Origin of the sequence: Streptomyces sp. NPDC088124, assembly GCF_040685895.1 — a bacterium.
Taxonomy (GTDB): domain Bacteria; phylum Actinomycetota; class Actinomycetes; order Streptomycetales; family Streptomycetaceae; genus Streptomyces.
The window spans coordinates 1-55578 of record NZ_JBFBJB010000053.1 but is presented as its reverse complement, the minus strand read 5'-3'; the positions used below and the strand labels follow the sequence as shown (position 1 = coordinate 55578).

Annotated in this window: 57 protein-coding genes and 1 pseudogene (1 of these 58 only partly in view); 29 read left to right on the top strand and 29 right to left on the bottom strand. The window is 71.8% G+C overall.

The window, feature by feature from the left end; genetic code table 11:
* A protein-coding gene (locus AB0P17_RS33310; RefSeq protein WP_365816868.1) for a helix-turn-helix domain-containing protein crosses the window boundary here: on the bottom strand, positions 1–523 show its 5' portion. Its footprint begins 464 nt before the window's first position; 523 of the gene's 987 nt are visible here — the first part of the coding sequence; the start codon lies at positions 521–523; the stop codon falls past the left edge of the window.
* A gap of 136 nt (positions 524–659) precedes the next feature.
* Here AB0P17_RS33310 and AB0P17_RS33305 point away from each other — a divergent pair.
* Positions 660–779, top strand: a pseudogene (locus AB0P17_RS33305) (IS5/IS1182 family transposase); the annotation flags it as partial.
* 14 nt (positions 780–793) lie between these two features.
* Here AB0P17_RS33305 and AB0P17_RS33300 read toward each other — a convergent pair.
* From AB0P17_RS33300 to AB0P17_RS33280, 5 genes are all read right to left on the bottom strand, one after another.
* On the bottom strand, positions 794–1087 hold the full coding sequence (locus AB0P17_RS33300) for a hypothetical protein (RefSeq protein WP_365816866.1): 294 nt from the start codon (positions 1085–1087) through the stop codon (positions 794–796).
* A gap of 202 nt (positions 1088–1289) precedes the next feature.
* Positions 1290–1859, bottom strand: a complete 570-nt coding sequence (locus tag AB0P17_RS33295) for a MarR family transcriptional regulator (RefSeq protein WP_365816864.1) — start codon at positions 1857–1859, stop codon at positions 1290–1292.
* Positions 1860–2344: 485 nt separating this feature from the next.
* Positions 2345–3238, bottom strand: coding sequence for a hypothetical protein (locus tag AB0P17_RS33290; RefSeq protein WP_365816862.1), 894 nt, complete (start codon positions 3236–3238; stop codon positions 2345–2347).
* The gene (locus tag AB0P17_RS33285) at positions 3222–3800 is read right to left on the bottom strand and encodes a sigma-70 family RNA polymerase sigma factor (RefSeq protein WP_365816860.1); all 579 of its coding nucleotides are present in this window, start codon (positions 3798–3800) and stop codon (positions 3222–3224) included. Before AB0P17_RS33285 ends, AB0P17_RS33290 begins: the two co-directional genes overlap by 17 nt.
* Positions 3797–3955, bottom strand: coding sequence for a hypothetical protein (locus AB0P17_RS33280; RefSeq protein WP_365816890.1), 159 nt, complete (start codon positions 3953–3955; stop codon positions 3797–3799). Before AB0P17_RS33280 ends, AB0P17_RS33285 begins: the two co-directional genes overlap by 4 nt.
* A 512-nt stretch (positions 3956–4467) precedes the next feature.
* Between AB0P17_RS33280 and AB0P17_RS33275 the strand changes: the two genes are divergently transcribed.
* The 7 genes from AB0P17_RS33275 (at position 4468) to AB0P17_RS33245 (ending at position 10620) form a co-directional block, all read left to right on the top strand.
* On the top strand, positions 4468–5859 hold the full coding sequence (locus AB0P17_RS33275) for a Mucin-2 (protein ID WP_365816858.1): 1392 nt from the start codon (positions 4468–4470) through the stop codon (positions 5857–5859).
* A 347-nt stretch (positions 5860–6206) separates the two neighbouring features.
* On the top strand, positions 6207–7067 hold the full coding sequence (locus AB0P17_RS33270) for a HipA family kinase (protein ID WP_365816856.1): 861 nt from the start codon (positions 6207–6209) through the stop codon (positions 7065–7067).
* Positions 7064–7492 (top strand): DUF3037 domain-containing protein, encoded by a 429-nt coding sequence (locus AB0P17_RS33265; RefSeq protein WP_365816854.1) that lies wholly within the window; start codon positions 7064–7066, stop codon positions 7490–7492. Before AB0P17_RS33270 ends, AB0P17_RS33265 begins: the two co-directional genes overlap by 4 nt.
* 232 nt (positions 7493–7724) lie before the next feature.
* Entirely contained in the window at positions 7725–8486 is a 762-nt protein-coding gene (gene fabG / locus AB0P17_RS33260) for a 3-oxoacyl-ACP reductase FabG (RefSeq protein ID WP_365816852.1), read from the top strand.
* Between the two features lie 17 nt (positions 8487–8503).
* A complete protein-coding gene (locus tag AB0P17_RS33255) occupies positions 8504–9295 on the top strand; it encodes an SDR family oxidoreductase (RefSeq protein WP_365816850.1) in 792 nt (263 codons plus the stop codon).
* Between the two features lie 106 nt (positions 9296–9401).
* Positions 9402–10085 carry a uracil-DNA glycosylase gene (locus AB0P17_RS33250; protein ID WP_365816848.1) on the top strand — a complete coding sequence of 228 codons (684 nt, stop codon included), beginning with the start codon at positions 9402–9404 and terminating at the stop codon, positions 10083–10085.
* 70 nt (positions 10086–10155) lie between these two features.
* Positions 10156–10620 (top strand): hypothetical protein, encoded by a 465-nt coding sequence (locus AB0P17_RS33245; protein ID WP_365816846.1) that lies wholly within the window; start codon positions 10156–10158, stop codon positions 10618–10620.
* Between the two features lie 61 nt (positions 10621–10681).
* Here the strand turns inward: AB0P17_RS33245 and AB0P17_RS33240 are convergent, their stop codons facing one another.
* The 3 genes from AB0P17_RS33240 to AB0P17_RS33230 all read right to left on the bottom strand — a co-directional run bounded on the left by AB0P17_RS33240 (position 10682) and on the right by AB0P17_RS33230 (position 12636).
* Positions 10682–11155 carry a hypothetical protein gene (locus AB0P17_RS33240; protein WP_365816844.1) on the bottom strand — a complete coding sequence of 158 codons (474 nt, stop codon included), beginning with the start codon at positions 11153–11155 and terminating at the stop codon, positions 10682–10684.
* Positions 11156–11314: 159 nt separating this feature from the next.
* Complete coding sequence (locus tag AB0P17_RS33235; protein WP_365816886.1) at positions 11315–11857, bottom strand: DinB family protein; 543 nt, start codon at positions 11855–11857, stop codon at positions 11315–11317.
* 77 nt (positions 11858–11934) lie between these two features.
* Positions 11935–12636, bottom strand: coding sequence for a TetR family transcriptional regulator (locus tag AB0P17_RS33230; RefSeq protein ID WP_365816842.1), 702 nt, complete (start codon positions 12634–12636; stop codon positions 11935–11937).
* 103 nt (positions 12637–12739) lie between these two features.
* Here AB0P17_RS33230 and AB0P17_RS33225 point away from each other — a divergent pair, with 103 nt between their 5' ends.
* Positions 12740–14005 carry an FAD-dependent monooxygenase gene (locus AB0P17_RS33225; RefSeq protein ID WP_365816840.1) on the top strand — a complete coding sequence of 422 codons (1266 nt, stop codon included), beginning with the start codon at positions 12740–12742 and terminating at the stop codon, positions 14003–14005.
* Between the two features lie 46 nt (positions 14006–14051).
* Positions 14052–14966: a Gfo/Idh/MocA family oxidoreductase gene (locus tag AB0P17_RS33220; protein WP_365816884.1), complete on the top strand. Its 915-nt coding sequence runs from the start codon at positions 14052–14054 to the stop codon at positions 14964–14966.
* Here the strand turns inward: AB0P17_RS33220 and lnt are convergent.
* The 3 genes from lnt to AB0P17_RS33205 all read right to left on the bottom strand — a co-directional run bounded on the left by lnt (position 14881) and on the right by AB0P17_RS33205 (position 17698).
* Positions 14881–16515: an apolipoprotein N-acyltransferase gene (gene lnt / locus AB0P17_RS33215; protein ID WP_365816838.1), complete on the bottom strand. Its 1635-nt coding sequence runs from the start codon at positions 16513–16515 to the stop codon at positions 14881–14883. The two genes, AB0P17_RS33220 and lnt, sit on opposite strands and share 86 nt — an antisense overlap.
* 144 nt (positions 16516–16659) lie before the next feature.
* A complete protein-coding gene (locus tag AB0P17_RS33210) occupies positions 16660–17115 on the bottom strand; it encodes a nuclear transport factor 2 family protein (protein WP_365816836.1) in 456 nt (151 codons plus the stop codon).
* Positions 17116–17527: 412 nt separating this feature from the next.
* Positions 17528–17698: a hypothetical protein gene (locus AB0P17_RS33205; RefSeq protein ID WP_365816834.1), complete on the bottom strand. Its 171-nt coding sequence runs from the start codon at positions 17696–17698 to the stop codon at positions 17528–17530.
* A 166-nt stretch (positions 17699–17864) separates the two neighbouring features.
* Here AB0P17_RS33205 and AB0P17_RS33200 point away from each other — a divergent pair, with 166 nt between their 5' ends.
* The gene (locus AB0P17_RS33200) at positions 17865–18044 is read left to right on the top strand and encodes a hypothetical protein (protein WP_365816832.1); all 180 of its coding nucleotides are present in this window, start codon (positions 17865–17867) and stop codon (positions 18042–18044) included.
* A gap of 46 nt (positions 18045–18090) precedes the next feature.
* On the opposite strand, the gene AB0P17_RS33195 is transcribed toward AB0P17_RS33200, so the two are convergent.
* Positions 18091–18963 (bottom strand): undecaprenyl-diphosphate phosphatase, encoded by an 873-nt coding sequence (locus tag AB0P17_RS33195; protein ID WP_365816830.1) that lies wholly within the window; start codon positions 18961–18963, stop codon positions 18091–18093.
* A 492-nt stretch (positions 18964–19455) separates the two neighbouring features.
* On the opposite strand from AB0P17_RS33195, the gene AB0P17_RS33190 reads away from it, so the two are divergent.
* The 4 genes from AB0P17_RS33190 to AB0P17_RS33175 are packed head-to-tail and all read left to right on the top strand — an operon-like array spanning position 19456 to position 25704.
* Positions 19456–21375 (top strand): methylmalonyl-CoA mutase family protein, encoded by a 1920-nt coding sequence (locus AB0P17_RS33190; protein ID WP_365816828.1) that lies wholly within the window; start codon positions 19456–19458, stop codon positions 21373–21375.
* The gene (scpA, locus tag AB0P17_RS33185; protein WP_365816826.1) at positions 21375–23603 is read left to right on the top strand and encodes a methylmalonyl-CoA mutase; all 2229 of its coding nucleotides are present in this window, start codon (positions 21375–21377) and stop codon (positions 23601–23603) included. The genes AB0P17_RS33190 and scpA overlap by 1 nt, the downstream gene beginning before the upstream one ends.
* Before the next feature lie 4 nt (positions 23604–23607).
* Positions 23608–24600 carry a methylmalonyl Co-A mutase-associated GTPase MeaB gene (meaB, locus tag AB0P17_RS33180; protein ID WP_365816824.1) on the top strand — a complete coding sequence of 331 codons (993 nt, stop codon included), beginning with the start codon at positions 23608–23610 and terminating at the stop codon, positions 24598–24600.
* Positions 24601–24624: 24 nt separating this feature from the next.
* Positions 24625–25704, top strand: coding sequence for an enoyl-CoA hydratase/isomerase family protein (locus AB0P17_RS33175; RefSeq protein ID WP_365816822.1), 1080 nt, complete (start codon positions 24625–24627; stop codon positions 25702–25704).
* A 21-nt stretch (positions 25705–25725) separates the two neighbouring features.
* Here AB0P17_RS33175 and AB0P17_RS33170 read toward each other — a convergent pair whose 3' ends face one another.
* Positions 25726–26448 (bottom strand): TVP38/TMEM64 family protein, encoded by a 723-nt coding sequence (locus AB0P17_RS33170; protein WP_365816820.1) that lies wholly within the window; start codon positions 26446–26448, stop codon positions 25726–25728.
* A 397-nt stretch (positions 26449–26845) separates the two neighbouring features.
* Here AB0P17_RS33170 and tuf point away from each other — a divergent pair, with 397 nt between their 5' ends.
* From tuf to AB0P17_RS33155, 3 genes are read left to right on the top strand one after another with little or no spacing between them, the layout of a single operon-like run.
* Positions 26846–28024, top strand: a complete 1179-nt coding sequence (gene tuf / locus AB0P17_RS33165; RefSeq protein WP_365816817.1) for an elongation factor Tu — start codon at positions 26846–26848, stop codon at positions 28022–28024.
* A gap of 56 nt (positions 28025–28080) precedes the next feature.
* Entirely contained in the window at positions 28081–28941 is an 861-nt protein-coding gene (locus AB0P17_RS33160; RefSeq protein ID WP_365816815.1) for a fused MFS/spermidine synthase, read from the top strand.
* Positions 28942–28969: 28 nt separating this feature from the next.
* Positions 28970–29623, top strand: a complete 654-nt coding sequence (locus tag AB0P17_RS33155) for a class I SAM-dependent methyltransferase (RefSeq protein ID WP_365816813.1) — start codon at positions 28970–28972, stop codon at positions 29621–29623.
* Positions 29624–29747: 124 nt separating this feature from the next.
* Here the strand turns inward: AB0P17_RS33155 and AB0P17_RS33150 are convergent, their stop codons facing one another.
* Positions 29748–30869, bottom strand: coding sequence for a hypothetical protein (locus tag AB0P17_RS33150; RefSeq protein ID WP_365816811.1), 1122 nt, complete (start codon positions 30867–30869; stop codon positions 29748–29750).
* Between the two features lie 271 nt (positions 30870–31140).
* On the opposite strand from AB0P17_RS33150, the gene AB0P17_RS33145 reads away from it, so the two are divergent.
* Together AB0P17_RS33145 and AB0P17_RS33140 are read left to right on the top strand one after the other, a co-directional pair.
* The gene (locus AB0P17_RS33145) at positions 31141–31809 is read left to right on the top strand and encodes a DedA family protein (RefSeq protein ID WP_365816809.1); all 669 of its coding nucleotides are present in this window, start codon (positions 31141–31143) and stop codon (positions 31807–31809) included.
* Between the two features lie 105 nt (positions 31810–31914).
* Positions 31915–33138, top strand: coding sequence for a cytochrome P450 (locus tag AB0P17_RS33140; protein ID WP_365816807.1), 1224 nt, complete (start codon positions 31915–31917; stop codon positions 33136–33138).
* A gap of 172 nt (positions 33139–33310) precedes the next feature.
* Here the strand turns inward: AB0P17_RS33140 and AB0P17_RS33135 are convergent, their stop codons facing one another.
* From AB0P17_RS33135 to AB0P17_RS33110, 6 genes are all read right to left on the bottom strand, one after another.
* Positions 33311–34579, bottom strand: coding sequence for a cytochrome P450 (locus tag AB0P17_RS33135; protein WP_365816805.1), 1269 nt, complete (start codon positions 34577–34579; stop codon positions 33311–33313).
* Positions 34576–35190: an ATP/GTP-binding protein gene (locus AB0P17_RS33130; protein WP_365816803.1), complete on the bottom strand. Its 615-nt coding sequence runs from the start codon at positions 35188–35190 to the stop codon at positions 34576–34578. The genes AB0P17_RS33135 and AB0P17_RS33130 overlap by 4 nt, the downstream gene beginning before the upstream one ends.
* Entirely contained in the window at positions 35171–35527 is a 357-nt protein-coding gene (locus AB0P17_RS33125) for a DUF742 domain-containing protein (RefSeq protein ID WP_365816801.1), read from the bottom strand. The genes AB0P17_RS33130 and AB0P17_RS33125 overlap by 20 nt, the downstream gene beginning before the upstream one ends.
* Positions 35524–35943, bottom strand: a complete 420-nt coding sequence (locus AB0P17_RS33120) for a roadblock/LC7 domain-containing protein (RefSeq protein WP_365816799.1) — start codon at positions 35941–35943, stop codon at positions 35524–35526. Before AB0P17_RS33120 ends, AB0P17_RS33125 begins: the two co-directional genes overlap by 4 nt.
* 123 nt (positions 35944–36066) lie before the next feature.
* The gene (locus AB0P17_RS33115) at positions 36067–37896 is read right to left on the bottom strand and encodes an ATP-binding protein (protein WP_365816797.1); all 1830 of its coding nucleotides are present in this window, start codon (positions 37894–37896) and stop codon (positions 36067–36069) included.
* A gap of 517 nt (positions 37897–38413) precedes the next feature.
* A complete protein-coding gene (locus AB0P17_RS33110; protein ID WP_365816795.1) occupies positions 38414–38926 on the bottom strand; it encodes a CoA-binding protein in 513 nt (170 codons plus the stop codon).
* Positions 38927–39134: 208 nt separating this feature from the next.
* Between AB0P17_RS33110 and AB0P17_RS33105 the strand changes: the two genes are divergently transcribed.
* Complete coding sequence (locus AB0P17_RS33105; RefSeq protein ID WP_365816793.1) at positions 39135–39761, top strand: NADH oxidase; 627 nt, start codon at positions 39135–39137, stop codon at positions 39759–39761.
* Here AB0P17_RS33105 and AB0P17_RS33100 read toward each other — a convergent pair.
* The 5 genes from AB0P17_RS33100 to AB0P17_RS33080 form a co-directional block, all read right to left on the bottom strand.
* A complete protein-coding gene (locus AB0P17_RS33100) occupies positions 39727–40338 on the bottom strand; it encodes a response regulator transcription factor (protein ID WP_365816791.1) in 612 nt (203 codons plus the stop codon). The genes AB0P17_RS33105 and AB0P17_RS33100 overlap by 35 nt on opposite strands.
* 54 nt (positions 40339–40392) lie before the next feature.
* Positions 40393–41634: a histidine kinase gene (locus AB0P17_RS33095; RefSeq protein ID WP_365816789.1), complete on the bottom strand. Its 1242-nt coding sequence runs from the start codon at positions 41632–41634 to the stop codon at positions 40393–40395.
* A gap of 147 nt (positions 41635–41781) precedes the next feature.
* On the bottom strand, positions 41782–44106 hold the full coding sequence (locus tag AB0P17_RS33090; RefSeq protein ID WP_365816787.1) for a TOMM precursor leader peptide-binding protein: 2325 nt from the start codon (positions 44104–44106) through the stop codon (positions 41782–41784).
* Positions 44103–44267 carry a hypothetical protein gene (locus AB0P17_RS33085; protein ID WP_365816785.1) on the bottom strand — a complete coding sequence of 55 codons (165 nt, stop codon included), beginning with the start codon at positions 44265–44267 and terminating at the stop codon, positions 44103–44105. The genes AB0P17_RS33090 and AB0P17_RS33085 overlap by 4 nt, the downstream gene beginning before the upstream one ends.
* A 265-nt stretch (positions 44268–44532) precedes the next feature.
* Positions 44533–45486 carry a winged helix-turn-helix domain-containing protein gene (locus AB0P17_RS33080; RefSeq protein ID WP_365816783.1) on the bottom strand — a complete coding sequence of 318 codons (954 nt, stop codon included), beginning with the start codon at positions 45484–45486 and terminating at the stop codon, positions 44533–44535.
* A gap of 512 nt (positions 45487–45998) precedes the next feature.
* On the opposite strand from AB0P17_RS33080, the gene AB0P17_RS33075 reads away from it, so the two are divergent.
* The 4 genes from AB0P17_RS33075 to AB0P17_RS33060 all read left to right on the top strand — a co-directional run bounded on the left by AB0P17_RS33075 (position 45999) and on the right by AB0P17_RS33060 (position 49435).
* Positions 45999–46415 (top strand): cold shock domain-containing protein, encoded by a 417-nt coding sequence (locus AB0P17_RS33075; protein WP_365816781.1) that lies wholly within the window; start codon positions 45999–46001, stop codon positions 46413–46415.
* A 347-nt stretch (positions 46416–46762) separates the two neighbouring features.
* Entirely contained in the window at positions 46763–48148 is a 1386-nt protein-coding gene (locus tag AB0P17_RS33070) for an aldehyde dehydrogenase family protein (RefSeq protein WP_365816779.1), read from the top strand.
* A 58-nt stretch (positions 48149–48206) separates the two neighbouring features.
* Positions 48207–49016, top strand: coding sequence for an alpha/beta hydrolase (locus AB0P17_RS33065; RefSeq protein ID WP_365816777.1), 810 nt, complete (start codon positions 48207–48209; stop codon positions 49014–49016).
* Between the two features lie 170 nt (positions 49017–49186).
* A complete protein-coding gene (locus AB0P17_RS33060; protein WP_365816775.1) occupies positions 49187–49435 on the top strand; it encodes an MbtH family protein in 249 nt (82 codons plus the stop codon).
* Positions 49436–49577: 142 nt separating this feature from the next.
* On the opposite strand, the gene AB0P17_RS33055 is transcribed toward AB0P17_RS33060, so the two are convergent.
* The 3 genes from AB0P17_RS33055 to AB0P17_RS33045 are packed head-to-tail and all read right to left on the bottom strand — an operon-like array spanning position 49578 to position 51708.
* The gene (locus AB0P17_RS33055; RefSeq protein ID WP_365816773.1) at positions 49578–50375 is read right to left on the bottom strand and encodes an ABC transporter permease; all 798 of its coding nucleotides are present in this window, start codon (positions 50373–50375) and stop codon (positions 49578–49580) included.
* Positions 50372–51298, bottom strand: coding sequence for an ABC transporter ATP-binding protein (locus AB0P17_RS33050; protein ID WP_365816882.1), 927 nt, complete (start codon positions 51296–51298; stop codon positions 50372–50374). The genes AB0P17_RS33055 and AB0P17_RS33050 overlap by 4 nt, the downstream gene beginning before the upstream one ends.
* A gap of 38 nt (positions 51299–51336) precedes the next feature.
* Positions 51337–51708 carry a hypothetical protein gene (locus AB0P17_RS33045; RefSeq protein ID WP_365816771.1) on the bottom strand — a complete coding sequence of 124 codons (372 nt, stop codon included), beginning with the start codon at positions 51706–51708 and terminating at the stop codon, positions 51337–51339.
* A 98-nt stretch (positions 51709–51806) separates the two neighbouring features.
* Between AB0P17_RS33045 and AB0P17_RS33040 the strand changes: the two genes are divergently transcribed.
* The 4 genes from AB0P17_RS33040 to AB0P17_RS33025 all read left to right on the top strand — a co-directional run.
* Positions 51807–52211, top strand: coding sequence for a GntR family transcriptional regulator (locus tag AB0P17_RS33040; RefSeq protein WP_365816769.1), 405 nt, complete (start codon positions 51807–51809; stop codon positions 52209–52211).
* A 278-nt stretch (positions 52212–52489) separates the two neighbouring features.
* A complete protein-coding gene (locus tag AB0P17_RS33035) occupies positions 52490–53626 on the top strand; it encodes a DUF5808 domain-containing protein (protein ID WP_365816766.1) in 1137 nt (378 codons plus the stop codon).
* A gap of 226 nt (positions 53627–53852) precedes the next feature.
* The gene (locus AB0P17_RS33030; protein ID WP_365816764.1) at positions 53853–55244 is read left to right on the top strand and encodes a serine hydrolase domain-containing protein; all 1392 of its coding nucleotides are present in this window, start codon (positions 53853–53855) and stop codon (positions 55242–55244) included.
* A gap of 99 nt (positions 55245–55343) precedes the next feature.
* The coding region (locus AB0P17_RS33025; RefSeq protein WP_365816762.1) for an AMP-binding protein at positions 55344–55578 on the top strand (235 nt) is incomplete at its 3' end.

Here is a 55578-nt window from a genome sequence, read left to right as displayed (position 1 = left end):
GGGTCACCTGGGTGAGGAACTGGGCGAGCAGCGCTCCGACGCCCTCACGCCCTGATAATCGCCGCATGATCAGTGAGTCGATCGCGTTCTCCGGCAGCGGCAGCAGTTTCCGGGGGATGAAGAGCCCTGTCCCCATGATGGTGTCCTCACTCCGGCTGGTGGCCGCCCGCATGAGATGGGGCCGTGAGGTGTCGTGGAGAACCAGGTCGTACGGTTCGTACGCGACCTCGTGACCGGAGCCGGAGAGCCCCATCGTCCCCCGCAGGGGGAGCGACAGATGGTAGAGCTCGGGGTCGGACTGCCGGATCAGCTTCTGCGTGCGCCGCAGTGTCATCGGTGAGTGCTCCGTCGTCCACAGCTGTACGGCTCCCAGCGCCAGGACGCGCTGCGACGCCGTGGTGTCCGCTGTGCGGTCGCCTTCGACGTCCATCGGCACGTACGTCTGGGAAATGTGCTCGCGCCAACAGGAGAACCTGTCGGGCGCGAGCACGTCCCCAGTGCAGAAAGCCGTCTCCAGCAGCATTTCCTCTCCCCACACGTCCTTGCTCGATATGCTTCGCGTCGCCGACCCTGCACAGGAGCACATCTCGTGCGGATACATGGCGGATACATACTGGGGGATTCCCCGGCGGGGTGGGGGCCACACGGGGCGGTTGCCCGTGGCTCGGACCAACCAGCTCAAGAACCACCGAGCCGCCGCCACTCGATACGACGAACGCGCCTACATCTTTCACAGCATCGTCACCACCGCCGCGATCCGGCTCTGGCTCCGGGCCTGAGTCGACCCAATGCCTCAGTCCCCGAGGAACCACAGGTAGAGGTGCTGTCCGTTGAGAACCGTCTGTCCCAGTTCCAGAAGCTCCCGCGCGAACTCATCGGTGACCACGCCCGGAGGCAGACGCGGTACTTCCGCCAGCAAGGTGGCCACTTGGCGGCTGTTGAAAACAGTGTCCGCGTACGGCAGCAGGTGCCCGAACATCGGAAAGACGGACTGGTCGAGAGCGGCCAGCTCCGGCCCCCAGCTCACACCATGCTTGGCCCGAGCCTCGATCGTGCCCAACTCGCCGCGGACCTGAAGATCCATCATGCCTCGACCCTGGGCCCACAAGATCCGGCGGGCGTACGGCTCGCGCGGCGCACCGCGCCGCCCGACGGAACCCAGGCACGCTCGACACCGGAACCCAGCGGTTCGAATGGTTCTCCGGCGCGTGGCCCGCACCGGCATCGGGCCGCGCCGTGGGCCGTACCGCGCGCCAGGCTCCCTCCTTGACGGCCGCCAAGAGCAGCAGTCACAGGCGCTGAGCCCCGGACCCGGCCTCGTCGACCTTTGTGCCGTTGCCGAGGGCCGGCTCCATCGCGGTCGGCACGGTGCCGTTGGCCCGAAGCGCGGCCAGAACGGAGTCGTTGAGGCGGCCGAAGCCCTCCATGTCCGACTCGGGCAGCTGGTCGAAGACCAACTGCCGCAAGGCGGCCCGGTAGACGGGAGCGGCCTCGGCGAGCAGCTGTCTGCCGGTATCGGTCAGTTCGGCGAGGACGCTGCGCGCGTCGTCGGGGCTGGGCAGGCGCTTCAGTGCCCCGCGGCGCTCCAGGCGCGCGGCGAGCCGTGAGAGGTGGGAGGGCGTGACATGGGCCGCCTCCGCCAGTGCGGTCATGTGCTGGCGGCCGCCCTCGCTCACTGACAGCCACAGCAGCACCTGGTACTCGTGCAGCGAGTGTCCGGTCTCGCGCTGCAGCCGTGCGTCCAGTGCCCGCGGCAGCAGCATGACGACCCCGAGGAGCGGTACGGAGACCGACTTCTCCTCGCGCGACAGCGGCAGTCCCACTGAGCTGCTGTCGTACGCGGCCTTCGGTGACGTCATGAGCACCGGTCTCCCCTGCGGATCTGTTACTTGCCACGGAAAATATACGATCGTCCTGAGCGCGATCGCGATCCGCGGCAGCTCCCCTGTTCTCGCCCGAACCGGCATGACCCTGGGAGCCCTCGGCCTCCTCTGAGCGCTACTCGCCCTCGGCGGCCAGGCCGGCATCACGGCCTTCCATCTCGGCCTCGGCCCCGGCCTGCCCGAACGGCTCGCGAGCCATCCGCTGCAGATCTGGCTCGTGGTCATCGGTACGGCCGCCATGGCCTCGGCGCTCAAGGCGTCGAGGGGCAGCGAAATCGCGGCAACCGCCTGACCCGTCCTGCCCCGTCCTGCCCCGTCCTGACCCTCATTCCCGGCAAGGAGGCTCTGATGAGGGATTTCATCCTTGCCCGGTAACGGTCGGAACGCGCAGGGGCGGGGCCGCGGCCGTTCGGCCGGCGGCCCCGTCGCATGCGCTGCCGGGCGGCCCGAGGTCAACGGGCTCAGCGGCCGCACGCAGATTGCACCTTGGGGTGGCGCCGCGCGGTGGTATCGGTGCGTGGTCCGGAGGGCCGTGCGGGCAGGCGGTCCGTGCCGGGTCTGTGCTGTGCGGGTGGTTTGGGGGTGCAGGTGGTCAGGGTGCGGATCTGCTCGGGGAAGTCGGCGTTGGGCAGGGGCAGGTCGAGGTCGTCGTCGACGTATCCCACGGCTGCCGGGACGTAGTCGAGGACGGCTCCCACCGCGGGGGGAACGTCGGGGACGACACCGTTGAGTTTCTTCTTCTCCGCTTTGAGCGCGTTGATGATGCGCAGCGCGGTGGGCAGGAGGCTGGAGTCCGGCATCGATGCTTTCGTCAGGACGGCGGTGACGTCCGCGGGGACGTCCGCGCCCACATAGGTGCGGACCGCCGATCCGGGGCAGGCGGGGGTGGTGGCGGGTGGGCGGGTCTGGATTCGGCGCATCTGGGCGTGCCACCAGAGGGCTTCGCCGGCTTCTCCCAGGGCCTGGTGGTGGAGGTGGAGGCAGTAGGCGGAGGCGGCGTCGCCGGCTCCGGCGGCGTACTGCCACCAGAAGCGGGCGGATTCGCCCGAGTCCCGCAGGTGGAGGATGCACGCCAGGACGCGGGCGCCGTGCGGTTCGGGGAGGCTGGCGGCGAAAAACGCGCTGAGGGAGTCCAGGGTGGTGCGGGCGACGACGGTCTCGCAGAGCGTCTGCAGGGCCTGCGCCGCCTCCTGTTCGCCCGGGGTGGTCCGCTCGGCCGGGGTGAGGGCGGGGTCCTCGGGTGTGCCGTTCACGCGGGCGAGCAGGCGCTGTTCGGCGGCGTCGAGGTCTTCCTGGCGGTAGGGCTCGGAGACCAGGCGGGCCCGGGAGAGGAGTTCTTCAATGGGGGAGGTCATCGGTGTGTCCTTCCATGGTGCGGTCCGGACCGAGGATTTCGCGCAGGCGGCGCCGGGCGTGGCGGTCGGTGGAGCGGACCGTGGCGCTGGTGATGCCGAGTTCGTCGGCGACCTCGTCGGGGGACAGGCCGTGGAGGTAGCGCATGACCATGACGTCCATCTGGCGTCCGGTGAGCAGGCGCATGGCCCGGAAGAGGGCGAGGGACTCGGTGAACTGGCCGATCGGGTCGACGGCCTCGCGCAGCGCCGCGGTGTCGAAGGCGGCTTCGTCCATCAGGGGTCGGCGGGCCCGGGCCTTGGCGTAGTCGATGACTTTGTGGTGGAGCACGCGCCAGGCGTAGGCGGGGGGATTGTCGCTGGCGAGGATCTGGTTCCACTTCTTCAGGAGGTGCTCGAAGGTGTCGTCGGTGACCTCTTCGGCGTCGGCGCGGTTGTGGAGGAAGGTGCTGGCGTAGCTGACATAGCGGGGTCGGTGCATCTGGTGGAAGGCGGAGAAGTCCAGGGGCAGAGGGCTGGTCATCGGCGTGGTGCCGTAGGTGGGGCGGGTGCGGTCCGTGGTCACCGGCCGTCCCTTCCGTAGTCGCGTCGGTTCATTTCCGAGACCCCGGCGCGGACTCCGGCGGCTGCCAGCCGGCGCAGCAGGACGACGATGTCCCGGCCGAACACTCTGATCGTGACGGCGAGCATGGTCACGTCCCCGGCAAGTTCCATGGTCACAAGCGGTCGTATCCCCTCCGAGCGGCAAGCGGCGGGTCTGTCCCCAGCAGTCCCGGGAGGCGCTGTTTTGCGCTTCCATTGCTTACGACGCTCGTCAAGCTGCCTGTGTGCAGGGGCAATCCGAAGAAAATCACTCACTGCAATGTTATGGCGACACATACGCGTTCCCGTATGCTCACGCGGTCACCGTCGCGATCTTGAGTACCGGCTCTCACCTGCGCAGAAGCGGGGGAGCGTGGCGCTCGATATGTTTGACAGCAAATCAAGCAAACATCCTGTCATATTTTATGTGGCGCAGCTCACATGAGATGAACGGGTCGCCAATCGGCGCGCAGGTCACCGAGCGCGCGGGGAAGCTCCCGGTCGCCGTCGCGACGCGCCGTGCGGGCCGGGGTCTCCCGAACCTCCTCCACGACAAGGCCCGATCATGACGGCCCGCCCGCCGGACGGGCCTGACGGGCGGTGGATCATGGTCGTGGACCAGCCGACGGGGACACAGGGGTAGGGGAATCATGGTCGCGTTCCACGCGTCCGCGCTGGACGGAGTCGCCCGCAACCCGGCGCTGCCGACACCGTTGCTGCTGCGCTTGCTCGCCTTCGACGGCGGCGGTAACGGCCCGCCCCGTCACGCCCTCCAGCGGGCTGGACTTCCCGAGCGAGCCGTCGCGGTGATCCTGGTTCACCCGAACCCGGGCGCTCGGATCGACTTCGCGATGAGCGCCAGGGCCGAGCCCGCGCAGCGGGCCCGGCTCGTGGACGACGCTTCCCCCACGGTGCGGGCCGCTCTCGCGCACGGACCCGAGTGGCGCGACCCGCGTACGGCGGTCGCGCCGCTGCCGGACGACGTGTGCGCCCGCCTGCTCGACGACCCTGACCCTTCCGTACGCGCGGCCCTGCTGGACTCGCCCCATCTGGCGCCATCGTTCGTGGCCTCGCTGGCTACGCATCACGATCCGGCGGCGCGCCGGGACGCGGTGCGTGTATGGGAGATCCTGCTGCCGGGCGAGCGGTCGGCGCTGCTGGCCGACCCTGACCCCGAGGTGCGGCGGGCCGCCGCACTGTGGGAGTGCCGACGGGACTCGCGCGTCACCGCCGCACTCCTCCGCGATCCGAAGTCCGCCGCCGAGGTGCTGCGCCACGGGCTTTTCCACCACGCCGACGCCGAACGGCGCGTCGCCGAGCGGACGCACCTGGCCGCCCTCGCCGAGAACCCGTCGCTGCCCACCGACCTCGTGGAGCAGCTCGCCGTCGACCCCGACGAGGCCGTGCGGCTCGCGGTCTCCCTCAGGCCCGAGCTGGACGAGGCGCGGCGCATGGCCATCGACTTCACGGTCGGGGACTTCGACAGGGCGAACGTGGGGTGGGTGCGGGACGGGCTCGCCGACCCCGAGGTGCTGCGTCGGGCCGCGACCTCCGCCCACCCGCTGCTCCGGCGCACCGCCGCCCGGAGCCCCCACCTGCCGCCCGATCTCGTGCGCCTGCTCGCGCGCACCGAGGACCCCTTGGTGGAGGACCTCTTGAGTGTGCACCACCCCGACACCCCGGAGGAGGTCCTGATGCGTGTGTACGCGCGGCTCGGTGGGACGTTCTCCGCCTGGATGGCGGAGACGCATCCCCGCTTTCCCCGCGAGGGTCTCGCCGCGCGCTACGCGGACCACCCGGACGGGAACTACCGTCGGCTGGCCGTCCGGGACCCGGCCGCCACGCCCGCGTTGATCGAACGGCTCAGCCACGACCCCGCGGTCTGGACGCGCCAGGCAGCGGCCGGCGACCCGCGCCTGCCGCTCCACCGGCTCCGCGAGGCACTTCATGTCCCTGAACTGGCCTCCAGCGCAGGTGCCAACCCGACGCTCCCCGAGGACGAGATGGCCGCCGTCCTGAACCGGGCCGGCGTTCCCGCCTGATCGCCGGGCAGAACCCGCGGTACCCGTACGGCCCGGTACCCGGGCGACGCTTCGGCACACCTGCGCCTCGATCATGTTGGAAACCGGAGAGTCCGTCGTGACCCCGGCTCGGTGACTCGGACACTCCTCGCCGGCGATCACCCTCGGTTACTATGCTCACTTCATGCCGGAAACCGGCAGCAAGGGGCACGGCATCATCGGCGGTCTGCTGGGGGAGCGGGGAGACCGGCTTGCCGGCCGAAACTCCCCGGATTCTTCCCAGCGTCGTCGACCGGTGATTCCTGCCTCTGCACCCCGGAGAAGCCGTCCGTGGATTGTAAGACTGAAGAGAAGGGTGGCCTGGGAAAGTGCTGGAAGAGGTCGTAGCGACCCGCTATGTCACGCCTTTGCGTGAGGGTGGCTCGCTCCCCGGGATCGTCGAGGCGGACGACCTGGGCACGTACGTCATGAAGTTCACCGGCGCGGGCCAGGGCCGCAAGACCCTGGTCGCCGAGGTCATCTGCGGCCAGCTCGCCCGCAGGCTCGGCCTGCGGATCCCCGAACTGGTGCGGATGGAACTCGACCCCGTCATCGGGCTCTCGGAGCCCGATCAGGAGGTGCAGGAGCTGCTGAAGGCCAGCGGCGGGCTGAACCTCGGGATGGACTACCTCCCCGGATCGATCGGCTTCGATCCGCTGGCGTACGAGGTGAGCTCCGAGGAGGCGGGCCGGATCGTCTGGTTCGACGCGCTCATCAACAACGTCGACCGCTCCTGGCGCAACCCCAACCTGCTGGTCTGGCACGGCGATCTCTGGCTCATCGACCACGGGGCCACCATGATCTGGCACCACAACTGGCCGGGCGCCCAGGCGTCCGCCGCCAAGCCGTACAACGCCTCCGACCACGCGCTCGCGCCGTTCGCCCCCGATATCGCCGCGGCCGCCGAGCGACTCGCCCCGCTGGTCACCGAGGGACTGCTGACCGAGATCACCGCCGAAGTCCCCGAGGAATGGCTGGCCGACGAGCCCGGCTTCGACTCCACCGACGCGTTGCGCCGCGCGTACGTGACGCCGCTCCTGGAGCGCGCCGCGACGATCCACGGGCGCGTCACGTTCGACGCGCCCAGCCCCGAACGGCCCTCGCGGGCACCGGGATGGCTGGCCGACCGGCTGGCCCCGCAGCCGAGGCGCGCGCACGGCGCGCGGAGCGAGAAGGGCGGCGCCCAGTGAGCGCGACCGGCTTCACCGAGCCCACGTACGTCAAGAACGTCAAGGGCGACAAGGACGTCTACGAGTACGCGCTGCTGCGGGTCGTGCCGCGCGTCGAGCGGGGCGAGTGCTTCAACGCCGGGGTGCTGGTCTACTGCCGGGCACAGTCGTACGTCGGCGCCCTCACCCATCTCGACGAGGCCAAGCTGTCCGTCCTCGACCCCCGGGCGGACCTCGCGGGGGTACGGGCGGCGCTGCGCGCGGTCGAGAACATCTGCGCGGGCGGCGAGGCGGCCGGACAGGCCGGCACGGACGACGCGGGCCGGCGCTTCCGCTGGCTGATCGCCCCGCGCTCGACCGTAGTGCAGCCCGGCCCCGTCCACACGGGACTGACGTCCGACCCGCGGGCCGAGGCGGAACGGCTGCTGCGTCTGCTCGTGTTCTGAGTCGTCCGGGCCGTCCGGGGCGGCTGAGTCGTTTGCGTCCTCTGCGTCCTCTGCGTCCTCTGCGTCCTCTGCGTCCTCTGCATTTCTCCTCGCCCTTCGGAGCGGCGGATCACACCCTCCGGCGCCCTCGGCCGTTGACACGGCGTGCTGCGGCTTCTAGCGTCTGTCTGCTGAACCTACTAAGCGGTTGCTCAGCATCGGGCCGCAGGATCCTAGGGCGAGGAGATCAGGGATGTCCACCACCGAGCAGCGCGTAGCGGTCGTGACCGGGGCGGCGCGCGGCATTGGCGCCGCCACCGCGGTACGGCTGGCGGCGGAGGGCCGTGCCGTGGCCGTGCTCGACCTCGATGAGGCGGCCTGCAAGGACACCGTCGAGAAGATCACCGCGGCGGGCGGCACCGCCCTGGCCGTCGGCTGTGACGTCTCGGACGCCGCCCAGGTGGAGGCGGCCGTCGCGCGGGTCGCCGCCGAACTGGGCGCGCCGACCATCCTCGTCAACAACGCGGGCGTGCTGCGGGACAACCTGCTCTTCAAGATGAGCGAGTCCGACTGGGACACCGTGGTCAACGTCCACCTCAAGGGCGCGTTCCTGATGGCGAAGGCCTGCCAGAAGCACATGGTGGACGCCGGGTTCGGCCGTATCGTCAGCCTCTCCTCCAGCTCCGCGCTGGGCAACCGGGGCCAGGCCAACTACGCCGCCGTCAAGGCCGGCCTCCAGGGTTTCACGAAGACGCTCGCCAAGGAGCTCGGCAAGTTCGGCATCACCGCCAACGCGGTGGCCCCGGGCTTCATCGTCACCGAGATGACCGCCCAGACCGCCGCCCGCGTCGGCATGGGCTTCGAGGATTTCCAGGCCGCGGCCGCCACCCAGATCCCCGTGCAGCGCGTCGGACGGCCCGAGGACGTCGCGAACGCGATCGCCTTCTTCACGGGCGACGCGGCGGGCTTCGTCTCCGGACAGGTCATGTACGTCGCCGGCGGACCGCTCAACTGACACCGGGGGCGGTCCACATGACGGAGCAGACGGAAGAACGCGCGGAACGCGGCGAGCGGGCCCCGGAGAGCGGGAGGGCCGCACTCGTCACCGGCGCGAGCCGGGGCATCGGATACGGCGTGGCCCAGGCGCTCGTCGCGCGCGGCGACCGGGTGTGCATCACCGGCCGGAACGAGGACGCGCTCAAGGCGGCGGTCGAGCGGCTCGGCGCCGACCGGGTCATCGGAGTGGTGGGCAAGGCGCACGACCGGGCGCACCAGGCGGTCGCCGTCGAGCGCGCCATGGAGGCGTTCGGACGGGTCGACTTCCTGGTCAACAACGCGGGAACGAACCCGGTCTTCGGCCCGATGGCCGAGCTGGACCTGGACGTCGCCCGCAAGGTGTTCGAGACCAACGTCGTCTCGGCGCTCGGCTTCGCCCAGCACACCTGGCGCGCCTGGCAGAAGGAGAACGGCGGCGCGATCGTCAACATCGCCTCCGTCGCCGGGATCTCCGCGTCCCCGTTCATAGGCGCCTACGGGATGAGCAAGGCCGCCATGGTCAACCTGACCCTCCAGCTCGCGCACGAGTTCGCGCCGGGCGTCCGGGTCAACGCCATCGCGCCCGCCGTGGTCAAGACGAAGTTCGCCGTGGCGCTGTACGAGGGCCGGGAGGCCGAGGCCGCCGCCGCGTACCCCCTGGGCCGGCTCGGGGTGCCCGAGGACATCGGCGGCGCCGCCGCGTTCCTCACCTCCGACCAGTCGGACTGGATCACCGGGCAGACGCTCGTGGTCGACGGCGGGATCTTCCTCAACGCGGGGGTCCGCTGACCGCCGATCCCGGTCCCCGCGGGCAGAAAGAGCTGGTAGGAGCGATTGTCAGTGGCCACCGGTAGGTTCAGGGGGTACAAGTGATCGCTTACCGGAGGTTGTTGACGTGACCGAGACCGACATGCTGCCCGCGTCCTGGCGTGGTGTCCTCGGCGAAGAGCTGGAGAAGCCCTATTTCAAGGAGCTGATCGACTTCGTCGAGGAGGAGCGGGCGAAGGGGCCGGTCTACCCGCCGCGTGAAGAGGTCTTCGCCGCGCTCGACGCCACCCCGTACGACCAGGTGAAGGTCCTGGTCCTGGGCCAGGACCCGTACCACGGGGCGGGCCAGGGGCACGGGCTGTGCTTCTCGGTCCGTCCCGGGGTCAGGACGCCCCCCTCCCTGCGCAACATCTACAAGGAGATGAAGGAGGAGCTGGGCCTTCCGGTGCCGGACAACGGCTATCTGATGCCCTGGGCCCAGCAGGGGGTCCTGCTGCTCAACGCGGTGCTGACGGTCCGGGAGGGCGAGGCCAACTCCCACAAGAACAAGGGCTGGGAGAAGGTGACGGACGCGGTGATCCGCGCCGTGGCCGAGCGGCCCGACCCGGCGGTCTTCGTCCTGTGGGGCGCCTACGCCCAGAAGAAGCTCCCCCTGATCGACGAGGAGCGTCACGTGGTGGTGAAGGGCGCGCACCCCTCGCCGCTGTCGGCGAAGAAGTTCTTCGGGTCGCGGCCGTTCACCCAGATCAACGAGGCGGTCGCCGCGCAGGGCCACGCGCCCATCGACTGGCGCATCCCCGACCTCGGCTGAGGGCGAATGCCCGGCGGGGCGGTTAGCGTGATGTTCGTCGGACCAATGGGACGGGCAAGCGGAGGCGGCAGTGGCGGAGCAGCGGCAGGCGTCGGCGGACGCCGTCCTGACCAGGATCGGGCAGGCGGTCATGCTGCTCCACGCCGGTGACCGCGAGGAGGCGCGCAACCGCTTCGGCGAGCTGTGGGCGGAGATCGGTGAGGCGGGGGACGCGCTCCACCGCTGCACCCTCGCGCACTACATGGCCGACGCCCAGGACGACCCGGGGGACGAACTGGCGTGGGACCTGCGGGCGCTGACCGCGGTGGAGGGGCCGGACGGGGAAGCGGGGGAGCCGTCGCCCGCCGTCCGCGCCTTCTGCCCGTCCCTCCATCTCAATCTCGCGGCCGACTATCTCAAACTCCAGCGCCCGGAGGCGGCCCGGCTCCATCTCGACCGGGCGCGGGACGCGGCGGACGCGCTCGGGCCCGCCGGGTACGGCGACGGGATCCGGACGGGCATCGACCGCCTGGAGCGCAGGCTGGGGGAGTGGTGAGCGGGGGGATGGTGAACGCGGGGGCGTGATCCGAGGGGCGTGGCTCCGTGGCGTAATTCTGTTATGTCCCACGACAGATGCCGGCCTGGGGGCTGTCGGCCGGCCAGCGCGCGTAGCCCTCGCCGAAGGCGCAGAGGTCGGCGAGGGCCGGTACGGAGGGGAGCGGTGCGGCCGGCCGTCGCCGCGGCGGCTCATGGGGCCGCTCGTGGAGCCGGCCCTGGCCGAGCTCCGCCGGTGCCGGGGCCGGGGCATTTCCCGGGCCCGCGGTCCCGGCGCCGGACTCCCGGGTGTGGGCCGGGTGCGACGCCTTGGGGGAGGCGGGCGGCTTCGGGGTGGGGGTCATCCGCTCCAGGGCTTCCTTGACCGGGGACTGCACGACCTGTGGCTCCACTCCGCCGGGCTCCGGGGCGGGGGCGGTCGCCGGGGGTGCGGGCCGGGGGTCCTGCGGGGGCCGCGGGCCCACGGCCACACATCCGGAGACGGCCGTGACCGCCATGCCCAGCAGGGCCATCGCCACGCTTCTCGTTCGCTGCACGCGCGCAACTCTGCTGGGCGCGGGCGCCGTTCGCGAGCCGAGGAGGGGGGTGATGGCTCGTACGGGTGAAGCCGCCGGGCGTGTGGCCTGCGGCGTTGACGGCTCGGCGTGACCGGCCGCCCGGCGCGGAGGTGCCCGGATCTCGGCGCCGCGAGCGGGTCAGTCGCCCGTCGCGCCGTCCAGGCGCTCACGCAGGAGATCGGCGTGGCCGTTGTGCCGGGCGTACTCCTCGATCATGTGCGCGTAGATCCAGCGGAGGGTGAACGGGTCGCCGCTGTTCCGCTGCCGCTCGCCCGAGCCGCGATGGTCGAGCGGGAGGGGCGCGGCCACCTCTCGCGCATAGGCGATCTGGGCCTGCCAGGTGGCGTACGCCTCCTCCCAGGTGTCGTCCGGACCGGCGTGGAAGTCCCCGTCGGGGTCCGCGTCGGTGAAGTAGAACGGCGGGGCCTTCTCGTCGCGGAGCCGGTTGCGGAACCAGGAGCTCTCGACCTCGGCCATGTGCCGGACGAGACCGAGCAGGGTCAGCTCCGAGGGGGGTACGGCCCGCTCCCTGAGCTGTTCCCCGGTCAGCCCGGCGCATTTCAGGGCGAGGGTCTCCCGGTGGAATTCGAGCCAGCCCTCCAGCATTTCGCGCTCGCCCGCGAAACTGGAGGGCACGGTGCGGGTGTCGGCGGGCACGGGGGCGGTCGCGGCGGCGGGCATGGGGGCGGTCGCCGTGTTCGTCTCGGAAGTCGTCATGGCGGCCATCCTCACGTACGGCCGACGGCCGCTGCCATGGGTTATCCGGCGGGGCCCGGCCCGTCGCCCGGCCGCGGCGTCAGGTCGCCCACCATGCCGCGCAGCAGTTCGGCGAAGCCGCGGCGCAGTTCGTCCAGGGTGGGTACGGCGCTGTGGTACGAGCCCGCCGCGCAGGAGAACATCAGCCCCTCGCACCACGCGACCAGCGAGAGCGCGTGCCGCTCGGGCTCGGCCGATCCCGCCGCCCTCATCATCGCGATCAGCGGCTCCCGGAACTGGCTGCCCGTCGCGTCGTAGAAGGCCCGCAGCTCCGGGCGGCGGGTGGCCTCCAGCGCCAGCTCGTAGCGGGCGATGAGCAGATCGGGGTGGCGGGTCAGATAGCGGTGCAGGGCCAGCGCCAGCGCGTCGACGGGACCGGCCGCGCCGCCCAGGGCCGCGGGCATCTCGTCCGGGGTGAGCACCCGCATCTCGCGCTCCGCGTGGCGCCGTACCGCCGCCTCCAGCAGCGCCTGCCGGGTGCGGGCGTGGTTGGACGTCGAGCCCTGCGGGAGCCCGGCCCGCTCGTCCACCGCCCGGTGCGTGAGACCGCGCATCCCGCGCTCGACGAGCAGGGCGAGGGCGGCATCGGCGATCAGCTCCGCGCGGGCCGTGCCCGTGACGCCGGTGCCGGTGCCGGTGCCTGAGGTGTCTGAGGTGCCTTTGGTGCCTGGCGTGTTGGTGGGGCGTGTCGTGCGAGGGGGCATGAGGCCAATCTATCCCGACCACTACACCCGTAGTACGCTGCCGGTGCACGCCACTACATCTGTAGTTCGCGTCGGAATCGGCGCGGCCGGAGGAGGAGACGCCATGAACCAGTCCCGTGCCGTCGTCATCGGCGGTGGAATCGGCGGTCTGACCGCGGCCATCGCCCTGCACCAGCGGGGCTGGGCGGTCACCGTCCTGGAACGCGCCCCCGCGCTCACCCCGGTCGGCGCCGGCATCGGCCTCATGCCCAACGCGCAGCGCGCGCTCGATGTCATCGGTCTCGGTGACCGGGTCAGGGAGCTCTCCGCCTGGCAGGGCGCCGGCGGGCTCCGTACCCCCGGGGGCCGCTGGCTCAACCGGATGGACGGGCAGGCGGCGGCCGAGCGGTTCGGCGGCCCCCTCGTCCTGCTCCACCGGGCCACCCTGGTCGGGATCCTGTGCGACGCGCTCCCCGAAGGGACCGTACGGACCGGGGCCGCCGCCACGCTCACCGACCCCGGCGGCGGCCCCGGCGACGGCTCCGGCGACGGCTCCGGTACCGGCTTCGGCCCGAGGGCCGCCGTCGTGGACACCCCTGACGGCGCCCTGGCGGCCGAACTCGTCGTCGCCGCCGACGGCGCCCGGTCCGCCGCCCGCCGGATGCTCTTCCCCGGCCACCCGGGACCGGTGTACGCCGGATACACCACCTGGCGTGTGGTCGTCCCGCCGCCCGGGCGGCCGTTCGCGCCGCACGAGACCTGGGGCCGGGGCCGTCTCTGGGGCACCCAGCCGCTCAAGGACGGCCGCGTGTACGCGTACGCCATGGCCGTGACGCCCGCCGGCGGTCACGCCCCCGACGACGAACGGGCGGAGCTGCGCCGGCTCTTCGGCGACTGGCACGACCCCGTACCCCGGATCATCGACGCCGCCGCGCCCGGGGACGTCCTGCGCCACGACGTCCACGAGATGCGGTCGCCGCTGCCCGCGTACCACCGCGGCCGGGCCGCGCTGATCGGGGACGCCGCCCACGCCATGCAGCCCACCCTGGCGCAGGGCGGCAACCAGGCGATCGAGGACGCCGTCGTCCTCGCCCACCACGCGGGACCCGGTACCGCCGGGGGCGTCCCCGACCTCGCCGCGTACACCGCCGCGCGGCTGCCCCGTACGACCGCGATCGTCCGCCAGGCGCACCGGACGGGCCGGCTGTCCGGAGCCGGCGGAGTGGTCACCGCGGCGCTGCGCGACCACCTCGTCGCGGGAGTGTCCCGGCTCGTCCCGGGGCTCGTGCTGCGGAACTTCGACGGCATCGCCGACTGGCGTCCACCGCAGCGCCCGTATGCTGCCGGAACACCGCGCGGACAGCGGGAAGAAGGCCGCGCGGAGCACTGAACCCACCGTGGAGCGACCGCGCTCCACCCACGCCAGGGAGATCCCCGTGAAGGTCGGCTGCATCGGGCTCGGCGACATCGCGCACAAGGCGTACCTGCCGGTGCTGACCACCCTCCCCGGGGTCGAACCGCACCTCCAGACCCGGAGTCCCGCGACCCTCACGCGCACCGCCGAGACCTTCCGCGTCCCCGCCGAGCACTGCCACCGGGACTTGGACGCCCTGCTCGCGCAAGGTCTCGACGCCGCGTTCGTGCACGCCCCGACCGCCGCTCACGCCGAGATCGTGACGCGGCTGCTGGCGGCGGGCGTGCCCACGTACGTCGACAAGCCCCTGGCGTACGAACTCGCCGACGCGCGACGGGTGGTGGAGCTGGCCGAGGAGCGCGGCGTCGGTCTCGCCGTCGGTTTCAACCGCCGCTTCGCGCCGAGCTACGTCCAGTGCCTGGACCACCCGCGCGAACTGATCCTGCTCCAGAAGAACCGCGTCGGGCTCCCCGAGGACCCGCGCACCTTCGTCCTGGACGACTTCATCCATGTCGTCGACACCCTGCGCTTCCTGCTGCCGGGACCCGTCGAGCACACCGACGTGCGGGCCAGGGTCAGGGACGGGCTGCTGCACCACGTCGTGCTCCAGCTCTCCGGCGACGGCTTCACCGCGATCGGCATGATGAACCGGCTGAGCGGCTCCGCCGAGGAGATCCTGGAGGTCTCGGGGCAGGACACCAAGCGGGCCGTCCACGATCTCGCGACGATCATCGACCACAAGGGGCAGCCGAGCGTACGGCGGCGCGGCGACTGGGTGCCCGTCGCCCGGCAGCGGGGTGTCGAGCAGTGCGTCCTGAGCTTCCTGGACGCCGTACGGGCCGGCCGGGCCCTCAGCGCACAGGACGCCCTGCGGACGCACGAGCTGTGCGAGCGGGTGGTACACGCGGTGTCGGCCGAGAGGCCCCGGGACGCCTGAGCGACCGTACGCCCTCCACCGCGAGCGCGACCGCCAGCACGGCGAGCGCCCCGTACACCGCCCAGTCGCCCAGCCTGGCGTACGGGGTCGTGCCGTTCGCCAGCGGTATGTCGAAGACGGTGGCGGCGGAGCGCTCCGTACCGACGGGGCTCCCGACCGGCCGGCCGTCCGGGCCGAAGACGGCGCTGACGCCGGTGAGCGTGGCGTGGACCATCGGACGGCCGTTCTCCGCGGCCCGCAGCGCCGCCAGCGACGCGTGCTGCTCCGGTGCCCAACTGCCCTGGAACGACGAGGTGGACGACTGGGCGACCAGCACCTGCGCGCCCGACCGCACCAGCCGCCGGCTCATGTCGGGGAAGGCGGTTTCGAAGCAGATCAGCGGCCCGAACCGCAGCCGGCCCCCGCCCGGTTCCGGCGCCGTCATCACCACCTGGCGCGTGCCGCGCACCCGGTCCTCGCCCGCCGCCTTGCCCACCGAGGTCACCCAGCCGAGGGCGGCACGCGCCGGGACGTACTCACCGAAGGGGACCAGGCGCATCTTGTCGTACGTATCGCCGGTCGGTCCGTCGGGGCCCACGAGGACGGCGCGCTTGAAGATGCCCGGGCGCCCCGACGCGTCCGTGCTGCGCGCGTCCACGTTGACCAGGATCTCCGCCCCGACCGTGCGGGAGAGCGCGGCGAGCCGGCCGGCGAGATCGGGCCGCCTCTCCAGATCCATTCCGACGCTGCTCTCGCCCCACACCACCAGGGCGGGCCGCTGCCCGGCCAGGGTGCGGGTCAGGGCCTCGCCACGGGCGAAGCGCCGCTCGACGGAGTCGGCGCCGCCTATGACGCCCGGTTGGACGACCGCGATCCGGGCGCGGCCGGACGGTTCGGTTCGTGGCGCCCAGGCCGCCGCCGAGCCGGCCACGAGACCGCAGACCACCAGGGTCACGGCCGCGGCGGTCCGTGCGGCGGCCACCGTTATCAGCAGGGTCAGCGCGGTGTTCACCGCGACCACCACCAGGCTCACCAGCCACACCCCGCCCACCGAGGCGAGCCGCAGGGCGGGGGCGACCTCCCATTGACTGGCGCCGAGCAGTCCCCACGGTCCGCCCAGCCCCTCCCAGGACCTGGCCACCTCGATCACCAGCCATCCCGAGGCGACCACGGCCGGCGCGGCGAGCGCGCGTCCCGCGGACGGCGCGGGGCCGCCCAGCACGGAGCGCACCAGCCATCCCCAGGGCGCCCAGAGCAGCCCGAGCAGGCCCGCCAGCAGCACGATGAAGACATGCAGGCTCGGTATGAGCCAGTGGTGCACGGCGACGATGAAGCCGAGCCCGCCCAGCCAGCCGTCCAGCGCGGCCCGGCGGGGCGTGGGGGCGCTCCGTACGAGCAGCATCCAGGGCACCAGGGAGACATACGCGAGCCACCACAGCGAGGGCGCGGGAAAGGCCGGCGCGGAGAGCGCCCCGGCCGCCAACGCCGCGGCCCCGCGCCACCACGGCGACGCCAGGCCCGGGCCCCGCCGTGACCGTTCCCGCAGGACGGCCGTGGTCCCCTCCGTCACCGTGCCTCCTCGCCGTGTCCGTCCAGCAGACCCTTCCCCGCAGGACGGCGGCGAAGCGGGATCGGCGGCGAAGCCGGGATCGGGCGAAGCGGGATCAGGGGGCAGGAGGGACCAGGGGCAGGCGGGATCAGGGGGGAGGTGGGATCAGAGGGTGGCGGTATCCGGGCCGCGCCGCCACTTCTCGTGCACCGCGACCGTACGCAGCCGCCACCGGGCGTCGTCGCGGATCAGCCCGAAGGTGAAGGTGCCGCCACGCAGCAGGTCCGCGCCCGACGTGCGGCGCAGCGGGCTCAGGTAGTCGGCGCGGACATCCGCCCGGTCCCCGGTGTAGCCGCCCAGGTCCTGGAGGCGCAGCCGCCGGTTGACGATCAGGTGCTGACGCACGCTGTACGGGCGCAGCATGCCGGCCAGCCAGTCGGCGACCTCGGCCGCCGGGCCCTCGATACCGCCCGCCGCGGTGTAGTCGGCGCGGCCGTCCGCGGTGAACAGGGCGCGGAATCCCGGCCAGTCGCCCTCGTCCACGGCCACCGCGTAGCCGGTGATCACCTCGTCGATGGCGAGACGGTCCATCACGGTCGCGAGATCCACACGCTGTGTCATCGGTTCAGTCTCCGGCAGGGAGGGCCCCGGGCCAAGAGACGCGCACGCGGGCCGCAAAAGGAACAGCCCCTGGATGGCCCAGGGGCTGTGCGGTGTAGCGCTCTTCTGTGCCGTTCCGCGCCGGATACGGCGCCCCGGCGCCCCGACGGGCCCAGGGTCTTTACGAGAGGCCCTGGGGCGTGTTTCGAAAATCCCGCCTGGCTCGCGACGCCTGGCACGCACGCTCGCTGCGTTGTCGGAGTCGTCCACGTACGGCCAGGCCATCGAGGGCGCCGATCCTCCGCCTTGCGATCGCGCTCGGCGTCCACAGGACGAATCAATGTGCCGAGACGGAGCGAGCGGAGCGAGTGCAGTGCACCAGACGCCGCGAGCCCCGCCCTGCGGGCGGACGGCGCTACTTTCGAAACACGCCCTAGGCGGCCTGGTCGACGTCGTCGTGCAGGGCCGCGGCCCATTCGAGGAGGAGGACTTCGTACGCCTCCGAGGGCCAGGTTCCGTCGGCCGCGTCGACGAGCGCGCGAATCCGCTCATTGGCCGCTACGGCGCCGGAGGCCCGGATGGCGGATGCGGAAGTGGAGGACATGTGACCAGCCTAGGGGCAGCCGGGGGACGCCCGGTGCCGTTCCGGGAGCGTCCTTGCTCACACTCGTGGTAGGCAACCCCTCACGCATCCAGTGGTCACTTCACGGGCATTTGGTACTTTTGATGGTATAAGCCACGTGAGTGGTGACCTCTGTGAGGAGGTTCAGATGTTGTCGGAAGCGGATTTCTACGCAAGCGACCGCCCGCCCCACCCGAAGCTGGCGGAGGACCGGCCGCGCGGCGGGGGCCCGAGGGCTCCGCTGCTCCACCGGGGTACCTGGAGCATCCTCGCCATCGTGGCCGTGGTCGTGCTGGTGATCGCCGTCGGGATCGTGCTCTTCCCCTGAGCCGCCGGTCCCCGTTCCGCCCCGGTCACCCAGGGCCCGTACGCGGTCAGCCGGCCGACTCGCCCGCGTGCGGGCTCAGTGTGTCCGTACCGACCAGGACGAGGATGGCGATGCCCAGCAGCACCCGGTAGATCACGAACGGCATGAAGCTCTTCGTGGTGATGAACTTCATGAACCAGGCGATGACCGCGTACCCCACCACGAAGGCGACCAGCGTCGCGAAGAGGGTCGGTCCCCAGGAGACATGGCCCTCGCCCGCGTCCTTCAGCTCGTACGCCCCCGAGGCCAGCACGGCCGGGATCGCGAGCAGGAAGGAGTAGCGGGCGGCCGCCTCACGCGTGTAGCCCATCAGCAGACCGCCGCTGATCGTCGCGCCCGACCGGGAGACGCCCGGCACCAGGGCCATCGCCTGGCAGAAGCCGAAGATCAGACCGTCCCGGACGCTCAGGTCCCGCAGCGACTTGCGCTCCTTGATCGCGCGGTGCTTGCCGCCCGTCTCGTCGCGGGCCGCCAGCCGGTCGGCGACGCCCAGGACGATGCCCATCACGATCAGCGTGACGGCGATCAGCCGCAGATCCCGGAACGGCCCGTCGATCTGGTCCTTCAGCGTGACGCCCAGGACCCCGATCGGGATCGAGCCGACGATGACCAGCCACCCCATCTGCGCGTCGTGGTCGCCGCGCATCTCCTTGTTCGTCAGCGAACGGAACCACGCCGAGAGGATGCGGGCGATGTCCTTGCGGAAGTAGATCAGCACGGCCGCTTCGGTGCCGATCTGGGTGATCGCGGTGAACGCCGCGCCCGGGTCGTGCCAGCCCGCGAACACCGCGGTCAGCCGCAGATGCGCGCTGGACGAGATGGGCAGGAACTCGGTCAGCCCCTGGACGAGCCCCAGGATGAAAGATTCGAACCAAGACATGGGAGGAGGACGCCATCCAAAAGATGATCAGCCACCGGCCGGCGCGACGACGGTCCGGTGAGCGGTGGTGAGGGGCAGTGGACGAGGGAAGGGTGCGGGACGGGTGAGGGCCGGCGGGCCGGACAGGGGGTCGCTCATACGGAGGAAGGAGAGGGGTCGCAGGCGCTGACTCCTCTTCTGCGCGGCGCTGCTGGGGCGGAGTCATGGCATGTCAAATGACCCCGTTCAGGCGCAAACTATGGCGATCTCATCGTCCCGGGCGTGGGCAGCGTAGCGCCTGCGGGTGAACGGACGGCGGCAGGGATCTGACGTCACGGGGTCCGCCGTACGGAGCACACCGCCCGTACGCCGCCCTCCCGCACCGCGCGCGCCCGCACCGGCGGAACCCTCACCCGAAGGGATCCCGGAGGGGGCGGGAGAAGGGGTGGGAGAGGGGAAGGTCACAGCCACGCGCTCTGCTGCGCGATCAACGCGCTGTCCTACGATCGCGCCATGACGGTCCTCAATGATGACGGGCTTTCCCTGGCAGCCGAGTTCCCCGACGCGACCCGCGAACAGTGGCAGAACCTGGTGTCAGGTGTGCTGCGCAGGTCGGGCCGGGACGCGGCCGGGGCGGCGGCGGAGGAAGCGCTCTCCACCGCGCTCCAGGACGGGTTGTCCACCCGGCCCCTCTACACGGCGGAGGACGCCCCCGGCGCAGCGCCCGACGGCGCCCCCGGCGCCGGCGGCTTCCCCGGCTTCGCGCCGTTCACCCGCGGCGGCAGGCCGGAGGGCGGCGCCGTCTCCGGCTGGGACGTACGCCAGCGCCACACCCGCCCCGACCCCGCGCTGACCAACGAGGCGGTCCTCGCCGACCTGGAGAACGGGGTCACCTCCCTGTGGCTCGCCGTCGGCGCGGACGGGGTGCCCGTGTCCGCGCTGGCCGCCGCGCTCGACGGCGTCCATCTCGACCTGGCACCCGTCGCACTCGACGCGGGTGACGCATTCGATCCCGCCGCACGTGAGTTGCTGAGGCTCCACGACGAGCGCGGAGTGGCCCGCGAGGCGGTGCGCGGCACCCTCGGCGCCGACCCGGTCGGCCGATTCGCCCGTACGGGAAGGGACGTGACGGACCGTACGGCCGAGGCCACCGCACTCGCCGCGCTCTGCGACCGCCACTACCCCGGGCTGCGCGCCATCGCCGTGGACGCCCTGCCCTACCACGAGGCCGGCGCCTCCGACGCGCAGGAACTGGGGTGCTCCCTCGCCACCGGCGTCGGCTGGCTGCGCGACCTCACCGCCGGCGGGCTCTCCGTGGACGCCGCCTGCCGCCAGCTCGAATTCCGGTACGCGGCCACCGCCGACCAGTTCCTGACCATCGCCAAGCTCCGTGCCGCCCGTCGGCTGTGGGCCCGCGTCGCGGAGGTCAGCGGCGCCGGAGCCGCCGCCTCGGCGCAGCGCCAGCACGCCGTCACCTCCGCCGTGATGATGACCCGTCGCGACCCCTGGGTGAACATGCTGCGCACCACCGTCGCCGCGCTCGCCGCCGGGGTGGGCGGCGCCGACGCCGTGACCGTGCTCCCTTTCGACCACGCCCTCGGACTCCCCGACGCCTTCGCCCGCAGGATCGCCCGCAACACCTCGACGATCCTCCTGGAGGAGTCCCACCTCGGCCGCGTCATCGACCCCGTGGGCGGCTCCTGGTACGTCGAGCGCCTCACCGACGAACTCGCCCACGCCGCCTGGGCCTGGTTCCAGGAGATCGAACGCGCCGGCGGCCAGCACGCCGCCCTGCGCTCCGGACTCGTCGGCGAACGGCTCGCCGCCACCTGGGCCGAGCGCGCCACGAACCTCGCCCGGCGACGCGAACCCATCACCGGCGTCAGCGAGTTCCCGCAGCTGTCCCAGCCCCCGGTGGAGCGCGACGCGCCGCCCGCGCCGTCCGTGCCGTTGACGGGCGGGCTGCCCGTCGTCCACCGCGACGAGGCGTACGAGGAACTGCGCGCCCGCTCCGACGCGCACCTCGCCGCCACCGGCTCCCGGCCCCGTGTCTTCCTCGCCACGCTCGGCCCCGCCGCCGCGCACACCGCCCGCGCAGCCTTCGCCGCCGGCCTCTTCCAGGCCGGGGGCATCGAACCCGTCCAGGACCCGGGGCCGGCCGACCTGAGCGACCCGGCGACCGCCGCCGACGCCTTCACCCGCAGCGGGGCGGGCATCGCCTGCGTCTGCTCCAGCGACGCGCTCTACGCCGAGGGCGCCGCACCCGTCGCCGAGGCGCTCAAGTCGGCGGGCGCCGGGCAGGTGTTCCTCGCCGGCCGCCCCGGCGAACAGCGTGAGACCTATGTACGGGCCGGGGTCGACGACTTCGTCGTCGCGGGCGGCGACGCGATCGCCGTTCTCACCTCGGTCCTCGACCGGATGGGAGTGGCGTGATGGGGATCCCCGACTTCTCCGAGATCGAACTGAACCCCGATAACAGCGCCGTCAGCGCCGACAGCACCGTCAGCGCCGGGGTCACCGCCGACCAGTGGCGCACCGCCCTCAAGGAACGGACCGGGAAGGGCGACGACGACCTCCGCTGGGACACCCCCGAGGGCATCGCCGTCAAACCGCTCTACACGGCCGACGACCTGACCGGGCTCGACTTCCTCGGCACCTACCCCGGGATCGCGCCGTACCTGCGCGGCCCGTACCCCACGATGTACGTCAACCAGCCCTGGACCATCCGCCAGTACGCGGGGTTCTCCACCGCCGAGGAGTCCAACGCCTTCTACCGGCGCAACCTGGCGGCCGGACAGAAAGGCCTGTCGGTCGCCTTCGACCTGCCGACCCACCGCGGCTACGACAGCGACCACCCCCGGGTCACCGGCGACGTCGGCATGGCCGGGGTCGCCATCGACTCGATCTACGACATGCGACGGCTCTTCGACGGCATCCCGCTCGACCGGATGAGCGTGTCGATGACGATGAACGGCGCCGTGCTGCCCGTACTCGCCCTCTACATCGTGGCGGCGGAGGAACAGGGCGTACCGCCCGAGAAGCTCGCCGGGACCATCCAGAACGACATCCTCAAAGAGTTCATGGTCCGCAACACCTACATCTATCCGCCGAAACCCTCGATGCGGATCATCTCCGACATCTTCGCGTACACCTCGCGGAAGATGCCCCGCTACAACTCCATCTCGATCTCCGGCTACCACATCCAGGAGGCGGGCGCGACCGCCGACCTGGAACTGGCCTACACCCTCGCCGACGGCGTCGAGTACCTGCGCGCCGGACTCGGCGCCGGGCTCGACGTGGACGCGTTCGCGCCCCGGCTCTCCTTCTTCTGGGCCATCGGCATGAACTTCTTCATGGAGATCGCCAAGTTGCGGGCGGCCCGGCTGCTCTGGGCCAAGCTGGTCCGGAAGTTCGACCCGCAGAACGCCAAGTCGCTCTCCCTGCGCACCCATTCACAGACCTCCGGCTGGTCGCTCACCGCGCAGGACGTCTTCAACAACGTCACCCGCACCTGCGTCGAGGCGATGGCCGCCACCCAGGGCCACACCCAGTCGCTGCACACCAACGCGCTCGACGAGGCGCTGGCCCTGCCCACCGACTTCTCCGCCCGCATCGCCCGCAACACCCAGCTCCTCATCCAGCAGGAGTCCGGCACCTGCCGGGTCACCGACCCGTGGGGCGGCAGCGCGTACGTGGAGAAGCTCACCTACGACCTCGCGCGCCGCGCCTGGCAGCACATCGAGGAGGTCGAGGCGGCCGGCGGCATGGCACAGGCCATCGACGCGGGCATCCCGAAACTGCGGGTGGAGGAGGCCGCCGCCCGCACCCAGGCGCGGATCGACTCCGGGCGCCAGCCCGTCATCGGCGTCAACAAGTACCGCGTCGAGACCGACGAGAAGATCGACGTCCTCAAGGTCGACAACTCCTCCGTACGGGCCCAGCAGATCGAGAAGCTGCGCCGGCTGCGTGCCGAGCGCTCCGAGCCCGCCTGCCAGGACGCGCTGCGCGCCCTCACCGCCGCCGCCGCGTCCGGACCGGGCTCCGGGCTCGACGGCAACCTGCTCGCCCTCGCGGTGGACGCCGCCCGCGCCAAGGCCACCGTCGGCGAGATCTCCGACGCACTGGAGAAGGTGTACGGGCGCCACTCGGGCCAGATCCGTACCATCGCCGGTGTGTACCGCAACGAGGCAGGCAGCTCCCCGGCCGTCGAGCGCACCCGCGCGGCCGCCCGGGAGTTCGAGGAGGCCGAGGGACGCCGCCCGCGCATCCTGGTGGCCAAGATGGGCCAGGACGGCCACGACCGCGGCCAGAAGGTGATCGCGACCGCCTTCGCCGACCTCGGCTTCGACGTCGACGTCGGCCCGCTCTTCCAGACGCCGGCCGAGGTGGCCCGGCAGGCGGTCGAGGCCGACGCGCACATCGTCGGCGTCTCCTCGCTGGCCGCCGGGCACCTCACCCTCGTACCGGCGCTGCGCGAGGAACTCGCCGCGGAGGGCCGGGAGGACATCATGATCGTCGTCGGCGGGGTGATCCCGCCCCAGGACGTCGAGGAGCTGCGCCGGGCGGGCGCGGCGGCGGTGTTCCCGCCGGGCACGGTCATCCCCGACGCGGCGCACGACCTGCTGGTCTCCCTGGCGGCCTCGCTCGGCCACGAGCGGTGAACGCGTGGCGCCCCGCAGCGAGATCGACATCGACACCTACGTCAAGGGCGTCCTGGACGGCTCCCGTTCGTACATCGCCCGTGCCGTCACCCTGGTGGAGTCCACCAGGGCCGACCACCGCGCACTCGCCCAGCGGCTGCTGACCGAGCTGCTGCCGCACTCGGGGCGGGCCCGCCGGATCGGGGTCAGCGGGGTGCCCGGGGTCGGCAAGTCGACCTTCATCGACGCGCTCGGCACCCTGCTCACCGGCCTCGGTCACCGGGTCGCCGTCCTCGCCGTCGATCCGTCCTCCAGCCGGACCGGCGGCTCCATCCTGGGCGACAAGACCCGGATGGAGCGGCTGGCGGCGGACCCGGCCGCGTTCGTCCGGCCCTCGCCCACGGCGGGCACGCTGGGCGGGGTCGCCAAGGCGACCCGGGAGACCATCGTCGTGATGGAGGCGGCGGGGTACGACGTCGTCCTTGTCGAGACCGTGGGCGTGGGACAGTCGGAGACGGCGGTCGCCGACATGGTCGACTCCTTCCTGCTGCTCACCCTCGCGCGCACCGGCGACCAGCTCCAGGGCATCAAGAAGGGCGTCCTGGAACTGGCCGATGTCATCGCCGTCAACAAGGCCGACGGCCCGCACGAACGCGACGCGCGCTCCGCGGCGCGGGAACTCACGGGCGCGCTGCGGCTGATGCACCCGGTGGACGCGGCCTGGACACCCCCGGTGCTCCATTGCAGCGCCCGCGAGGGGACCGGGCTCGACCTGGTGTGGGAACGGCTCGAACAGCACCGCCGGGTCCTGGAGGCCGACGGCCGCCTCACGCGCAAGCGCAGCGACCAGCAGGTCGACTGGGCCTGGACGATGGTCCGCGACCACCTCCTGGACCGGCTGCGCGAGCACCCGGGCGTACGGGAGGTGGCGCCCGCGCTGGAACGGCAGGTACGGGAGGGCACGCTGACGGCGACGCTCGCCGCCGAACGGATCATCGAGGCGCTGGCCGGGCCGTAACTGCCGTGCCCGATACTGGGTGGCATGGTCAACGACGACGAACCGGTGCTCCTCGGCCGGGCGGGAGCCACCGCCCGCATCACGCTGAACCGCCCACGCGCCCTCAACGCCCTGACCCACCCCATGGTGCTGACCATCACCGCCGCCCTGGACCGGTGGGAGCGCGACGCGAGCGTGACGGCCGTGATCCTCTCCGGCGCGGGGGAGCGCGGGCTCTGCGCGGGCGGCGACATCCGTGCCATCCACGAGGACGCCCGCGCCGGCGGCACCGCCACGCCCGCCTTCTGGCGCGACGAGTACCGGCTCAACTCCCGTATCGCACACTGCCCGATCCCCTTCGTCGCCCTCATGGACGGCATCGTGATGGGCGGCGGCGTCGGTCTCTCCGGCCACGCCGCGGTGCGGATCGTCACCGAGCGGTCCGCCGTCGCCATGCCGGAGACCGCCATCGGCCTCGTCCCCGACGTCGGCGGAACCTACCTGCTGGCCCGCGCGCCCGGCGAACTCGGCACCCACCTCGCCCTCACCGGGAACACGGTGGGCGCGGCCGACGCGCTGCTGTGCGGGCTCGCGGACCACTTCGTCCCCGCCGAGCGGCTGACCGCGCTGTGCGACGCCCTGGCCGCGCCCGCGGTACGGGACGCGGCGGACGTACGGGAGACGGTCCTGCGGTACGCGGCCACGCCTCCCGGGGGCCGGCTCGCCGAGGACCGTCCGTGGATCGACGCCTGTTACGCGGCCGGCTCGGTCCCGGAGATCGTCGGACGGCTGCTGGACAGCGGGGTACCCGCGGCGAAGGACACCGCGCAGACCCTGCTCTCCCGCTCACCGACGGCCCTGAAGGCGACCCTCGCCGCGATACGCCGGGACGGGCCGCCGAGCACACTGGAGGAGACACTCGACCGCGCCTACCGCGCCTCGTGCGCCGCGCTCGCCCACCCCGATCTGGTGGAGGGGATCCGCGCCCGGGTCATCGACAAGGACCGCGCCCCGCGCTGGTCGCCGGAGGAACTCGCGGAGGTCACCGAGGCGGACGTGGCACGCTTCGCGGCCCCGCCGCCCGGCGGCGACCTCGGGCTCGCCGAGGGAACGGCGCACCTCTAGGGCCTGTCCGAACAAGGACTTCTAGGGGCGGCGTCCCGGGAGGCGGTGCCGCTCCCGCCAGGCGAGCACGCCCGCGCCCACCGCCGTGACCACGATGAACCCGGTCGCCAGCAGGAACGCCGGTGAGGTCGGCGAGGTCGCCCGGCTGCCCGCGATCACGTACGCCGCCGTGTTCGGGACCGATCCGACGGCCGTCGCCAGCAGGAACGACGACGCCCGCATCCGGGAGACCGCCGCGCAGTAGTTCGCCACGGCGAACGGCACCCCGGGGAAGAGCCGGATGGCCAGCATCGACCGGAAGCCGTGCCCGCTGAGCTGCCCGTCCGCCGCCTTCAGCCAGCGGCCCCGCAGCAGCGGCCGCAGCGCGTCCTGGCCGAGGAGCCGGCCGAGCGCGAAGGACGCCCCCGCCGCCAGCACCGTCCCCCCGAGCGCCGCCGCCAGGCCGAACGCCGAGCCGAAGAGCGCGCCCGCGGCGAGATTGAGCAGCGGGCGCGGGACGAACGCGGTGGCGCACAGCCCGTACGCCACGGCGAACAGCACCACGGCCGTGCCCCCGCGCAGCTGTTCGGGCCAGCCGTCCGCGAGCAGCCGCTGTGGCTCGTACAGCAGCACCACGGTGGCCGCCGCGCCCAGCACGGCGATCAGCACGGCGAAACGGAACCAGGGCGAGAGCAGCATCCTGGAACGGCGGACAACGACAGCGGGACCTTGGTCCGGGGCAGACCGGGGGACGGTGTCGAGCATCCGGGGAGACTAACCGACCCGATGGAGGAGCGACGTAAAGTGTGGCGCACGTCGTACCCGATCTCATCGGTCGGGCGTGCCCCGCTCTCCGAGCGCACCCCCCAGAGCACGCCAACTGGCCGCCCGCGGAAAACCATTCGACGTGGCGCCGGGCATGGGACAGGATCGGCGGCATGTTCCGGTACGCCTTCCTCGCAGCGCCGTCCGCAGTCGCGGACGCGCCGAAGGCTGCCGCGCACCTGACGGCGGCGCCGCTCGCGGCGGCAGCGGCCGCAGTCCCGGCGCCCCTCGGCGGCGCCCGAAGCTGACCCTTCCCGGAACGTCCGGCGGACCCCGCAGGGGGAGGGTCGGCAAGGCCCAGGGGTCCCGCTCACGCTTCGAGTCCAGGCAGGAACCAATGCCCAAGACGGCATACGTGCGCACCAAGCCGCACGTCAACATCGGCACCATGGGCCACGTCGACCACGGCAAGACCACCTTGACCGCCGCCATCACCAAGGTCCTCAGCGACCGCGGGACCGGCACCTTCGTGCCCTTCGACCGGATCGACCGGGCGCCCGAGGAGGCCGCGCGGGGGATCACCATCAACATCGCGCACGTCGAGTACGAGACCGACACCCGGCACTACGCGCACGTCGACATGCCCGGCCACGCCGACTACATCAAGAACATGGTCACCGGCGCGGCCCAGCTCGACGGGGCGATCCTCGTCGTGTCCGCGCTCGAAGGGATCATGCCGCAGACCGCCGAGCACGTCCTGCTCGCCCGGCAGGTCGGCGTCAACCACATCGTCGTCGCCCTCACCAAGGCCGACCTCGGGGACGACGAGCTGACCGACCTGGTCGAGCTGGAGGTCCGCGAGCTGCTCACCGAGCACGGCTATGGCGGCGACGCGGCGCCCGTCGTACGGGTCTCCGCGCTCGGCGCGCTGGCGGGCGAGCCACGGTGGACCGCCGCCGTGGAGGCGCTGCTCGACGCGGTCGACACGTATGTGCCGATGCCGGTCAGGTACACGGACGCGCCGTTCCTGCTCCCGGTGGAGAACGTCCTCACCATCACCGGGCGCGGCACGGTCGTCACCGGCGCCGTCGAGCGCGGCACGGTGCGAGTCGGCGACCGGGTGGAGGTGCTCGGCGCCGCCATCGGACCGCAGCCCACCACCGTCACCGGTCTGGAGACCTTCGGCAAGCCGATGGAGTCCGCCGAGGCCGGCGACAACGTCGCGCTGCTGCTGCGCGGCATGCCGCGCGACGCGGTCCGCCGGGGCCATGTCGTCACGGCGCCGGAGAGCGTCGTCCCCAGCAGGCGCTTCACGGCGCGGGTGTACGTCCTGTCCACGAAGGAAGGCGGCAGGACCACACCGGTGAGCAGCGGTTACCGGCCGCAGTTCTACATCCGTACGGCGGACGTCGTCGGCGACATCGACCTGGGCGAGGCGGGCGTGGCGCGCCCCGGGGACACGGTCACCGTGACCGTGGAGCTGGGCCGTGACATCCCGCTGGAGCCGGGGCTCGGCTTCGCGATCCGCGAGGGCGGCCGTACGGTCGGCGCGGGCACGGTCACCACCCTGCTGTGATCACGGCCGCCCCGGGGACCCGGCACCGGGTCCCCGGGGCGGCGCACAATGGGACGGTGAACGAGTCGATCCCCGTCATCCGCGCCGTCGACCATGGCACCGCCAGGCTCCTGCCCGACGTGGACCGGGCGCGGGCCTGGCTGCTGACGGTCGACGGCGCGCCCCAGTCGTACGTCGACCTGGACGAGCCGGCGCACCTGGAGTTCGAGTACGTACGGCGCCTCGCCCATGTCGTCGACTGCGCGGCGTCCGCCGGGTGGGCGGAGCCTCCCGCGCCGCTCACGGTGCTCCACCTCGGCGGCGGCGCCCTCACCCTGCCCCGCTACGTCGCCGTGACCCGGCCCGGCTCCGCGCAGTCCGTGGTGGAGGCCGACGCGGCGCTGCTGGCGCTGGTCGAGCAGGAGCTGCCGATACCGGCGGACGCGGGGATCACCGCCCACACTGCGGACGCCCGGCGCTTCCTCGAAGCGGCGCCCGACCGCTCCGTGGACGTCCTGATCGCCGATGTCTTCGGCGGCTCGCGGATCCCCGCACACCTCACCTCCGTCGAGTATGCGCGGGAGGCCGCGCGGGTACTGCGCGCCGACGGGGTCTACGCGGCGAACCTCGCGGACGGCGCCCCGTTCGCCTTCCTCCGATCACAACTGGCCACATTCGCCACGGCCTTCGCGGAGCTGGCCCTGATCGCGGAACCGCCCGTGCTGCGCGGGCGGCGCTTCGGCAACGCCGTGCTGGTGGCCTCGCACCGCCCGCTCGACACGGCGTCCCTGGCCCGCCGCACCGCCGCGGACGCCTTCCCCGCCCGGGTCGAACACGGCGCGTCGCTCCGCCGGTTCACGGGGAACGCGGCACCGGTACGGGACGACGGCGCGGTCCCCTCGCCGCGGCCGCCGGATGGCGCGTTTTCCGTGGGCTGACCCGCGGGCCGCGGCTACTGTCCTCGTCATGACGGAAGCCACCTTTCTGCGTGACACCCGCGAGGGTTACGACAAGATCTCCGGCGACTACGCCGAGATGTTCCCCACCATGCTGGCGGACGGTCCGCTGGGCACAGCCATGCTCACGGCCTTCGCCGAGCTGATGAAGAGTGCTGGGGGCGGCCCCGTCGTCGAGGTGGGGAGCGGGGCGGGCCGGGTGACCGGGTTCCTGCACTCCCTCGGGGTGCGCCTCTCCGGGATCGACCTGTCCCCGGCGATGGTGGCGCTGGCCCGGCGCAACCACCCGGAGCTGCGCTTCGACGAGGGGACGATGACCGCGCTGGACCTCCCGGACGGCTCCCTCAGGGGCCTTCTCGCCTGGTACTCCGTCATCCATGTCCCGCCGGAGTCGCATCCCGAGGTGTTCGCGGAGTTCCACCGGGTGCTGGCCCCGGGCGGACACCTCCTGCTCGCCTTCCAGGTCGGCGACGCACCACTGCGCTTCACCGAGGCGTTCGGCCACACCGTGTCCCTGGACTTCCACCGGCTCTCGCCCGACCGGGTCACCGAGGGGCTGGAGAAGGCCGGCTTCACGATGGACGCCCGCCTGGTGCGCGAGCCCAGCGGCGACGAAAAGGTCCCCCAGGCGTACCTCCTGGCGCACCGGCCCGCCGACGGCTAGTCCGCCCGCGTACGGAGGTCCAGCCGCCGGACGGAGGCCGCCGGCCGCCGGACGGAGGCCGCCGGCCGGGGCCGGGGCGTCCGGCTCCCGGTCGGCGGCCGGCGGTACCGGCCGGTGGATCCGGTCAGGACTCCGGGGACGCCCCCGCGAGGCGGACCGTACCCATGATCTTCTTCATCGTCGCCTCGGACAGTTCGTCCGGCACGCCCTTGTTCGCGTACAGGACCCACGTCGCGTAGTCGCCCTTGGCGTTGGTGAACGTGAAGGCGATCGCCTTGCCGTCGGTGTCGCACTTGTTCTTCAGGTCGAGGCCCGTGCTCTCGGCCGTCGTGAAGTGGCCCTTGAGCCCCGTCGTGGTGGTGAACGCCTCGGGCTTGCCGACCTTGATCTTCTGCTTCAGCGTGGACTTCGGCTCGTGCTGCGCGTACGCGGCCCACACCCAGCTGCCCGCCTCGTTCTGCGAGGCCGTCGCCGTGTCCGTGGCGCCCCTCGCGCCCTTGGTGCCGGTGCCCGCCAGGCTGCTGTACTCCAGCTTGCCGTCCTTGTTCGTGTCCTGCGAGCACCACTCCGACTTGAAGTAGGCCGGCGCGGAGAAGGAGATCGCGGGCGAGCCGTCACCCTTCTCGACATCCTCGAAACCGGCGATGATCCCCGGCTTCGAGACCTCCCAGTCGGCGGGAACGTCGAACTGCGTCCCGTGCTTGGGGTTGGTCACGACCTTCCAGCCCTCGATCTGCGGCTCGGCGGCCGCGCCGTTGCGCGGGTTCTCCTGTGAGGCCGCCGTGCTCGGCTCGTCGGAACCGGACGCCGAGGCCGACGTGGACGCCTTCGGGTCCGCCGCCTTGTCGCTCGAACCGTCATCCTTGCCCAGTACGAAGAAGGCCGTGCCCGCGGCGGCGATCACGACCACCGAGGCCGCGACGACCGCCACGATCGTGGTCTTCTTCTTGTCGTCGCCCGAGGGCCCGGGACCGCCGGGCGTCCCGGCCACGGCGTACTGCGTCGGCACCGTCGGCTGCTGCTGGTACGGGTTGGGCTGCTGGTACCCCGGCTGCTGATATCCGGGCTGCTGGTACCCGGGCTGCTGTTCGGCCCCCGGCTGCTGCGGATAGCCGTACCCCGGCTGCTGCGAGTATCCCGGCTGCTGGTACGGGTTCTGCTGCTGGTACCCCGGCTGCTGGTACGGATTGGGATTCTGGTCCTGCGGGTTCTGCTCGCCCCCGGGCGGCTGCTGTCCTTGCCACATGGCCAGTAACGATAGAGGGGGACCCGGCGGGGCTGCTACGTCCGCCTTGTCAGGGGTTGGTGAAGCTGCCCTACTCGTGAGTAATGTCACGGGTGATGCCGCGGTCGCGGCCAGGCGGTGGGCGCCCCGAATTTCCCGTGGCCGTCACCCCGGGTAGGCTGCGCCGCGTGCGCCCGCGCGGCGCGCGCCGCGCGCGCCGGCACGGGGAACCCGGGAATCCGGCACACGGCGCTCGGCCCACGGAACCAGTGACGCACAGGAGGAACCGCTGTTGCACGTCCAGGAGTGGCTGGAGACCATCCCCGCGGTCAGTATTTACATCCTGGTCGGGGTGGTCATCGGGCTGGAGAGCCTCGGCATCCCGTTGCCCGGCGAGATCGTTCTCGTCAGCTCCGCGCTGCTGGCCTCCCAGCACGGCGAGATCGACCCGTACATCCTCGGGGCCTGCGCCACGGCCGGCGCGATCATCGGTGACTCGATCGGCTACGCCATCGGACGCAAGGGCGGCAGGCCCCTGCTCGCCTGGCTCGGTGCGCGATTCCCCAAGCACTTCGGCGAGGACCAGATCGCGATGGCGGAGCGGTCGTTCGAGAAGTGGGGCATGTGGGCGGTCTTCTTCGGCCGCTTCGTCGCCCTGCTCCGGATCTTCGCCGGACCGCTCGCGGGTGTCCTGCGCATGCCGTACTGGAAGTTCCTGATCGCCAACGTGCTGGGCGGCATCGTGTGGGCGGGCGGCACGACCGCCGTCGTCTACTCCGTGGGCGTCGTCGCCGAGGCGTGGCTCAAGCGCTTCTCCTGGCTGGGACTCGTGCTCGCCGTCCTCATCGGAATCACCTCCATGCTCGTCCTGAAGAGCCGCGCCAAGAAGGCCGGCGAGCAGGCACGGCAGGCCAGGGCCGCGGCGTCGGCCGAGCCGGACACCGTACCCGTCGCGGACTGACCTGCCCCCCAACGGCCAGGAGCTGGCCTGTTTCTGTTGGCCAATGATCAATACCCTTGAGGTGCCGCCCGTTACCGATCGGGCGGTACCTACAGAGGGAGTGCCATGGCCACCGCAGAGCAGATCCCCGACATACTGTCGCCGGAATTCGCGGAGAACCCGTACCCCGCCTACCGGACGATGCGGGAGAGCGCGCCGCTCATCTGGCACGAAGCCACGAAGAGCTACATCATCTCGCGGTACGACGACGTCGAACGGGCCTTCAAGGACAAGGAGTCGGTGTTCACCACCGACAACTACGACTGGCAGCTGGAACCCGTACACGGCAAGACGATCCTGCAGCTCAGCGGGCGGGAGCACGCCGTACGCCGCGCCCTGGTCGCGCCGGCCTTCCGCGGCGGTGATCTGCGGGACAAGTTCCAGCCCGTCATCGAACGCAACTCCCGTGAACTGATCGACACCTTCCGGCACACCGGCTCCGTCGATCTGGTGGAGGCGTACGCCACCCGCTTCCCCGTCAACGTCATCGCCGACATGCTGGGCCTCGACAAGGCCGACCACGGCCGTTTCCACGGCTGGTACACCGCGGTCATCGCCTTCCTGGGCAACCTCTCGGGCGACCCCGAGGTGGCGGCGGCCGGTGAGCGGACCCGGGTCGAGTTCGCGGAGTACATGCTGCCGATCATCCGGGAGCGGCGCGACCACCTCGGGGACGACCTCCTCTCCACCCTCTGCGCCGCCGAGGTCGACGGCGTACGGATGAGCGACGAGGACATCAAGGCGTTCTGCAGCCTGCTGCTCGCCGCCGGCGGCGAGACCACCGACAAGGCGATCGCCAGCATCTTCGCGAACCTCCTGCTCCACCCCGAGCAGCTCGCCGCCGTACAGCGCGACCGTACGCTGATCGACCGGGCCTTCGCGGAGACGCTCCGGTTCACCCCGCCCGTGCACATGATCATGCGGCAGACGGCCGCGGACGTGGAGCTGAGCGGCGGCACCGTCCCCGCCGGCTCGACGGTGACCTGCCTGATCGGAGCGGCCAACCGCGACGGCTCGCGCTACCGGGAGCCGGACTCCTTCGACATCTTCCGCGACGACCTGACCGCCACCACCGCGTTCTCCGCCGCGGCCGACCATCTCGCCTTCGCCCTCGGCCGGCACTTCTGTGTCGGGGCGCTGCTCGCCAAAGCGGAGGTCGAGACCGGGATCAACCAACTCCTCGACGCCATGCCGGACATCCGGCTGGCGGAGGGCTTCGACCCGGTCGAGCAGGGGGTGTTCACCCGGGGACCGCAGTCCCTGCCGGTGGAGTTCACACCGGTCGGCTGATGACGGCGCCCGCCGGGCCCGGAACTCCCGGGCCCGGCGGCCGAAACGTACCCGCGCGTCGGCAGCGGGCACGCACGCGTCGGTACCTACCCGTGCGCGGGTACGTACCGACGCATCGGTACGTACCCGCGCATCGGTCCGTACGGCACAAGCCGTCGCCCCGCGCGGTCGGTTACTGCACCACCGGCGTGAAGCTCACCGGCAGCGCGGTCAGCCCGCGCATCCAGACCGACGGCCGCCAGGTCAGCTCGTGCGGCTCCACGGCCAGCACCACGTCCGGCAGCCGCTCCAGCAGCGTCTCGACCGCCGTACGGGCGATGACGTCCGCGAGCAGCGGCCCCGGGTAGAGGCAGCGGTGCTCACCGTTGCTGAACGAGAGGTGCGCCGAGTTCTCCGCCCCGACATGCCCCTCGGGCCAGATCTGCGGATCGGTGTTGGCCGCCGCGAAGCCGAGGACCAGACAGTCGCCCGCCTTGATCTGCCGCCCGGCGAGCTGCGTGTCCCGCACCGCCCACCGGCCGACGAAGTTCTGTGTCGGGGTGTCCAGCCACAGCACCTCGTTGAGCGCCTGCCCGACACTGAGCCGGCCACCCGACACGTTCAGCGCGAACCGGTCGTCGGTCAGCAGCAGCCGCAGCGAGTTGCAGATCCAGTTGGCCGTCGGCTGCTGCGCCGCGGCGATGACGGTGATCAGGTCCTGGACGACCTCCTCGTCCGTCAGCCCGGCCGGGTGGGCCAGCATCCGCGACGTGACATCGGTGCCGGGGCTGTTCCGCTTCTCCTTGACGAGCCGCTCCATGCGGTCCTGCACCCGCAGGTAGGCCGCGACCGGGTCGTCGTCCTCGGGGGCGTCCAGCGAGATCCGCAGGTCCCGTACGAGATCCTCGGTGTCCACGCCGCCGACGGGCATCCCGCAGAGCTGGACCACCGCGCGCATCGGCAGCGCGTGCGCGTACGAGGCCATCAGCTCGGCCTGGCCGCTGCCGGCGAACGCGTCGATGAGCCCCTCGGCGATCGCCCGGCAGGTGTGGGCGAGTTCGAACTGGTCCACCGCCTCCAGCGCCTCCGTGATCACTCCGGCGCGCCGCTGGTGCTCGGCGCCCTCGGTGAACAGCAGCGAGGGCTGGTAGCCGACGAACGGCATGAGCGGCCAGTCGGCGGGGATGTTCGGCCACTGGTTCCAGCGGCGTGAGTCCCGGGCGAACAGCTCGTCGTGGCCGGTGACGTAGGAGACCTCGGCGTAGCCGAGCACCAGCCAGGCGGGGATGTCGCCGTCGAGCAGGATGGGCGCGACCGCGCCGTGCTCCGTGCGCAGGGCACGGTAGAGCTGGGACGGCGTCTGCTGGTATTCGAGGCCGCCCAGCCGTACGGCGCCGCCCGCGTGCGCGGGGCAGCCGGGTGGCGGGGCCTGTCCCTCGACAGGTCCTGCGGGGTCGGTCATGGTGTCATCTCCCGGGCCATGGCCAGTTCGTAGAGGTGGTCCACGAGGGTGATCAGGACGTTCTTGCCGGAGGAGCGGACCCGCGCGTCGCAGTCGATCAGCGGCACGTGCTCCGGCAGCGAGAGGGCCTGGCGGATCTCGTCCAGCGAGAACGCCGAGGCGTCGTCGTCGAACCGGTTGACGGCCACCACGAAGGGAGTCCGGTGGTGTTCGAGCCGGTCGATGGCGTACCAGGACTCGCTCATCCGCCGGGTGTCGACCAGAACGACCGCGCCCAGCGTGCCGGAGAAGAGCCGGTCCCACAGGAACCAGAACCGCTCCTGGCCCGGTGCCCCGAACAAGTAGAGCACCATGCGGTCGTTGAGGCTGATGCGGCCGAAGTCGAAGGCGACGGTCGTGGTCGTCTTCGTGGTCAGCCCGGCGGTCTCGTCGACGCCGACCCCGGCCTGCGTCATGACCTCTTCGGTGTTGAGCGGTCTTATCTCGCTGACGGAGCGGACCAGGGTGGTCTTGCCGACGCCGAAGCCGCCCACGATGACGATCTTCAGGCCGGTCTCTGCGGCGTCGCTCAGCGGGGTACGCGCCGGCAGCTCAGAGGTTGCGGAGTCCAAGGAGCACCTCCTTCAGGAGAGCGGAGTCGGGAAGGTCGGCGGAGCGCGCCGTGCGCGGGTGTCTGGCGGTGATGCGGCCCGTCGCGAGGAGATCGCCGAGGAGGATCCGTACCACCGTCACGGGCAGCCGCAGGTCGGCGGAGATCTCGACGAGGGCCATGGGATGGCGGCACAGCTCCAGGATCCGCACGTGCTCCGACTGCATCCCCGCGGTCGGTTGGCACTCGCTGACGATCAGGGTGACCAGGTCGAACGTGTCGTCGTCGGCCCGGCTGCGGCCACCGGTGACGGTGTACAGCCGGTCGGGGTCCCCGGTGTCGACGGGCCGCCTGATCATGAGTGCGCGCTGCCCTGGGCGGGTGTGCGCGGTTCCGCCCGCAGATGCTCACCGATCTGTTCGACCAGCTCGCTCATCTGATGGCCCACCACACCGGGGTCGGCGCCGTCCTCGGCGACGACCGCCAGGTGCGCTCCGTCGCCGGCCTCGACGATGAACAGGAGCCCGCCGTGGAACTCCGTCATCGAGTGGCGTACGCCGCCGCTGCCGCTGCCGAACTCCACCGAGGCGCCCTGCGCGAGCGCCTGGATGCCGGAGCAGATGGCGGACAACTGGTCGGCCTGGTCGAGGGTGAGGTGACGGCTCCAGCAGAGCTTCAGTCCGTCGCGGGAGAGCACGAGGGCATGCCGGGTGCCGGGGGTGCGCTCCAACAGGTTCTCGAGGAGCCAGGTCAGGCTGTTGTCTGTGGTCTGCATGGTGTGCGTGGGACGAGAGGGATCCGGTCTTCCGGTCACCTGCCCGTCCGTGCCTCCGATCTCACGTTCCGGATGGGGATGAGGGCGCCGATGCCCCGGGCGCCGTGCGGGGTGGGCGCGGTGCTATCCGGCCGGAGTGCCGGGGGAGGGGGGCGTGTCCGGAGTGCCGGGGGTGCCGGGGACGTCGGGCGTTCCGGGAGTGCCGGGGGCGCGGGTGTCGCCGGAGTCGCCGTCCTGTCGCGTGCCGGTCTCCTCGCCGGACGGGGCGTCAGCGGCGTTACGGGCCCGGTGGAAGGCGCCGAACCGGGCACCCACGTCGCGGCGTTCCGGCTGCGGCGCCGGGGGCTGAGGCTCCGAGTGCGTCCGGCCGCGGTCGGCCGCGGCCATGGTGCGGCCCGGCGGGCGCACGGGCAGGCCGCCCGGTGTCGCGACACGGGGGCCGTCGGCCGGGGCGGACGGGGAGGGCAGCACCGGCCACGCCGTGGACGTCGGTACCGGCGGGGGCGGTGTGGCGGAGGTGACGGGCGGGGCGGCGGGCGGGGCGGCGGGGGAGGGCACGGTCGCCTCCGGTGCCGGACGGCGCAGCGACTGCTCGGGCGCCATGCCGCGCTGCTGGGCCATGAGCTGCGGCGGGAAGAGGACGACGACGCCCGTGCCACCGCGCGACGAGGGCCGGAAGTTGACGCTGATGCGGTACTTGTCGGCCAGTCGGCCCACGACGGCCAGACCGAGCCGGGTGCCCTGCAGCATCGCGAGGTCGGTCACCCGCCCCGAGACGGACTCCTCGGCGCGGCGCATCGCGGCGGCGGCCATCTTCAGGCCGCTGTCCTCGATGGTCACGACGACGCCGGCCGTGCGCTCCTCGACGTAGACGTGGACCTCGTCGATCGGCGGCGAGAAGTTCGCCGCGTTGTCCATCAGTTCGGCGAGCAGGTGCATCACGGGCTCGGCGGCGAATCCGGCGATCGCGGCGTTGCTGGAGCAGTGCAGCCTGACCCGCTGGTAGGCGGCGATACGGCCGACCGCGCCGCGCAGGATCGACTCCATGCCGATCGGCTTGTTCCAGGCGCGGCTCGCGCGCCCGCCCATCAGCAGGGCGAGCCGGTCGGTGAGCAGCCCGAGCTGCGAGGTGTTGTGGTCGAGCTTGAGGAGATCACCGAAGACGTCCTCGCCGTGCCGGTCCTGCATCTCGCGCAGGTCGGCCAGCATGGACACGGCCTTGGCCTGGACCCGGCTCAGCGCCTTGGCGCTCGCCGCCTGGGCCGCCGCGGCACGGCGCTCACTGGTCGCGAACTCCCGGACCACGGCGTCCACCAGGACGCGCAGCCGGGGATCGGTGGGCGGCACGACGCCGGAGAGGACGGTGTCGGCGGAGCCGCCCGAGCGCAGTCCGGAGAGCGCGTCGGGGAGCGTCTTGCCGGTGAGCAGGTCGAGTTCGTCGGCCGCCTTGGTCAACTGGGCGACGGCGGTCTCGCTTTCGGCGGCCGCCCGGGCCGCGCGCGCCTCCGCGGCGGCTATCTCGCCGGTGAACGTCTCCAGGATCCGGCGGAGTTGCGGGTCGGACGGCGGCGGCGTGGTCGCGAAGGTCTCCTGGGCGCTCGCGCCCTCACGGAGCTTCTTGACGACCGCGGGGAGTGTGACGTTCAGCAGGTGCGCGGCGTCGGCGCCGGTCTGGGCGAGCTGTGTCTCCGTGGTTCTGCTCCCGTCGTGCGCCGCGGCGGCGGCGCGGCGCGCCCGGCGCAGCAGCAGGGCGGCGGTGACGACGGCGGCGGTGAGGCAGACCCAGGCGACGGCGACGGTGGCGGCCACCCAGGCGCGCGCCGGGTCCGGAGCCGTGGCGGCGACCGCTCCTCCGGCGGCGCCGGCCACCACCAGCAAGGCCAGCGGAACGGCGAGCGACAACGACCGCTCCGTGGGTATGCGGTGCGGGCTGGGGGCGACAGGCACTGACATTCCGCGGTCCCTCGGTACTTGAGTGCGGGGGGGAACAGACCGGCCGACCTGCGGGCTTCGGCCGCATGGGCGGGATCTGACACCGATGGGGACGGTGATCTTCCGCACCACATGTGGCGCTCATGCTAACCACGGAAGGCAACGGCGAAGCACTCAGGGTGCCCCCGAGCCCACGCAACGGGCGACTTCGTCCCGAAGTAGCCCGTTGCGTAAGGCCGGTATGGTACAGAGTTTTGATCGTTAAGGGCTGTTCCATAAGGGGCAATCACGCAGTGAAGGGGCACTCGTGTGTCAGGTTCGGGCGGTTGAACGTTTCCTCGCGCGGTGTTGTCTCGATTGCGTTTCATTTATTTTCGGCCAACTGGCCATGTGATGCCTGATGGTCCGGTGGCGTGTGAGGCCGGAGGGGTGAGTCACGCGGGACCGTGCGGTGCGGGCGCGGGGTCACCGCAAAGCAGGGCAATCCGGGTGGACTTCCCCGAGGAACACACGGGCGGCTCCCGGCGGGTGGTGGCTCTCAGCCGAGCCGCGGGATCTCGATCGCGGGGCAGCGGTCCATCACCATGGCGAGCCCGGCCGCCCGAGTCCGCTCGTACGCCTGTTCGTCGATCACCCCGAGCTGGAACCAGACGGCCTTCGCCCCGATGGCGACCGCCTCGTCCGCGACCGCTCCGGCCAGCCGGCTGTTGACGAAGACGTCCACCACGTCCACGGGGAAGGGGATGTCCGCGAGCGAGGCGTACCCCCGCTCGCCGTGCACCGTCTCGGCCTTGGGGTGCACCGGTACGACGCGCTTGCCGTAGCGCTGGAGCACCGCGGCGACACCGTAGGCGGCCCGGGAGGTGTTGGCGGACAGGCCCACGACGGCCCAGGTGTCGCCGCCGCGCCGCAGGATCTCGCGGATCGTCGCCGGATCGCCGGGCCCGTCCCCGGGCCGCGCGCCCGCGCCGGGTCCGTCCTCCGGCCGCGCGCCCGCGGGGCCACCGCTCCCCGTCCCCGCTGTTCCGGTCTCTGCTCTCTCTGCGTCCATACCGGGGCAACAGATTCGCTCCGTACGTCATTCCGCAAGCCGCCGCGCTGTGTTTTCCGCGTGAAATCTCCACGTCTCATTCGTGAGTTCTTCGCTGCACGCGGGCGAGGCAGGCACCGGATACTGCTCGGTACGTGGCATGGCCGTATCAGAACAAGGGGCAGCGTTGAGAAAGGCGGACGAGCACAGAACGGTGAATCTCTGGTCGTTGAGCGAAGACGTCGACGTCGTGATGGAGAGCGGGGCCGGCGATGAGGGGCTCGTCCTGACCGGGCCCTGGGGGACCGAGCGGATCGGCGACGCCCCGCCGGTGGTGCGCGAGGCGCTGCGGCGCATGCAGCTCGGGCCCGTCCTGCTGGCGAACCTCGAACCGCTGCCCGGCGGCTCGATGCCCCAGGGGTGTGTCTACTTCGTTCTGCTGCCCGTGCTCGACCGGCTCTCCCATCTCGTGGTCCGCACCCTGGGGGTGGACGATCTCGGCGGGCCGCTGCTCTCCGTCTGCCCGGTCTCCCGGCCCGCCCGCTTCACCCCCGTACGGCTGCCGCCCCGGCGGCCCGTCCGGATGCCGCGCGGGGTGTCGCTCACCGTGGAGGACGCCGGGTTCGCGCTGGAGTCGGAGTTCTCCCCGTTCCGGGTGGTGCTGCACCGCCCGGAGGCGGCGCTCGTGGCAGCCCTGCTGGCCTGGCCCGTGACACCGGACGCGCTCTCGGAGGCGCTGCCGCTGCCCCGTGAGGTGACCCAGGGCATCGTCGACTATCTCGCCGCCGCCGGGATGGCGGCCCCGGTCGACGACCCCGATGTCACAACAGCCAGTCGGCTGCCTGTGCGATCCTGATCGCGTCCACCCGGTTGCGCGCGTTGAGCTTGGCCACGATGGTGGTCAGGTAGTTGCGTACGGTGCCGGGGGAGAGGTGGAGCGCCTTGGCGATCTCGCCCGCCTCCGAGCCCTCCGCGGCCAGCCGCAGCACCTCCGTCTCCCGCTCGGTCAGCGGGGTCTCGGCGCCGTCCCACGCGGAGAGCGCGAGCTGAGGGTCGATCACCCGGTGACCCGCCACCACCCGCCGTACCGCGGTGGCCAGTTCCTGCGGCGGGGCGTCCTTGAGGAGATAGCCCGACACATGGGCGGACAGAGCGCGCCGCAGCGTGCCGGGCCGGCCGAGGCTGGTCAGGATCAGCGTCCGGCACTCCGGCAGGCACTCGCGCAGCCGGCTCGCCGCGGTCAGGCCGTCGATCCCGGGCAGGTCGATGTCGATGACGGCGATGTCCGGACGGTGTTCCAGCGCGGCCGTCAGGATCTGGTCGCCGCGCTCGACCTCGCAGACGACATCGAGATCGCCCTCCAGATTCAGCAGCGCCACGAGGGCGCCGCGGACCATGTTCATGTCTTCGGCCAGCAGGATGCGTATCGCCATGAGGTGCACCTCCTCGGATCGGGTCGTGGGGCAGCGGGCGCGTCCGGGCGGCGGTCAGGCCGCGGAGCCCCGCGCATAGACGTCGTCGTCCACCTCGGGCAGCCCCCGGATGAGCTGGGCCGGGGCTTCGGCCACCAGTTCGAATGTGCCGTCGGCCCCCCGGAAGACGGAGAGGGTGCCGGACACCGCCTTCAGCCGGGTCTGCAGATTGCCCAGACCGCTGCCGCTGTGCGGTGAGGTGTCGCGGTACGACGGGTCCACTCCGTCGTTGGAGACGGAGAGCCGGACGAGACCACCCTCCAGGACCGCCTCGATCTCGCAGACCCCGGCGCGTGAGTGCCGCAGCAGATTGGTGATCGCCTCGCGCGCCACGGCGGCCAGTACGGTGTCGACCTGCTGGCTGATCCTGCCGAGGCGGATCTCCGCGTGCACCGTCACATCGGCCGCCGTCAGCAGCGACCGGGCCGAACCGAGCTCCTGCTCCAGGGACATGCCGCGCAGCCCGCTGGCGACGGTGCGGACATCGGCGAGCGACTGCCGCGAGATGGACAGGACCTCGTTGATCTCCTCCATCGCCCGGCGCGGGTGCGTGGGCACCAGCCGGTGGATCAGCTCGCTCTTCAGCGTGATCGCGGAGAGGCTGTAACCGAGCAGGTCGTGCAGATCCCGTGCGAACCGCAGCCGTTCCTGGGTGACGGCCATCCGCGTCAGCTCGACCCGCGTGTCGTGCAGCGCCTTGACCAGCTCGGCCATCCGGGAGAGCCCGTACACCACCAGCCCGGTCAGCAGCGTCGACTGGCACAAATAGAAGGCCTCCCGCACGGGGAGGCCGTCGATGGCCGGGGGGATCAGCATCGTGACCCCGACCGCTCCGTAGGCCGGCCATGCCTGGCGGGGCGGCAGGAGGAGCAGCAGCGATCCGGCGAAGAAGCCGGCCATCGCCCCCCACTGGGAGTGGAACACCGCGATCGGAAGATACGTCAGCAGCGCCTGCGCCCCCAGCGTCAGTGCTCTCTGCCAGGCGGGTGCCTGCCGCGCCCGGGCGCTGGAGTGCCGCAGCTGGATGACGAAGATGAGTAACAGGCCGACGAGGGACATGGTCAGGGACAGCCTGCTGTGCGGCGCACTCAGCAGATTGATGACGGTCACGCTCAGATAGCCGAGAAGTGCGATGGTGAGAATGGTGCGGGCCAGCTTGGGAGCCGGCAGATCCGGAGGGTCGACCGGGGCGCCCGCCGCCCCGTCCCATTCCCCCGGCTGGACTTCTTCCGTGGATCTGTCGTCGCTACTTCGCATGATCGAGTGTCTTCGCAGCCTTCCCCGTCGAACCTCCGTGCTACGTGAAGAGCGTAGGTGATCTGCGTGAAGGATGTGCTGAGATCGTAGGGCGCCGGGACTAAAACAACGATAAGTGATGCGAAGCGGTGTGAGCCGGTCCACGTCTCAGACGAAGAGCGGTGTTGGGTTCAACTCCCCAAAGGGAGTTGGTTCCGCGCGTCTGCCCAGCAGAACCGGTGTGTTGTAGAGCCTGCCAGGGGCGAAACGCGGCCAGAAATGGCGCAGACCCGGCACGACAACTTTCACAACAGGAAGATCCAGGTCCGGCCTGGTCTGGTCCAGCACCAGGAGTTCCATCCCGTGCGAACGCACCAACTCCGTGATGGCGGACACATCGTCGAGCAGATCGCCGGCCGGCGTGTACGGCCAGTCCCGCGGGGTACGGGCCGGCGCCGCCGGATCCGCCCGTACGTAGGGCCGGTTGGCGGCCGTCGCCCCGCGCCACCAGTCCAGCGGGTCGGGATCGTCGACCCGGTATCCGGCCCCGTCGGCCGTCACCGCGCTCACCAGCGGCAGCAGTTGGCCCATTTCCGTCAGCGCCCGGCGCAGCGCCACCCGCGGGTCGAAGTGCGCGCCGAAGCCGAACAGGATGTCCTCGGCCGGTTTGTCGGTGCGCCGCGACAGCGCCGCGATCACCGGGATCCCGAGGTCCGAGGTGAGATCGAGCGCCCACACCGTACGGTTCACCGACCGGTAACCGGCGCGCAGCCGCTCGATGTACGGTTCGTCGAAGGCGTCCAGATCGACCCCGGGCTGCCGGGTGCGGTTGTACCACCACAGGGCCACCGCGTCCCGCTCCACCAACTCCAGGAACCCCTGCACCACAGCGTCCTCGGGGCTGCTGCCGGCGGCGTTCCCGTTGGAGTCGGCCCACAGGCCGTCCGGCGTCTCCTCCTCGTCGAAGTACAGCATGGAGGTCGGCAGCAGCCGCCGGGTCCCGCCGGTCAGCGACCACACCGGCGTCCAGTCGGTGGGGCGGTCCTCGTCGAAGCGCGGCGGTACGTAATGCAGGCGCGAGCCGCCCGCGTTCCACCGCTCCCGGTCCTCGAACTGGCGCTCGTCGAACAACTGACAGGCGTTGGGATGTACGGCCACGGAGCCCAGGGCGCGGAACGAGTCGCGTACGACCGGCTCGTCGCCCTGCCGGGTCCCGCTGTACCGCTCCACCGCCTCGCACAGCGCGCTGGTCCTGGCCTCCGTGTCGGTCAGGCCCTTGCCGCCGCTCAGCGCGCGCAGTCCGGCGCGCAGCCCGGCCAGGGTGCCGCTGCGCATCGCCAGATTCTGGCCGGAGAGGAAGGAGTTCACGAAGCCGGGGGAGCCCGGCGCCCGGCGGATCTCCTTGACGATCCCGGTGACCGGGTCGACCAGACGGCCGTGGCGGGCCAGCATCTCGGCGGGCGTCAGGGCGCGGTGGCCGCCCAGGCCGTCCACCGCCTTCGGGCGCGACACGGGGACGAACGGCCGCTCGATCCGCCGGGCCGTCAGCGCGGGGTCCCCGCACGCGGGGCACTGCGGCAGCCGCGCCACGGGATGGGCCGTGGTGGCGAGCGTCAGTGTGTCCAGTGTGTTCACCGCGTCGTGCGTCGGCCCCCGTACCCCGGCCAGCCACTTCGCGGCCTCCAGGACGGCGAGCTGTACGGCGACGGACCGGCCCGCGGCCAGGGTCGCGTACGGCCGCTCCGGCGGGCCCGCGAGCCCGAGCGCCCGCTGCAGCGGCCACTCGGCGTACCGGTGACCCCGGAGCCGCGACGCCAGACACTGCCAGCAGGGGCCGTCGTGCGGGCGGAACACCGGCCCCGCCCACAGGGCCGCGGAACCCAGCCGGACCGGCAGCCACGGCGTGCCCGCCGCGCGCTGCCGTGCGTCGACCTCGGCGAGCCCCGGCGCGAGATAGTCGTCACACAGGACGAGCGAGAAGTCCGCTTCGGCGTCCGACGCGGCGACGCCCAGCCCCGAGGCCCGGCAGGCCGAGGCCAGCTCGGACGCCCAGGCCGTACGGCCGCGGATCAGCGAGACCGGCAGGACCGAGGCCCCGGCCAGTGCGGCCAGGGCCCGGTCACCGTCGGCGCCGGCGAGCTCCCAGAAGGCGCCGGCCGCCGGATCCGGACAGGGGGGCGCGGCCGGACCGTCCGCGCCGGGCGTACGGAGCCGGAGCAGCCCCGCCGCGTCGAGGGCCCGCAGCGAGGCGCGGGCCTCCTCCGCGGTCAGCGCGGGCGTCGCGTCCCGCACCACCTCCGCCGGGCCACGCGTCCCGTCCAGCAACGGCACCAGCACCTCCGCGGGGGCCCCGCGGAGGGCGGTGACCCCGCGCTGGGAGACGAGATACACCGCCTCACCGGGGACGACCGTGGCGCGCAGATGGCTCTTGAACCCCAGGCGCGCCCCGTCCCGCGCGGCGGACCCGGGCCCGTGCCCCCCTGCCGCGGTCATGCCTGGAGCTGCTCGCGCTCTCCGGCCGCGGGCGCGACGGGCGCGGCGGCGATGCAGATGCTGAACAGGGCGGTCGCCTGCTCCGGCACCGTGTCGAGGTCCTCGATGATCAGCAGCCGTCCACCGGCCGCCGGGCTGTCGGACCGCGGGTGGGAGGTCATGGCACTGCTCATTACGATCGTTCCCCTTTCGTTCGTACGCTCAGTTTCCGCTGTCGGTTCCTGCTGTGGGTCCTGCTCACGGCTCAGCTGCCGCCGCAGCGATTCTCCGCAGCGGCGGTGGCGACCGGACAGTCCCCCGATCACCGCGCCTCCATGAAGATTTCACGGATCCGGCACAGCGATTCGCCGGATGCCGAAACATCTGGCATCCGGCGGGGAAGTGCGCTGTCCGCGAGAACACCCCGGACCGATCGGAACCCGGGGGTCAGTTCACCGACGCCGGGCGCGGGGCGAGCCGCTGCGCGGGGACCGGGGTGCGCAGCCGGCCGCCCAGCAGCGCCATGCCGAGCGGCGTCACCGAGTGCAGCGCGCAGTTCCGTACCCGACGTGTCGTGATGAGCCCCGACTCCCGCAGCACGGAGGCGTGCTGGCTCGCGCTCCCGGGCGACACGCCCAGCCGCGCGGCGAGCTGACTCGTCGTACACGTGTTGGTCAGGGCACGCAGCGCCGCCGCCCGGGTCTGGCCCACGAGCGCGCTCAGCGCCTGTCCGCCGGTCACATCGGGCTCGTCCGGCAGCGCGAACAGGCCCGAGACATCGGACGGTACGGCGAAGACCAGCGCCGGCTGATCGCTGTCCCGCTCCGACCTGATGATCCGGCCGACGCTCCCCGGCAGGAACGTCGAGGGGGTCAGCAGCAGCCCCTGCCCCTTGAGATGGACCTCGCACTCCAGACCGTCGTGGATCTCCAGCACCGGCGGGTTCCACACGATCCGCGGGTGCAGCGTGGCCAGCAACTGCTCCACACCGCCCGTCATCGCGATCCGCCCGTGCGCGTCGCACTCACTGTCGAGACGCTCCAGGACGCGGTCCCAGTACGGTGCGACGCCCGCCCGCCACATGTCCACGGCCAGCCGGGTCAGATCCGTACGGGTGAGGGAGAGCGCGGCGAGCACCGAGGCGTCGGCGTTCGGTGAGGAGTCGAGCAGGAACAGCAGGTCGTCCGGCGCCTTGAGGGCGCGGAGCAGCGGAACCAGCGGCCGGTTCAGCGAGGACGTCTCCCGCAGCCGGCCCAGTACGTCCCCGCGCCAGCGGGCGTAGTCCGCGTTGCGCGACTGCGTGAGCACCCCGAGCGCGAAGATCCCCTCGGCGACCGGCCCCAGTGTGCTCTGCAGCCGTGTGCGGGCGAGATCCGCGGCGGTGAAATGGATTCTCTGCATATGTGTAGCCCCCGTTGCTGAGTGGCGGACCCGCGCCATGGGCGTGCGGCCGGCGTACACCCACCGGTTCGCGGTGGGTGCGCCGCCCGCCTGCCCCGTACGCCGGACGAACCCCGGCGGCAGTGCCGTGTGCGCGGATCCTTCGTGTTGGTGTCAGGAGCGGCCACGCCGGGTAAGGCGTGCGGTGGTCACCCCACGACGATCCAGACTCCCCGCCGACGGTGCCACGAGCGGAGCCGCGCGGACAGTGCCGCGTTCCCCCGGGCCCCATGGCCGATTCACTGCCAGGATCATGAATTCTTCAGGTGCGGCGCGCGGGGGGCGCGGCGTACCATCCTGGCCGGGCGGCCCGGTCGGGCCGCCCGCCGGCTCGTGTCTCGCCGCCCCCGCTGCCGCTTCCGTCTGCGCTTCCGTCCGCGCATTCCGCTTTCCGTCTCCGCGGTGGCTGCCGGGTCACGGGCCGTACGAGGTGTACAGGTGTATGAGGTATTGGTTCGCGTGGAGGTGCGGTTGTGCTGAGGACAGGCAAGATCCAGCGGTTCGACGAGACGCGTGGGTACGGGTTCATCATCCCGAACGAGGGAGGTGACGACGTGTTCATGCACGCGAACGACCTGCTGGACGAGAAGTACCTCTACCAGGCCGGCCGCGAGGTCGAGTTCTTCGTCGAGATGGGGGACAAGGGGCCCAAGGCGTCGGAGATCCGCCTCATCCACCAGTCCGCGCAGCGCCGCCCGGAGCGCGACCCGGCGTCGAGCGCCGTGACGTACCAGACGGCGGACGGCGCCGGGCCGACCGCCGCCACTCTGCGCGGCGAACTCACCGAGGCACTGCTGGAGGCGGACGGCACGCTGACGGCCGACCAGATCAAGCGGGTCAGGGCCCGCGTCCTCGATCTGGCACGCGCCCACGGCTGGGTCGGCGCCTGAGAGGTGCGGTGCGCGAGAGCCGCGGAATCACGGGAAGTCCGTTGATTCCGCGGCTTTTCCGCGCGCCGGAACACGGGGCCCGACACCGAGTCCGACACCGGGCCCGGACACGGGCCCGGGCCCGGACACGGACACGGACACGGAAGCATGACACCAGGGTCCGATACCGGGGCCTTTTGCCCACAACAGAAACTGTGGTGACGGCCGAATCCGGATGGTTACGCTGCCCGGGCAGGAACGTGAAGTTCTCTGCGGGAGGTCGGGAGTTGCTGGACGGCCTGCCGGGATGAAGGCGCGTCACTGTGCTCCAGGGGCCGCCTCTCAGCGACCGCCGTAGAGGAGTAGCTGTGATCAGCGAATCCGTGGAGGAAGCCGTCCGCAGGGCCAGAGCGGCCCAGGCGGAAGCGGCGTCATGGTCGCAGGCCGACACCGACCGGGCCGTCACGGCCGTCGGATGGCACTGCTACCGCGAGGAGACAGCGCGCCGCCTCGCGCGCCTGAGCCACCGGGAGACCCGGCTCGGCGACGTCGAGGACCTGTACACCCTGCACCGCCGACGGGTGCTCGGCATCCTGCACGACCTGCACGGCGCGCGCACCGTCGGTGTGGTCGAGGAGGAGCCGGAGCTCGGGCTCGTCAGGATCGCCAAACCACTCGGCGTCATCGCCGTCGCCAGCCCCGCGACGGCCCCGGCCCCCGGCATCATCTGCAACGCGCTGCCCATGCTGAAGACCCGTAACGCGGCCGTCTTCAGCCCCAACCCCCGCGCCCACCGCAGCGCCCGGGCCACGGTGGAGGTCATGCGGGCCGCGCTCGCCGGCGTCGGGGCCCCGCCCGACCTGCTGATCTGCCTGCCCGAGGCCGGCCGGGAGGCGGGGAGCCTGCTGATGTCCGCCGCCGACTCCGTCGTCGCCATCGGCGGCTCCGGCACCGTACGCCGCGCCTACCGCAGCGGTACGCCCGCCATCGGCGCCGGCGTCGGCAACCCCACCGTCATCGTCGACGAGACCGCGGACCTGGACGACGCGGTGGAGAAGATCCAGCACGGGGCCGGGTTCAACAACGGCACCTCCTGCTCGTCGGAGAGCAATGTGCTCGTCCACCGCTCCGTCGCCGCCGCCTTCGAGCAGGGCCTGGCCCGCGCGGGCGCCCACCTCTGCGACGAGGCCGAGGCGGACCGGCTGGCCCGGCTGCTGTGGCCGGACGGCACCGCGCTCAACCGGGAGATGATCGGCCGGCCGGCCGTCGAGATCGCGCGGGCCGCCGGCATCGACCTCGGCACGGCGGAGAAGGTGACCGTACTCGTCGTGCGCTGCGCCGACCCCTGGCGGGACACGGCGGTCCTGCGGGAGAAGATCTCCCCCCTCCTCACCCTCTCCGTCTACACCGAGTACGACGAAGCCGTACGCCTCGTCCAGTCCATCTCGCGGCGGTGCGGCCTCGGCCACAGCTGCGCCGTCCACACGACCCGCGCCGACCGGGTGCTGCGGCTGGCCGAGGAGGTCACGCACTGCCGGGTCGTGGTGAACCAGTCGACCATGACCAACACCGGCGGCTTCGCCAGCGGCGTGCCCTTCACCACCACGCTTTCCGCCGGGAGTTGGGGCGGTTCGAGCGTGGCGGGCAATGTCACCTGGCGGCACTTCCTCAATCACACGACGGTCTCCCGCCCCATACCCGAGCGCGTCCCCGACGAGGCCGCGCTGTTCGGCGCGTACTGGCGGCAGGACTGACAGCGGCGCCACCGGTGGCGGGAACCGGCGGAACGGAACAGGACGGAGAGGGACGGCTGTGCCGAGCGCACGTATCAACGGAATCAGTCTCAGCTACGAGGACACCGGGCAGGGCGAACCGGTGGTGATGGTGATGGGCTCCGGAGCGGGCGGCCGGTCCTGGCACCTGCACCAGGTGCCCGCCCTGCGGTCGGCCGGCTACCGGGTGATCACCTTCGACAACCGCGGCATCCCCCCGACCGACGCCTGCGCCGACGGCTTCACCATCGACGACCTGGTGGCGGACACGGCCGGGCTCATCGACCATCTCGGCCTCGGCCCGTGCCGGCTCGTCGGTACCTCCCTCGGCGCCCATGTCGCCCAGGAACTCTGCCTGGCACGGCCGGAGTTGATCAGCCAGGTGGTGCTGATGGCGACGCGGGGCAGAACGGACTTCATGCGCCGGGCCCACGCACGGGCGGAGCGCGAGTTCCACGACGGCGGCGGCACGATGACACCGCTGTACGGGGCCACCCTGCGCGCCCTGCAGAACCTGTCGCCCGCGACCCTCCGCGAGGACAAGGAGATTCAGGACTGGCTGGACATCTTCGAGGTCGCCCCGGCCTCCCGGCTCCCCGGCTACCGGGCGCAGCTCGACATCGACATCACCTCCGACCGGCTCCCCGCCTACCGGCGGATCACCACACCGTGCCTGGTCGTCGGATTCGCCGACGATCTCGTACTGCCCCCGCATTTCAGCCGTGAAGTCGCCGACGCGATCCCGGGATCCCGTTATACGGAGATCGAGGACGCCGGGCATTACGGCTACCTGGAACGCCCCGACCGGGTCAATGCCGCGCTGCTCGAATTCTTCGCACAGCGCGGCTGAACCGGACGTGGCCGCACGACGCATATCCGCATCCACACACCGAATCACAGGTTCCGCCTGGGGAGGCTTCGGCCCCAGGTAAAACAGTTTGAACCGGCGGAAGCGGCTGGGAGACCATGCCGCGGGGGCCGGGGTGACACCGGAACCCGGACATGAGGGAAGGGAAACTCATGGAGAACCCGTTCGACGACGACAACGGCTCCTTCTACGTACTGGTCAATCACGAGAACCAGCACTCGCTGTGGCCCACGTTCGCCAGTGTCCCGGACGGCTGGACGGTCGTCTTCGGCGAGGAGAGCCGCCAGGCCTGCCTCGACTACGTGGAGAAGAACTGGACGGACATGAGGCCCGCCAGCCTCATCCGGGAGATGGACGGCGCCGCGGCGGTACCGGCGAGGCCGGCCGGTGTTCCCGCCTGACCCATCGGGCGGGAACCACCGCCTGAGCTCCATTGCGTGAGATCCATCGCGTGTGATCCACCGCGGGTGTTCCGGAGTGCAGTCCGGGACACCCGCTCCCGCGTTTTCGGAGCCGCGGGCCATGAGAGCCCCGTCCCGTCGGTCAGACCACGTCCCGCCGCATCGGTACGAGCACGGCCACGGCCGCCGCGACGAGCGCGTACCCCGCCAGCAGCAGCCCGCCGCCGACCGGCGAGAGCAGCGAGACCGGACTGGTGGCCAGTTCGTCGGCCAGCGCGTCCGCGATGTAGGTGAAGCTGGTCAGGGAGGCCGTCGCGCCACCGGGCAGCAGCGGGTAGAGCAGGTTGACGCCCGGGATCATCATCAGGATCAGCTCACCCATGTAGAGGTAGCCGATCACCACCGCGAGGGCGACGATCTGATTGCGGATCAGCGCCCCCATCGCGACCCCCAGCAGCGTGTAGACCGCCATCGTGACCGCCAGCCGCAGCAGCAGCGCCAGCACCGTCCCCGTGCCGACACCGGGGGTGACGCCCCGGGCGGCGAGCGCCCCGAAGAACCCCGCGGCCGCGCTGCCGGTGAGCACCAGCCCGTACACCATGCCGGCCACGCCGTACGTGACCAGCTTGGCCGTGAGCACCTGCCAGCGCTGCGGCGCGAAGAGGAAGGTGTACGTCGCCGTCCGGTGGCGGTACTCCGACGTCATCGCCATCGTGCCCAGCGCCGCCGGGACGAACACGGTGAAGCCGAGCATCCCTATGACGGAGAGCACGCCCTCCCGTGTTTCCAGGCCGGGCATGGGCGGCGAGAAGTTCTCGGGGCCGACCGCGGTCATCACCCCGACCAGACCGCCGCCCAGGAGCAGGGCCGCCACCAGCGCCCACAGCCACAGCCGGGTCGCCGTCAGCCGGTGGAACTCCGCCTTGATCAACGCGTTCATCGAGCGTCCCCCTCGCTGTCCCCGGTCAGTTCGAAGAACAACTGCTCCAGGCTGGTCTCCTCGGTCGCCAGTTCGTACACCCGCAGTCCCGCTGCCGACGCCAGATCGGCGACCTGCTCCGTGGTCAGCCCGTGGACGCGCAGCGCCCCGTTCTGCCCGGACTCGACCTGGCTCGCGGCGCCGCGCTCCGGATCGCCCTTCAGTAGCAGCTTCTTCAGCGGTTCCGCGTCGGGTGAGCGGACCAGCACCGTCGAGGGCCGGAAGCGCTCCATCTCGGCGAGCGGCCCGGCCGCGACGAGCCGGCCGCGCCGGATCATCACGATGTCGTCCACGATCTGCTGGACCTCGCTGAGCACATGGCTCGACACCAGGACCGTGCGCCCCTCGGCGGCGAGCTCCCGCAGGAACGTGCGCAGCCAGGCGATGCCTTCCGGGTCGAGCCCGTTGCTCGGCTCGTCCAGCAGCAGCACCCGCGGATCGCCCAGCAGCGCCGTCGCCAGGCTCAGCCGCTGCTTCATGCCCGTGGAGAACGTCCGCGTCCTGCGGCGCGCCGCGCCCGCGAGGCCGAGCCGCTCCAGCAGCTCGTCCACGCGGCCCGCCGGGTGGCCGCCCATCGTGCAGTAGATCCGCAGGTGGTCGCGGGCCGAATGGTTCGGGTGGAAGGCCGAGGCGTCGAGCACGGCCCCCACGGCCCGGGAGGGCCGGCGCAGCTCCCCGTACCGCAGGCCGCCGATGGTGGCGGTGCCCTCCGTGGGCGTGACCAGGCCGAGGATCATGCGCATCGTCGTGGTCTTGCCCGCTCCGTTGGGACCGAGGAAGCCCGTGATCACGCCCGGCTCCACGGAGAAGCTCAGACCGTCCACCGCGGTGACCGGACCGAACCGCTTGGTCAGGCCGGTCACCTCGATGCGAGGGGAGTCCACCTCGGCGCGGTGGCCCTCCGTACGGCGGGACTCCTTGCTCATCGGCCCTTCCCCAGCCGCTGTCCGAGGGCCTCCGCGAGCTGCTCCGCGCCGTCCAGCGAGAGCACCATCTCGTCGTACTCGACACCGTCGACCCCGCGGTCGAGCAGGATGTGCAGCCCCGGCCGGCCGCGGTAGGCCGCCACGAGCTGGCGCGGACCCGTCATGATGCCCCAGACCCCGATCTTGGCGAATCCGGAGATCTGCAGACCGCTCCGGGCGCCGTGCGCGGCGCGCAGCGGGGTCTCGACGGGGGTCACCCGGCGGACGGCCGCCAGCGGCACGGTCACCTCGCCGCGCCTGAGCCACGTGCGCTCACGTCCGTTGAACTCGACGGTCACTCCGCTGCCGGAAAGCTTCATCAGTGCCATGGGAACCATCCCTCCCTCGGGGACCTCGCTCGCGGTCCCGGTGCGTCCCTGCGCTGGCTATCTGTTCTAGTAGATGTATATCAGATAGAGTTCGTGTTGTGCAGCTACTACTCGATCTCGACAGCGAGGTCCCGATCTACCAGCAGATCCGGGACCGGGTGGTGGAAGCCATCGCGGACGGCGCGCTGAAACCTGGTGAGTCATTGCCCTCCACCAGGCAGTTCGCCGTCGATCTCGCGATCAACTTCCACACGGTGAACAAGGCGTACGACCTGCTGCGCCGCGAAGGGATCATCCGCATCAACCGCAAGAGCGGGGCGGTGGTCCACCCGGACGTACGCAGGGCGACGGCCGAGCTGAGGGTGGGCGTCGACTGGGAACAGCGACTGCGCACGCTCCTCGCCGAAGCCGTCGTCCGGGGCGTTCCGGACGAGGAGATCGTGACGTACGTACGGACGACCCTGAAGGGGTTCGGCAGGGGAGGCGGTGCGGAAAACGGATAGATCGAACGGATGGACGAATGAAGCAGAAGTACCGAATGAACAAACGAACAGACGAAGTAGACAGAACAAACGAAGTAGATGGAACAAACGAGCGGATCGTGTGGGCGGACCGGCGGATTCGGTTCTGCCCAAAGGCGGTTGCGGAGCAGCCGCCGCCAGGAGAAGTTGGAGTGTGGTGCCGGATGCCGTACGCGCGTGCCGTCGCGCACCGGGCGAGGCCGCTCTCCACGAGGCCGCTCCAATTACCACGACTTCGTCGGATGGATTAGGTGAACGCCGTGCTTGTCAGCCTCCTCGTCAATTTCGCGACACTCCTGACTCTCGGAGCGGTCCTCTACGCGGCTCCGAGCCCCCTCCTCAGTCCCAAAGCGGTCCCCTTCGGCGTCCGCGTACCCCCCGACAAGGCCGACAGTCCCGAAGTGGGCGAGCAGCGCAGGCGCTACCGCGCACTGCTGGCACCGATCGCCGTCGTCATCACCCTGGCCTCACTCGTCCTCGGCGCCGTACTCAACAGCGCCGTGGTCGGAGCCGTGGCGGCACTGCTGCTCTGCGCCGCCGCCGGCGCGCTGTGGCTGAGCGCCCACCGGGCCCTCGCCCGCGCCAAGGAGCAGGGGAACTGGTACGAACACATCCGTCAGGGCGCCGTCATGGACACCTCCCTGCGCACGGACCCCGTACGGCTGCCCTGGCTGTGGCTGGTCCCCTCCCTCGTGGTGCTCGCGGCGACGGCCGCCGCCGGCGCGTTCGCCTACCCGGACCTGCCCGCGACGATGTCCCTCCCGGAGCGGACCGCGAACGGCACGGCCTACCGCGACGTCACCACCACCTTCTGGTCCGCGTTCAGCCTGGTCTTCGTACAGCTCGGGGTCACCGTGACCGTCCTCGGCACCGTCACCGCCGTGCTGCGCGCCCGGCCCGACCTGGACGTGTCCCGCCCCCGGACGAGCGCCGCCCAGCACCGCCGCTACCTCGCACTGACGGCCCGGGCGCTGCTGGGCGTGGGCGCGCTGCTCAACCTCATGCTGCTCGGCCTGTCCGCGATGATGTGGGGCGACAGCCGCTCCGGAACCGTCCTGTCCCTGGTCGTGGGCGCCCCGCTGCTCGTCGCCGCCGCGGGGTCCCTGTTCGTCGTCCTGCGCGCCGGGCCGTCGGGCGGCCGGACGGTGATCGGCGCCACCCCGGGCGTGGCGGCCGAGGAGAACACCGGCCTGGTGGCACGCGACGACGACCGCCACTGGCGGGCGGCCGGCACGATGTACGTGAACTCCGACGACCCGGCGATCCTGGTGCCCAAGCGCGTGGGCATGGGATGGACGGTCAACCTCGCCAACCCCCGGTTCCTGATCGGCTCGGGTGTGGTGCTGGTGCTCGGACTGGCGGCGACCGTGGTGAGCCTCACCGTGGGCTTCGGGTAACACCCCTGCGACCAGCGGGTTTCCACCGCTGCCGAAGCTGATTGCGGATGGCGGCGTGCCGGGAGAGTCTGGTGTGCGCAGGCGAGGCATGCCCGCGCCGCCCCCGTAGTCGATGTTGTGCCGGACCGCGCCCCGTTCCGGGCGGGTTGTGCCACGTCGCGCCACGCCGAGCCGCGCCGTGGCCGTGCCCGGGGCGAACGATCAGGGGGAAGGTCCGGTGGGTCCAGTGGGTGCAGCGGTGGGTTCGACGGCGGGGGCCGGCCCCGCTACGGCAGAGCAGGTCGAACGGATCTTCGAGGAGTTGGTGCGCAAGCACCACGTGACCGGAGCACAACTGACCCTCTACCGCGACGGCACCCTCACCCGGTGCGCGGCGGGCGTCAGCTCTGTACGTACGAACACCCCGGTCACCGTCGACACCGCGTTCCCCTACGGCTCGGTGACGAAATTCTTCACGGCCGAACTGGTGATGCAATTCGTCTCCGACGGCGACCTCGGCCTCGACGAACCGCTCTCCGGGCTCCTGCCCGACCTGAAACGCGCCACGAACCCCGAGCTGGGCACCGCGACCGTCCGCCAACTCCTCAGCCACACGGCAGGCCTGGCGGACAGCATCGAATACCCCGACATGCGCGGCCCCTCGTACCGCCGCTTCGCGGCCGTGTGCGGTGAGACACCGAACCTCTTCCCGCCCGGCCTCGCCTTCTCCTACTCCAACACCGGCTACTGCCTGCTCGGCGCCGTCGTCGAGGCGGTGTCCGGCATGGACTGGTGGACGGCCGTCGACAGCTGCCTGCTGCGCCCGCTCTCCATAGAGCCGGCCTTCCTCCACGACCCCCGCCCCCGGACGGACCGGCCCGCCGGCAGCCGCGCCCGGGTACTGGCCGAGGGGCACGCGGTACGGGCCGGCGACGAACACGCCGAGCCCGTCGACCACATGACGGCTCTCTCCCTGGCGGCGGCCGGCGGCCTCGCGGGCAGCGCCACCGATCTGGTCACCGCCGCCCGGCTGCACCTCGACGACCGGAACACCTTCCCGCAGCGGGAGTTGCTCCCGGAAGAGGCCGTGCTCCAGATGCGCGAAAGCGTGCCGGACGCCGAGCCCTTCGGCCTCGCCAATGCCTGGGGCCTGGGACTGATGTGCCACCGCAGCGGCGAGGAGTCCTGGTACGGCCACGACGGCGCGGTGGGCGGCGCCACCTGCAATCTGCGGATCCACCCCGGCCGCAACCTCGCCCTCGCGGTCACCACCAACTCCACCGCGGGGCCGAAACTGTGGGAGGACCTGGTCGGCCGACTCCGGGCCGCCGGACTGGACCTGGGGCACTACAGCCTGCCGGCCCCCGGTGCCCCGGAGGCCGCCGACCTCGGCGACCACCTCGGCACGTACGCCAACGGCGATCTCCACCTCATGGTCGTGACCGACGCCGAGGGCGATCTCTACCTCACACGCGAGGACTACTCCGACTACCGCCTCACCATCCACACGGACGACCTCTTCGTCGCCCAGGACCGGGAGCACGACGCGCTCCCCATCGTCGGACGCTTCGTCAGGAAACACCCGGGAGGACCGGTCGCGCTGCTCCAGTACGGCGGCCGGGCACTGCAACGGCTCTGAGCCGGCCCGGCACGGGGCAGGGCCCCCGGCCGGCGAACAACAGCCACGGGCCGACCGGCCGCACCGGTCACGAGTCACGAGATATGCGGGGAATCAACGATGTTCGAGGGCGAGCAGTCCATGCCGTCGGTCCAGCACATGTCGGTCGTATCGGCGTTTGCGGGGCGGGTGGCTGCTTCGCCGGGTGCGGTGGCGGTGGAGTGTGGTGGTGTGTCGTTGACGTATGGGGAGTTGGACGCGCGGGCGGAGGGGTTGGCGCGGGTGTTGTGTGCGGGTGGGGTGGGGGTTGAGTCGCGGGTGGGGTTGTTGTTGGAGCGGTCGGTGGATGTGGTGG

Coding starts and splice junctions, on each gene's coding strand:
- AB0P17_RS33255 (WP_365816850.1), top strand. CDS start 8,504: ATGACGGAGCAGACGGAAGAACGCGCGGAACGCGGCGAGCGGGCCCCG.
- AB0P17_RS33125 (WP_365816801.1), bottom strand. CDS start 35,527: ATGATCAGGCGGCCCGTCGACACCGGGGACCCCGACCGGCTGTACACC.
- AB0P17_RS33115 (WP_365816797.1), bottom strand. CDS start 37,896: ATGTCAGTGCCTGTCGCCCCCAGCCCGCACCGCATACCCACGGAGCGG.
- AB0P17_RS33300 (WP_365816866.1), bottom strand. CDS start 1,087: ATGATGGATCTTCAGGTCCGCGGCGAGTTGGGCACGATCGAGGCTCGG.
- AB0P17_RS33290 (WP_365816862.1), bottom strand. CDS start 3,238: ATGACCTCCCCCATTGAAGAACTCCTCTCCCGGGCCCGCCTGGTCTCC.
- AB0P17_RS33235 (WP_365816886.1), bottom strand. CDS start 11,857: ATGCCCGCCGCCGCGACCGCCCCCGTGCCCGCCGACACCCGCACCGTG.
- AB0P17_RS33140 (WP_365816807.1), top strand. CDS start 31,915: ATGGCCACCGCAGAGCAGATCCCCGACATACTGTCGCCGGAATTCGCG.
- AB0P17_RS33230 (WP_365816842.1), bottom strand. CDS start 12,636: ATGCCCCCTCGCACGACACGCCCCACCAACACGCCAGGCACCAAAGGC.
- tuf (WP_365816817.1), top strand. CDS start 26,846: ATGCCCAAGACGGCATACGTGCGCACCAAGCCGCACGTCAACATCGGC.
- AB0P17_RS33055 (WP_365816773.1), bottom strand. CDS start 50,375: ATGAACGCGTTGATCAAGGCGGAGTTCCACCGGCTGACGGCGACCCGG.
- AB0P17_RS33090 (WP_365816787.1), bottom strand. CDS start 44,106: ATGACCGCGGCAGGGGGGCACGGGCCCGGGTCCGCCGCGCGGGACGGG.
- fabG (WP_365816852.1), top strand. CDS start 7,725: ATGTCCACCACCGAGCAGCGCGTAGCGGTCGTGACCGGGGCGGCGCGC.
- AB0P17_RS33095 (WP_365816789.1), bottom strand. CDS start 41,634: ATGCGAAGTAGCGACGACAGATCCACGGAAGAAGTCCAGCCGGGGGAA.
- AB0P17_RS33045 (WP_365816771.1), bottom strand. CDS start 51,708: ATGGCACTGATGAAGCTTTCCGGCAGCGGAGTGACCGTCGAGTTCAAC.
- AB0P17_RS33190 (WP_365816828.1), top strand. CDS start 19,456: ATGACGGTCCTCAATGATGACGGGCTTTCCCTGGCAGCCGAGTTCCCC.
- AB0P17_RS33295 (WP_365816864.1), bottom strand. CDS start 1,859: ATGACGTCACCGAAGGCCGCGTACGACAGCAGCTCAGTGGGACTGCCG.
- AB0P17_RS33085 (WP_365816785.1), bottom strand. CDS start 44,267: ATGACCTCCCACCCGCGGTCCGACAGCCCGGCGGCCGGTGGACGGCTG.
- AB0P17_RS33155 (WP_365816813.1), top strand. CDS start 28,970: ATGACGGAAGCCACCTTTCTGCGTGACACCCGCGAGGGTTACGACAAG.
- AB0P17_RS33195 (WP_365816830.1), bottom strand. CDS start 18,963: ATGTCTTGGTTCGAATCTTTCATCCTGGGGCTCGTCCAGGGGCTGACC.
- AB0P17_RS33100 (WP_365816791.1), bottom strand. CDS start 40,338: ATGGCGATACGCATCCTGCTGGCCGAAGACATGAACATGGTCCGCGGC.
- AB0P17_RS33275 (WP_365816858.1), top strand. CDS start 4,468: ATGGTCGCGTTCCACGCGTCCGCGCTGGACGGAGTCGCCCGCAACCCG.
- AB0P17_RS33225 (WP_365816840.1), top strand. CDS start 12,740: ATGAACCAGTCCCGTGCCGTCGTCATCGGCGGTGGAATCGGCGGTCTG.
- AB0P17_RS33210 (WP_365816836.1), bottom strand. CDS start 17,115: ATGACACAGCGTGTGGATCTCGCGACCGTGATGGACCGTCTCGCCATC.
- AB0P17_RS33120 (WP_365816799.1), bottom strand. CDS start 35,943: ATGCAGACCACAGACAACAGCCTGACCTGGCTCCTCGAGAACCTGTTG.
- AB0P17_RS33205 (WP_365816834.1), bottom strand. CDS start 17,698: ATGTCCTCCACTTCCGCATCCGCCATCCGGGCCTCCGGCGCCGTAGCG.
- AB0P17_RS33060 (WP_365816775.1), top strand. CDS start 49,187: ATGGAGAACCCGTTCGACGACGACAACGGCTCCTTCTACGTACTGGTC.
- AB0P17_RS33200 (WP_365816832.1), top strand. CDS start 17,865: ATGTTGTCGGAAGCGGATTTCTACGCAAGCGACCGCCCGCCCCACCCG.
- AB0P17_RS33150 (WP_365816811.1), bottom strand. CDS start 30,869: ATGTGGCAAGGACAGCAGCCGCCCGGGGGCGAGCAGAACCCGCAGGAC.
- AB0P17_RS33080 (WP_365816783.1), bottom strand. CDS start 45,486: ATGCAGAGAATCCATTTCACCGCCGCGGATCTCGCCCGCACACGGCTG.
- scpA (WP_365816826.1), top strand. CDS start 21,375: ATGGGGATCCCCGACTTCTCCGAGATCGAACTGAACCCCGATAACAGC.
- AB0P17_RS33175 (WP_365816822.1), top strand. CDS start 24,625: ATGGTCAACGACGACGAACCGGTGCTCCTCGGCCGGGCGGGAGCCACC.
- AB0P17_RS33135 (WP_365816805.1), bottom strand. CDS start 34,579: ATGACCGACCCCGCAGGACCTGTCGAGGGACAGGCCCCGCCACCCGGC.
- AB0P17_RS33170 (WP_365816820.1), bottom strand. CDS start 26,448: ATGCTCGACACCGTCCCCCGGTCTGCCCCGGACCAAGGTCCCGCTGTC.
- AB0P17_RS33110 (WP_365816795.1), bottom strand. CDS start 38,926: ATGGACGCAGAGAGAGCAGAGACCGGAACAGCGGGGACGGGGAGCGGT.